The organism is Pseudomonas sp. (genome assembly GCF_040514055.1).
Taxonomy (GTDB): Bacteria; Pseudomonadota; Gammaproteobacteria; order Pseudomonadales; family Pseudomonadaceae; genus Aquipseudomonas.
The window spans coordinates 1-55216 of sequence record NZ_JBEVDL010000062.1 but is presented as its reverse complement, the minus strand read 5'-3'; the positions used below and the strand labels follow the sequence as shown (position 1 = coordinate 55216).

The window sequence follows — 55216 nt, the reverse complement described above, 5'->3', positions numbered from 1 at the left end:
TGGTGTTCGGGCTCGCGCAGCTGGTACAACTGTGGCTGCACGCGTTGACCGGCAACCGGCCACCGCCGACCCTGGTGTTCCTGTTGCCGGCCCTGGTCAGTGCCCTGCTGTGGCCCTGGGTCTGTGCCGGCCTGCGCACGCTGCACAAGCGGTTGAACGTCAATTAGGTCGTGGCAGGCCTTGCCTCGCCATGACCGGGAGAAAGGTCGCATGCCCCCCCTGTACCTGGCCTCCGGGTCGCCGCGTCGGCGTGAATTGCTGACCCAGATCGGCGTGGCGTTTGCCACCCTCGACGCCACCATCGATGAAACACCCTTGCCGAGCGAGCCGGCGCACGCCTATGTCGCGCGGTTGGCCCTGGCCAAGGCGCACGCCGGGTTGGCCGGAGTGGAGGCCAGCGCGGTGGTGCTGGGCGCCGACACGGCGGTGGTGCTGGAGGGGCGTATTCTCGGTAAGCCGGCTGATCGCGACGACGCCTTGGCCATGCTGGCGGCGCTGTCGGGGCGCGAGCATCAGGTACTGACGGCGGTGGCGCTGGCCACCCAGGGCCGCGCCGACGTCAGGGTGGTCAGCAGTGGCGTGACCTTCCGCCCTCTGTTGCCCGGCGAAGCCGACGCCTACTGGGCCAGTGGCGAACCCCGGGACAAGGCAGGAAGTTATGGCATTCAGGGCCTGGCTGCGGTATTCGTCAGTCACCTGCACGGCAGCTATTCGGCGGTGGTCGGCCTGCCGCTGTGCGAAACGGCAGAATTGCTGGCCAATTTTGGCATTCCTTGTTGGCAGCGCCCGAGCGAGATGGACCTATGAGCGAAGAGATCCTGATCAACATCACCCCGATGGAATCGCGGGTGGCGGTGGTGGAAAACGGCGTCCTGCAAGAGGTACATGTCGAGCGTACCCAACGCCGCGGCATCGTCGGCAATATCTACAAGGGCAAGGTGGTACGGGTGCTGCCGGGCATGCAGGCGGCCTTTGTCGATATCGGCCTGGATCGCGCGGCCTTTATCCATGCCTCGGAAATCTCCAGCCGCGAAGGCAGTGCGGTGGAAACCATCAGCGCCCTGGTTCACGAAGGCCAGAGCCTGGTGGTGCAAGTGACCAAGGATCCGATCGGCAGCAAGGGCGCGCGCCTGACCACCCAGCTGTCCATCCCTTCGCGTTACCTGGTGTATATGCCCCGTACCAGTCACGTCGGCATCTCGCTGAAGATCGAGGACGAAGGCGAGCGTGAGCGGCTCAAGCAGGTGGTGGCCGACTGCGTGGCCGCCGAGGGCATCGAGGAAGCGGGGGGCTTTATCCTGCGCACCGCCGCCGACGGCGCGCGGGCCGAAGAAATCCTGGCCGATATCCGCTACCTGCGGCGTCTGTGGGAGCAGATCGGCAGCCAGATGAAAGCCGCGCCAACACCCTCGGTGATCTATGAGGACCTGAGCCTGGCGCTGCGCACCCTGCGCGACCTGGTCAACCCGAAGATCGAGAAGATTCGCATCGACTCCCGGGAAACCTTTCAGAAAATCACGCAGTTCGTCGACGAACTGATGCCCGAGGTCGCCGACCGCCTGGAGCATTACCCAGGCGAGCGGCCGATCTTCGACCTCTATGGGGTCGAGGACGAAATCCAGAAGGCGCTGGAGCGCAAGGTGCCGCTCAAGTCGGGCGGTTATCTGATCATCGATCCGGCCGAGGCGATGAGCACCATTGATGTCAACACCGGTGCCTTCGTCGGCCACCGCACGCTGGAAGAAACCATCTTCAAGACCAACCTCGAGGCGGCGACCGCGATAGCCCGCCAGCTGCGGCTGCGCAACCTGGGCGGCATCATCATCATCGATTTCATCGACATGGAAGACGAGGAACATCAGCGCCAGGTGCTGCGCACCCTGGAAAAACAGCTGGAGCGTGACCACGCCAAGACCAATATCATCGGCATCACCGAGCTGGGCCTGGTGCAGATGACCCGCAAGCGCACCCGCGAGAGCCTTGAACAGGTGCTGTGCGAAACCTGTATCACCTGCCAGGGGCGCGGCAAACTGAAGACGGCGGAAACCATCTGCTACGAGATTTTCCGCGAGATCCTGCGCGAGGCGCGGGCCTACGAGGCCGAGGGGTATCGGGTGCTGGCCAACCAGAAGGTGGTCGACCGTCTGCTGGACGAGGAGTCGGGCAATGTCGCGGACCTGGAGAGTTTTATCGGTCGCACGATCAAATTTCAGGTCGAGACCATGTACTCCCAGGAGCAATACGATGTGGTCCTGCTGTGAGCAAACGGCCATGGCTGAGCTGAGGGAACGGCCATGGCCCTGTGGCTGAATCGTCTGTGGCGCTGGCCCCTGCGGCTCGGGATACTGGCGCTGGTCCTGACCGCGCTGTACGTCAGCCTGGGCCGCGAGCTGGTGCCCTGGGTGGCCGAATACCGCGCGGAGCTTGAGCAGCGCGCGGGCGCGGCGCTGGGCATGCCGCTGGGCATAGGGCGACTGGAGGGCCGGTGGCAGGGCCTGGCGCCGGAGATCCTGGCCCATGAGGTACAGCTTGGCGAGGGACCTGACGGGTTGCGCCTGGAGCAGGTCAGCCTGGTGCCGGACCTGCTGGGCAGCCTGCTGGCCTGGCAGCCGCGGATCGCTGTGCTGGAGGTGCGTGGGCTGCAGCTGAGCCTGGCAGAAGACAGCGGCGGTCACTGGGCCCTGCGCGGCCTGCCGCGTCGCGCCGCTGCCGCCCCGGTGGATCCCGCGCTGTGGCTGGCGCGTCTGCAGCAGGTCAAGCGACTGTCGCTGCTCGACAGTCAGTTGACATTGCAGGCCCAGGGGCAAGCGCCGCTTAGCCTGACCTACCTGGAACTGAACCTGAGCAATAGGCTGGGGCGCCACCGCCTGGACGCGCGCGTGCTGTTGCCCGATGGTCAACCCCTGGCGCTCAACCTGCAGGCGCGCCTGCAGCCGGAACGCTGGCGTGACGCGGTCGCCGAGCTGTACCTGAGCTTGCCCCAGAGCGATTGGGCGCGCTGGCTGCCTAACAGACTTGGCGGCGCCTGGCGCACCGAGCAACTGCAGGCGGGCGGGGAATTCTGGCTCAGCTGGGCCAAGGGTGCGGTGCAGCGCGGGGTGGCCCGTGTCCATGGGCCCCAGTTGCAGGCGGCCTACGCCGAACGTCCGGCCGTGGCGCTGCAGAACCTGGCGCTGAATGCCTATTTCCGGCGCCGGGCCCAGGGCTTTGACCTGCTGCTCGATGGCTTGGCCTTCAGCCGTGACGATCAGCGCTGGGGCGAGGTGCAAGTGGGGCTGGTGCGGCAGGACGAAACCGCCGATGTCCATGAGCAGTGGCAGGTGACCGCTGATCGCCTGGACCTGGCGCCCCTGTTACCCCTGATCGAAGCGTTGGCGCCTCTGCCTGCCGAGCTGGTAGCGGCCCTTGGCACGCTGCAACCCCATGGGGCGTTGCGTAACCTGAAACTGGATTACCGTCCGCGGTTGACGGGCGGTGATCGCCTGCGCTTCGCCGGTAATCTCGAACGGTTGGGGTTCAGTGCCTACCACGGCGCGCCAGGGGCGGAAAACGTCAGCGGCAGCCTCAGTGGCGACCTGGGCCAGGGCGAGCTGCGCCTGGACAGCGAGCAGTTTGTCCTGCACTTGGCACCGATCTTCGCCAAGCCCTGGCAGTACCGCCGGGCCAATGCGCGCCTGACCTGGCGGCTGGATGAGCAGGCGTTTACCCTGATCAGCCCCTACCTGCAAGTGGAGGGGGACGAGGGCAAGATCGCCGGGGATTTCCTGATCCGCCTGCTGCGCGATCCGGCTGCCGAGGACTATATGGACCTGCGGATCGGCCTGCGCGAGGGCGATGCCCGCTACACCGAAAAGTACCTGCCCGAGGTGCTCAGTCCGGCGCTGCGCGCATGGCTCAAGAGCGCCATCCGTGGTGGAGGGGTGGAGGCCGGTTATTTCCAGTACCAGGGTTCCCTGAACAAGGGCGCCGCGGATGCGGCCCGCAGCCTGAGCCTGTTCTTCCAGGTGGCGGATGCCGAGCTGGCCTACCAGCCCGGTTGGCCGGCCCTGCGCGCGGCCCGTGGCGAGGTGCTGATCGAGGACAGCGGCGTACGGGTGCGGGTGTCCGAGGGGCGTATCCTGGGCAGCCAGGTGCGGAATGCGCGGGCCGAGATCGCCCATGTCGCGGCGGGCCAGGTTCCACGCCTGGTGTTGCTGGCCGACCTGGACAGTTCGCTGCCCGACGCTCTGAAGCTTCTTCTGGAGGCGCCGCTGGGCACGGCGCAGCTGTTCGCCGGCTGGCAGGGCGAGGGCGCTCTACGCGGCGCGTTGCAACTGGACATTCCACTGGGCAAGGGGCCACCGCCAAAAATCCAGGTCGATTTCGCCAGTCGCAACGCCCGCTTGCAGTTGGCCGAACCGGCGCTGCAGTTGAGCGAGCTGAGCGGCGCCTTTCGTTTCGACAGCGTCCGCGGCCTTAGCGCGTCGGACATCCGCGCCAAGGTGTTCGGTCGGGAGGTGCGTGCCAGTGCCCTGGCCGAAGGACGCGTGGGGCATCCGCGTACCCGCATCCAGGCCAGTGGTACGGTGGCGGCCCGCGAGTTGGCCAACTGGCTGGGCATGACGGGCCCCATGCCGCTGTCCGGCGAGCTGCCGTATCGGCTGGGCCTGACGCTCGAGGGGCTCGACAGCCAGCTGCAGGTCGAGTCGGACCTACAGGGCCTGGCCATCGAGCTGCCGAGTCCCTTTGGCAAACCGGCCGGCCAGGCTCGGCCCACCCAGTGGCGCATGAGCTTGCAGGGGCCCGAGCGGCGCTACTGGCTGAGTTACGCCGAACTGGCCAACCTGGCCCTGGTTACCCCCGCCGGCCGCATCGCCGACCTGCGCGGCGAGCTGCTGCTTGGCCCGGGGCAGGCGCAACTGCCGGGCGCCAGCGGCTTGCACCTGCGCGGTCGCCTCAGCGAGCTGGACGTGGCTGCCTGGCAGGCCGTGCTGGCGCCCTACGCGCTGCCACAGACGGGTGACGCCAAGCGACTGTTCCGTGGCGCCGACCTGCGGGTGGGGCGCTTCAAGGGCTTCGGCCTGGCACTGGACAACCTCGACCTGCAGTTGGCGCGGGGCGATGGCGGCTGGGCGCTGGCCCTGGACAGCGCCGTGGCCAAGGGCCAAGTCAAGCTGCCGGACCGCGACCAGGCGCCTATCGATGTGCGGTTGCAGTACCTGCGCCTGCCGCCGGCCGAACCCAAGCCGCCGGCCGCGTTGGCGCAGGTCCAGGCGGAGGAAAAACCCGATCCGCTGGCGGCGCTGGACCCCCGGCAGATACCGGCACTGGACCTGCGTATCGAGCGGTTGCAGCAGGGTGACAAGCTGGTTGGCGCCTGGGCGCTCAAGGCTCGTCCGAGCGCCAGCGGGGTGCGCTTCACCGACCTTGACCTGCAACTCAAGGGCTTGCAGATCACCGGCAGCGCCGGCTGGGAGGGCGCGGTTGGCGCTACTCGTAGCTGGTTCCAGGGGCGCCTGGCAGGCGGCAACCTGGCGGACGTATTGCTGGCCTGGGATTTCGCCCCGACGGCCACCAGCGAACGCTTTCGCCTGGATGTCGCCGGGCAATGGCCCGGCTCGCCCGCCTGGGTCAGCCTGAAACGGCTTTCCGGTACCCTGGATGCGAGCCTGCGCAAAGGCCAGTTCGTCGAGGCTCAGGGCTCGGCCTCGGCGCTGCGGGTGTTTGGCCTGCTCAACTTCAACTCCATCGGCCGGCGTCTGCGGCTGGATTTCTCCGACCTGCTGGGCCGCGGAATCAGCTATGACCGGGTCAAGGGCCTGTTGGCCGGTGACAATGGTGTCTTCGTCACCCGTGAGCCGATCACCCTGACGGGCCCCTCGAGCAATATGGAGCTCAACGGGCGGTTGGACCTGGCCGGGGAAAGCATCGACGCCAAGCTGCTGGTGACCTTGCCGCTGAGCAACAACCTGCCGCTGGCGGCGCTGATCGTGGGTGCACCGGCCATCGGTGGCGCCCTGTTTGTGGTCGACAAGCTGTTGGGCGATCGGGTGGCCCGTTTTGCCAGCGTGCAATACAGCGTCAAGGGCCCGCTGCTGGAGCCTAAAATCAGTTTCGAAAAACCTTTTGAAAAACCTCGATAAGCTGGGCTGCGGCGGGATGCCGTAACATGGGGCCTAAATGGAGTGCGAAATGTCGTTAGCGGTGATTCAACTGGTCAGCCAGGAGGATGTGGCGGATAACCTGGCCCGCGCGCGCCGGCTGCTCGAGCAGGCGGCCGAGGGCGGCGCGCGGCTGGTGGTGTTGCCGGAGAATTTCGCCGCCATGGGGCGCCGCGACCTGGCCGATCTGGGGCGGGCCGAGGCGGCCGGCAGCGGTCCGCTGTTGCCCTGGTTGAAACGGGCCGCCCGCGACCTCAAGTTATGGATAGTGGCGGGGACCTTGCCGCTGCCGCCGGATGATCGCCCGAACGACAAGGCCCGCGCCTGCTCGCTGCTGATCGATGAACAGGGCGAGCGGGTCGCGCGGTATGACAAGCTGCACCTGTTCGACGTGGATGTCAGCGACCTGCGTGGGCGCTATCGCGAGTCGGACGATTATGCCCATGGTGGGCAGCTGGTATTGGCCGACACCCCGCTGGGCCGTCTGGGCATGACCGTGTGTTATGACCTGCGTTTTCCCGAGCTCTACGGCGCCTTGCGTGAAGCCGGCGCCGAGTTGATCAGCGTGCCGGCGGCCTTCACGGCGGTGACCGGCGCGGCCCATTGGCAGGTGCTGGTAAGGGCGCGGGCCATCGAGACCCAGTGTTACCTGCTGGCGGCCGGGCAGGGCGGTGTGCATCCGGGACCGCGGGAAACCTTCGGCCACTCGGCGCTCGTCGACCCCTGGGGGCGGGTGCTGGCCGAGCAAGCCCAGGGCGAAGGCGTGCTGCTGGCACTGCGGGATGCCAGCGAACAGGCGAGCATTCGCCAGCGTATGCCGGTTGACCGGCACCGACGATTTTCTGTGCCGGGCGCACTGCGCCCGGCCTCTACGGAGTGACTATGAACGAGCAGTTGGTATCCGTCAGCGAACACTTGCTGGGCCCGGGCGGCCTGGCGCTGGAGCACCTGCCGAGCATCCTGGGCGAGCTGGCCGGTCCGGGCATCGATGCCGCCGACCTGTATTTTCATGGCCAGGTTTCGGAAACCTGGGTACTGGAAGACGGTATCGTCAAGGAAGGCAGTTTCAACCTCGACCAGGGCGTCGGGGTGCGGGCCCAGTCCGGTGAGAAAACCGGTTTCGCCTACAGCAACGCGATCACCGCCGAGGCCCTGAGCCAGGCGGCGCGTGCCGCGCGCTCGATCGCCCGGGCTGGCCAGCATGGCCGGGTGCAGGCCTTCGCCAGCAGCCCGGTCACCCGCCTGTACGCGCCGGACAACCCGCTGGATGTGCTCAGTCGCGCGGAAAAAGTCGAGCTGCTCAAGCGTGTGGATGTGGCCACTCGGGCCCTGGATCCGCGTATCCAGCAGGTCACCGTAAGCCTGGCCGGCGTTTGGGAACGCATTCTGATCGCCGCCGCCGACGGCAGCCTGGGTGCCGACGTGCGGCCGCTGGTGCGGTTTAACGTCAGCGTCATCGTCGAGCAGAACGGTCGCCGCGAGCGCGGAGGGCATGGCGGCGGCGGTCGTTGCGACTACCGCTACTTTCTCGAACGAGGCGAGCTCAACGAAGAGCGCGCCCTGGGCTATGCCCGCGAGGCCTTGCGCCAGGCGCTGGTCAACCTGGAGGCGATCCCTGCGCCGGCCGGCACCTTTCCGGTGGTGATGGGCGCGGGGTGGTCCGGGGTGCTGCTGCATGAGGCGGTGGGCCATGGCCTGGAAGGCGATTTCAACCGCAAGGGCAGTTCGGCCTACAGCGGCCGGGTCGGTGAGCGGGTCGCATCCAGCCTGTGCACCATAGTCGACGATGGCACGCTGCCGGGTCGCCGTGGCTCGCTGAGCCTGGACGACGAGGGCACCCCGACCCAATGCACCACCCTGATCGAAAACGGCGTGCTCAAGGGCTACATGCAGGACAAGCTCAATGCCCGCCTGATGGGCGTGGCGCCGACCGGCAACGGTCGCCGCGAGTCTTACGCGCACCTGCCGATGCCGCGCATGACCAACACCTACATGCTGGCCGGCGAGAGCGATCCCGAGGAGATCATTCGTTCGGTGAAAAAAGGCATTTACTGCGCCAATCTGGGCGGCGGCCAGGTGGACATCACCAGCGGCAAGTTCGTGTTTTCCACCAGCGAGGCCTACCTGATCGAGGATGGCAAGATCACTGCGCCGGTCAAGGGCGCGACACTGATCGGCAACGGGCCGGAAGCCATGAGCCGGGTGTCCATGGTCGGTAACGACCTGGCCCTGGACAGCGGCGTCGGCACCTGCGGCAAGGACGGTCAGTCGGTGCCGGTGGGCGTCGGCCAGCCGACCCTGAAGATCGATGCGATCACCGTCGGTGGGACGGGAGCTTGAAATGATCGATGCGATCGGCGGCTTTTTCCTCAGTCTGCTGGCCGGACTGATGGAGTGATTGTTCGAGGAGCTGGCTTACCGGGTCGGGCGCTCTACCCTGGTGCTGTTGACCCTGGGGCGAGTACGGCCGCCAAGAACAAGGCAGAGCGAGCGCTGGCTGGGTGCCCTGGGCACTGTCGAGCTGATTACGCTGCTTCTGGGCGGGTTTGTTTATTACCTCTACCAGGTCTGAGGCTGCAGGGTTTGGCCGCGCGCTGGCCAAACCCTGCCAAGGACCGCTGGCTAGCGTAAACCGCGCTTGGTTTCATCCAGCTCGCGGATATATTTGAAGATTTTACGGGTGGTGGCCGGCGGTTTGTTATGGGCGTTTTCGTGCTGGGCCTGGCGGATCAGTTGCCGTAGGTGCTGGCGGTCCGCCTCGGGGTAATCGGCGACAAAGGCGTCGAGCACCTCGTCGCTGCCCAGGAGCAAACGGTCGCGCCAGTGCTCCAAGGCATGGAAACGCTCGTTGTACTGGCGGGTGGAGGCGTCCAGCTGGTCTATCAGGGCCAGGATTTCTTCGACATTCTGATCGCGCATCAGCTTGCCGATGAACTGGATATGCCGCTTGCGGGCGATATTGGCCGTGTGCTTCGGCGCATCGGCCAGGGCACTGCGCAAGGCGTCGGTCAGCGGCAGGCGGGCCAGCAGATCGGGCTTGAGGGTAGTCAGGCGTTCACCGAGGTCCACCAGCGCGTGCAGCTCGCGCTTGACCTGGGTTTTGCTCTTCTCTTCGGAGAAGTCGTCGAGGTATTCAGACATGGGGCTGATCCAATAGGAAACGCCACCATGATAACGAGTCGAGGGCCGCTTGTCCGGCCCGGCCAGGTGACTGGTCTTGAGAAAGTGGAGTGGTTATGAGTGCATCAGACGTGGTCGGTCCCCAGGCACTGCCGGACTTGCAGGCCCAGGTGGCGCGGATAATCGCCGAGGCGCGGCAACAGGGCGCCAGCGCCTGCGAGGTCGCGGTGTCGGTGGAGCAGGGGTTGTCGACGACGGTTCGCCAGGGCGAAGTCGAGACCGTCGAATTCAACCGCGACCAGGGATTTGGCATCACCCTCTACCTGGGCCAGCGCAAGGGTTCGGCCAGTACCTCGGCCAGTGGCGAGGCGGCGATCCGCGAAACGGTGGCGGCGGCCCTGGCGATTGCCAAGCATGCCTCCGAAGACGAATGCGCGGGATTGGCCGATGCCGAGCTGATGGCCCGCGACTTGCCGGACCTGGACCTCTACCACGCCTGGGACATCACCCCGGAGCAGGCCATCGAAACCGCCCTGCGTTGCGAGGCGGCCGCCTTCGCCACCGACCCGCGGATCAAGAATGCCGATGGCACCAGCCTCAACACCCACCAGGGCTGCCGCGTCTACGGCAACAGCCACGGTTTCGTCGGGGGTTATGCCAGCACCCGGCAGAGCCTGAGCTGCGTGATGATCGCCGAGAGCGAAGGGCTGATGCAGCGCGATTACTGGTACGACGTCAGCCGCCGCGGCGAGGACCTGGCCGATGCCGCGAGTATTGGCCGGCGTGCCGCCGAACGTGCGGTCAGCCGCCTGGGCGCGCGCCCGGTGCCGACCTGCGAAGTACCGGTGCTGTTCGCCGCGGAACTGGCTGGCGGCCTGTTCAACCACTTTCTCTCGGCGATTTCCGGCGGCAACCTGTACCGCAAATCGTCCTTTCTCGAGGGCGCCCTGGGCCAGCAGTTGTTCCCTTCCTGGTTGAGTCTCGATGAGCGTCCGCACCTGCGCGGTGCCCTGGGCAGTGCGACCTTCGACGGCGATGGCCTGGCGACCTACGCCAAGTCCTTTGTCGAGCGCGGCGAGTTGCTCAGTTACGTGCTGGGGACTTACTCGGGACGCAAGCTCGGCCTGCCGAGCACGGCCAACTCCGGCGGCGTGCACAACCTGTTCGTCAGTCATGGCGACGAAGACCAGGCGGCGCTGCTGCGGCGCATGGGCCGCGGACTGCTGGTCACCGAGCTGATGGGCCAGGGCCTGAACCTGGTCACTGGCGATTACTCGCGCGGCGCCAGCGGTTTCTGGGTGGAGAACGGCGAGATCCAGTTCCCGGTCCAGGAAGTCACCATCGCCGGCAACCTGCGGGACATGTTCAAGCAGATCGTCGCGGTCGGCAGCGACCTTGAGCTGCGCAGCAATGTGCGCACCGGCTCGGTGTTGATCGAGCGCATGACCGTCGCGGGCAGCTGAACCCAACGCAGGGTGGAGGCAATCGGGTAGGCGCGCGCCGCGAGTGGTGCACCGAGCCGTTGTCGGCGACGGCCCAGGCGTCGCGGCCAGGGACTCGGCGTCCCCGGACGCTCCCGCCGTCCCTGAGCGCGTCTGACGCCTCGATAGCAATCAAAGGATTTCCATGCTTGTTGCGATGCTGCGCTGGCTGTTAGCCGTGGTCCTGCTGCTGTTGGCCTGGTATGGCCGCGACCCGCACCTGCTGCCGGTACGCCCTGTGCTGTTGCTGCTGCTGGGCGTACCGGCGCTGCTGGCGCTCCATTGGCTCTGGCGGCGCCCCGCGGCGCGCACGCGGCAGGTCTGGGTGGCGGTACTGCTGCTGGCCTTCGGTCTGGGCTTGAGCGAGGACCTGCGTTTTCGCGGCCACCGCGCCGCCGTGCTGGCGGCAGGTCGGGTGGCGCCGCTCAGTGCCGGGCAACTGACCCCGGTGCAGCGGCTGGGCCAGCATTTTGTCCTGGGCTATCGCGATCCGGCCGAACTGGCACCGCTGGTGGCCCAGGGACTGATCGGCGGGGTTTTTATCACCCGACGCAATATCGAGGACCTGGACGCGGCGCAGATCCGCGAACAGATCGCCGGCTTGCAGCGCCTGCGCCTGACCGCCGGGCTGCCACCCCTGATCGTCAGCACCGATCAGGAGGGCGGGATCGTCTCGCGCCTGTCGCCCCCCTTGCCCCAACAGCCACCGCTGGCGAGCCTGGTCGCGGCCCAGGCGGACGGGCCGGCGCTGGAGTCTGCTGCCCGGGCTTATGGCCGTGAACAGGGGGCGGCGCTGGCGGCACTGGGGGTCGATCTCAATTTCAGCCCGGTGCTGGACCTGAAGCTGGCTCATCCGGACAATCCGCTCGACCTGCATAGCCTGATCGCCCGGCGCGCCCTGTCCGCCGACCCGGCCGTGGTGGGGCGAGTGGCCCAGGCCTATGCCGAAGGTCTGCAGCAGGAGGGCGTGCGTGCGACGCTCAAGCATTTCCCCGGATTGGGTCGCGTCAGCAGCGACACCCATCATTTCTCCGCGGCGCTGCAGGCACCGCTGGCCCAGCTGCGCGAGCAGGACTGGCGGCCGTTCCGCCAGCTGATGGCGCAGACCCCGGCCTGGGTGATGCTGGCCCATGTGACGCTGACGGAGCTGGATCGGGACTATCCGGTGTCCTTGTCGCGAACCGTGGTGCAACGGGTGTTGCGCCAGGAATTCGCCTTCGATGGGGTGCTGATCACCGACGACCTGACAATGGCGGCGGCCTACCGCTTCGGCGTCTGTCAGGCGGCGGTGCGTGCCCTGGATGCCGGGGTTGACCTGCTGCTGGTCGCCTATGACCCCGAGCAGTACTACGAGGCGTTGCACTGCGCCCTGCAGGCGCAGACAGAGGGTAGGCTGGATCCGGGGTTGCTGGAGCAGAGCGACAGGCGCCTGGCGCGCTCGCGTGGTGGACGAGGCTAGGGGGGTTACTCGCCTTCGTCGAAGCGGTTATTGATCAGCTCGATCAGCGCCGTCAGCGCCTCGTTTTCCTGCTCGCCTTCGGTGTGCAGGTGAATCGAGGTGCCTTTACCGGCGGCCAGCATCATCACCGCCATGATGCTCTTGCCGTCGACCACGCTTTGCGGCTCGCGGCCGACCCGGATCTGGCAGGGAAAACGTGCCGCCACACCGACGAATTTGGCCGCCGCGCGAGCATGCAGGCCAAGTTTGTTGATAATGGTGATTTCGTGGGCGGGCATCGCGATTCGGGTCCTATTCACTCAGGTCGCGGTGGCGGACCTGAACGTTCTTCAAAAGGGTTTTAAGGGCGAGCCCCAGGCGTTCGGACAGGTACACCGAGCGGTGATGGCCGCCGGTACAGCCGATGGCCACAGTGACGTAGGCCCGGTTGCTGGCGGCAAAGCGGGGCAGCCATTTGCTCAGGTAGCCGAGGATGTCCTGGTACATGTCCTGCACATCTTCCTGGGCGGCGAGGTAGTCCACCACCGGTTGGTCCAGGCCCGAGAAGTCGCGCAGGTCGGGTATCCAATACGGATTGGGCAGGCAGCGCACATCGAACACCAGGTCGGCATCCACTGGCATGCCACGCTTGAAGCCGAAGGACTCGACCAGAAAGGCGGTGCCCGGTTCGGGCTTGTTCAGCAGGCGCAGTTTCAGGCTATCGCGCAGTTGGTACAGGTTCAGATGCGTGGTGTCGATCTTCAGGTCGGCCAAGTCGATGATCGGGCCGAGCAGGGCGCTCTCGTCGCGTATGGCTTCGGCCAGCGAGCGTTTTTCGGTGGTCAGTGGGTGGCGCCGTCGGGTTTCGGAGAAGCGCTTGAGCAAGGTTTCGTCGTCGGCGTCCAGGTACAGCACGTCGCATTGCACGTGGCGTGCCCTGACCTCATCGAGCAGCTCGGGGAAACGTTTGAGCTGGCTGGGCAGGTTGCGCGCGTCGATGGACACCGCCACCAGCGACTGCAGGGATTCGGTGTGCAGAAAGCGTTCGGCCAGTTCCGGCAGCAAGCCGGCCGGCAAGTTGTCGATGCAGTAGAAGCCGTTGTCCTCGAGGACATCCAGGGCGGTACTTTTACCCGAGCCGGAGCGGCCGCTGACGATGATCAGGTGCATGGCTAGGGCGCGTTCTGCACGTCCACCACCACCTGGTACAGGCTCGCGCTGTCCGGTGCCTGACGCAGTCGTTCACGCACCTCCTGGCGATCGAGCATGCTGGCGATCTGGCGCAGCAGCTCCAGGTGAGCGTCGGTGGCGGCCTCGGGGACCAGCAGGACAAACAGCAGGTCTACCGGCATGCCGTCGATGGCATCGAAGTCGACCGCTGCGTCCAGGCGCAGCAAGGCACTGATCGGTGCCGGGCAGCCGGGCAGCCGGCAGTGGGGAATGGCGATGCCGTTACCGAACCCGGTGGAACCGAGTTTCTCGCGGGCAATCAGGCTCTCGAAGATGTCCTGCACCTCGAGGTCGGGCAGTTGCCGGGCGACCAGGTGGGCGATCTGTTCGAGAACGCGTTTTTTACTGCCACCTGGCACGTTCACCAGGGAACGGCCAGGGGTCAGGATATTTTCGAGTCGGATCATGGGGAGAGGGGGTTGTCAGCGAACGGCCGCGCCCTGTTGGCGGTGCAGTTGCTTTTCCTTGTGCTTGATGAGTTGACGATCGAGTTTGTCGGTGAGCAGGTCGATGGCCGCATACATGTCGTCATGTTCGGCGTTGGCGACCACTTCGCCGCCGGCGATGTGCAGGGTGGCTTCGATTTTCTGCTTGAGCTTCTCGACCTCCATGGTGACCTGCACATTGGTGATCTTGTCGAAGTGGCGCTCCAGTCGTCCGAGTTTGTCGACGATGTAGTCGCGTAGGGCGTCGGTCACATCCAGTTGATGTCCACTGATGTTGACTTGCATACCGCTTTCTCCTTATTGCCGTGTGTAAGAGACAGGCTAACGGGCCTGCCACCGGAACACTTTGGCTTGGATCAGTACTGCCACGCTACAGCAATCGCTTGCGTTCACTGGAAGGCGCTATCCCGAGGGATTCGCGGTATTTGGCGACTGTGCGACGGGCTACCTGAATGCCCTGTGCTTCCAGTAAACCAGCGATCTTGCTGTCACTCAACGGCTTTTTCGCATTTTCCGCGGCGACCAATTTTTTGATGATGGCGCGGATCGCCGTGGACGAGCATTCGCCTCCTTCGGAGGTGCTGACGTGGCTGGAGAAAAAATACTTCAGTTCGTAGATGCCGCGCGGGGTGTGCATGAACTTTTGCGTGGTGACCCGCGAAATGGTCGACTCGTGCATGCCCACCGCCTCGGCGATATCGTGCAGCACCAGGGGTTTCATCGCTTCGTCGCCGTATTCGAGAAAGCCGCGCTGGTGCTCGACGATCTGCGTGGCGACTTTCATCAGCGTCTCGTTGCGGCTCTGCAGGCTCTTGATAAACCAGCGCGCCTCCTGCAACTGGTTGCGCATGAAGGTGTTATCGGCGCTGGCGTCGGCACGGCGGACAAAACCGGCGTACTGGGCGTTGACCCGCAGTTTCGGCATGGCTTCCTGGTTCAGCTCCACCAACCAGCGTTCGTTGTGCTTGCGCACGATCACGTCGGGCACCACGTATTCGGGCTCGCTCGACTCGATCTGCGAGCCGGGCCGCGGATTCAGGCTCTGGATCAGTTCGATCACTTGGCGCAGTTCGTCTTCCTTGAGCTTCATGCGCCGTACCAACTGGGCGTAGTCGCGATTGCCGAGCAGCTCCAGGTACTCGCTGGTTAAACGTTGCGCCTCGCTCAGCCAGGGGGTCTTGGCGGGCAGTTGGCGCAATTGCAGGAGCAGGCACTCACGCAGGTCGCGGGCACCGATGCCGGCTGGCTCGAACTGCTGGATGCGATGCAGGACCGCTTGCACTTCGTCCAGCTCGATATCGAGTTCCGGATCGAAGGCATCCAGCACTTCTTCCAGCGTTTCGTCCAGGTAGCCCTGGTTGTTGATGCAGTCAATCAGGGTGACCGCGATCAGGCGATCCTTGTCCGACATCGGCGCGAGGTTCAGCTGCCAGAGCAGATGGCTCTGCAGGCTTTCGCCGGCCGAAGTGCGGGTGGTGAAATCCCACTCGTCGTCATCGTTGCTCGGCAAGCTGCTGGCGCTGGTCTGGTAGACGTCCTCCCAAGCGGTGTCGACCGGCAGCTCGTTGGGGATGGTGTCGTTCCATTCGCCTTCCTCCAGGTTGTCGACCGTCGGAGCGGACGCTTCCTGGTAATTGCTCTCCTGGAAGGTCTCTTCGGCATTCGGCGCAGGTGCAGGGTTTTCCGCGCCGTCGGCCAGGGGGTTGCTGGTGTCGAAGTCCTCGCCGTCCTCCTGGCGCTCGAGCATCGGATTGGATTCCAGGGCCTCCTGGATCTCCTGTTGCAGATCCAGGGTGGACAATTGGAGCAGGCGGATGGCCTGTTGCAGCTGAGGCGTCATCGTCAGCTGCTGGCCCATTTTCAGGACGAGCGATGGTTTCATGGCTGGGGCTAAGCACCTTAATTCGCCGACGCGTTGGCGTCATCCACTACCGGGCGCTTGAGCGCCCCCTGGAAGCAAGTTACATGCCTGACATTGCAGAGTTTGACGCGAAGTTGCAATGTTTCCCTGGGAAAAATTCAGCCTACAGGCGGAACTCGTGGCCCAGATAGACCTCTTTCACCAGCTGGTTGGCCAGAATGGTTTCGGCGTCTCCTTCGGCGATCAGCTGTCCATCATTGACGATATAGGCCGTTTCGCAGATATCCAGGGTTTCCCGGACATTGTGATCGGTGATCAGCACGCCAATGCCCTTGGCCTTGAGGTGGTGAATGATCTGTTTGATATCGCCGACCGAAATCGGATCGACCCCGGCAAAGGGTTCGTCGAGCAGGATGAATTTCGGCGCGGTGGCCAGGGCGCGGGCAATTTCCACGCGGCGTCGCTCGCCGCCGGACAGGCTCATGCCGAGGTTGTCGCGGATATGGCTGATATGGAACTCCTGCAGCAGGGCTTCCAGCGCCTGGCGGCGCCCGGCGCGGTCGAGATCCTTGCGTGTTTCCAGAATCGCCATGATGTTGTCGGCGACGCTGAGCTTGCGGAAGATCGAGGCTTCCTGCGGCAGGTAGCCAATCCCGGCGCGGGCGCGGCCGTGCATGGGCTGGTGGCTGATGTCCAGGTCGTCGATCAGCACACGGCCCTGATCGGCACCCACCAGGCCGACGATCATGTAGAAGCAGGTGGTTTTACCGGCGCCGTTGGGCCCGAGCAAACCGACGATCTGTCCACTTTCGATCGACAGGCTGACGTCGCGGACAACCTGGCGGCCCTTGTAGCTCTTGGCCAGGTGCTGGGCTTTCAAAATGGCCATTACTGCTGCTCGGCTGGTTTGTTCTTGGGCTGGATGACCATGTCGATACGCGGGCGCGGGCTGGTCACCGAGGTGCCATTGGCACGGCCGGCGTTGACGATCTGGCGCTGAGTGTCGTAGACGATCTTTTCGCCTTCGAAAGTGTTGCCTTCCTGTACGACTTTGGCCTGGTCGATCAGCACGATGCGCTCGTTGGCGGCAAAATACTGGATGGTCAGGCCATAGGCCTTGACGATCTCCTTGTCCGTCGACGGCTTTTGCTCGTAGTAGGCGGGCTTGCCGACCGCCGTGAAGACCTCGATATCACCGCTCTTGTTCTGGGTGATGGTCACGGTGTCGCCGGTGATCTTCAGTGTGCCCTGGGTGATGACCACGCCGCCGCGGTACACCGCGACGCCCTGCTTGTCGTCCAGCTCGGCGCTGTCGGCCTGCACGCGAATCGGTTGCTCGCGGTCGGTGGGCAGCGCCCAGGCGTTGGCGCCGAGCAGCGCTGCGCTCAGACTGAGCAGAAGGGGAAGGGTCCGGATCGACAAAGGGTTAACGAACCTCATGCTGGCCTCTTACGTTGGACAGCAGGAGCATCCTGCCGTCATTCAAGTACGCTTTCATTCCCTGGGCGGTGGTCACGCCATTGGCCGCCTCGATTCTAACGGCTTGCTCGGTCTGCGCATATTCCTTATCGGGAATCACGGTCAGGCGAGTGGTCGTCAAAATGGTGGGGCGGCCCTTGGCGTCGGTGCGTTCGACCCGTACATCGTCGATCAATTCCACCTGCTTACCTTGCGGTCCGGCTTCGCCATGGGCGCTGCTGACGTGCCAGGGCAGCGCCGTGCCGCGATACAGTAACAAGTCCGGGCGGGTCATCAGGGTGACGTCACTGGCCTTGATATGCTCGAGGCGTTCAGCGGTCATTTCGTAGTGCAGGCTGCCGTTGGCTTGGTACTGTACGGTATTGGCCCCCACCACATAGAAGTCGATGGCGTTTTCGCTGCCACCGGCCACGGGCTTGTCGAGAAAGCTTTCGGGGCGGATGTTCCAGTAGCCCGCGGCCGCCAGCAGAGCGGCACACAGCGAAAATATGATACCCAAGCGAAGTTTGCGCAGCATGGTCGACCTATAGGTAGGCGGCATGGGCAGCCTCGAGGCTGCCTTGTGCACGCATGATCAGTTCGCAGAATTCCCGCGCGGCACCTTCGCCGCCGCGGGCCTGGGTCACGCCGTGGGCGTGCTGACGGACGAAGCCATCGGCATTGGCCACCGCCATGCCCAGGCCGACCCGGCGTATCACCGGCAGGTCGGGCAAATCGTCGCCGAGGTAGGCGACCTGGTTGTAGTCCAGGCCCAATTGGCCAAGCAGCTCGTCCAGGACGTCCAACTTGTCCTCGCGTCCCTGGTACAGGTGCTGGATGCCGAGGTTCTGGGCGCGGCGCTCGACCGCGGGCGCGCTGCGGCCACTGATGATGGCGGTGCGCACGCCGGAAGCGATCAGCATCTTGATGCCTTGGCCGTCCAGGGTACTGAACGCCTTGAATTCGCTGCCGTCGGCGAGAAAATACAGGCGGCCGTCGGTCAGCACGCCGTCGACGTCGAAGATCGCCAGTTTAACCGGCTGGGCCCGTTGCAACAGCTCGCTACTCATTACATCACTCCGGCGCGCAGCAGGTCATGCATATTCAGGGCGCCCACCGGGCGGTCCTCGGCATCCACCACCACCAGCGCGCTGATTTTATGATCTTCCATGATTTTCAGGGCTTCAGCCGCCAGCATCTCGGGGCGCGCGGTCTTGCCGTGGGCGGTCATGACCGTATCGATGCCGGCATCGCGCACGTCGATACCGCGGTCCAGGGCGCGGCGCAGGTCGCCGTCGGTGAAGACCCCGGCCAACTGGCCATCGCGCTCCAGCACCAGGGTCATGCCCAAGCCTTTCTGGGTCATTTCCAGCAGGGCATCGCGCAGCGAGGTGCCGCGCTGAACGTGGGGCAATTGCGCCCCGACGTGCATCACGTCTTCGACCTTGAGCAGCAGACGTCGGCCCAGCGCACCGCCGGGGTGGGAAAAGGCGAAGTCCTCGGCGGTGAAGCCGCGGGCCTCCAGCAAGGCGATCGCCAGGGCGTCTCCCAGCACCAGCGTCGCCGTGGTGGAGGAAGTTGGTGCCAGGTTCAGCGGACAGGCTTCCTGGGCCACGCGGGCGTCGAGGTTGACCTCGGCGGCCTTGGCCAGCGGCGACTCGGGGTTGCCGGTCATGCTGATCAGGGTAATGCCCTGGCGTTTGATCAGGGGCAGCAGGGTGAGAATCTCCGCCGTCGACCCGGAGTTGGACAGCGCCAACACCACGTCGTCGCGGGTGATCATGCCCATGTCGCCATGGCTGGCTTCCGCGGGGTGGACAAAAAAGGCCGTGGTGCCGGTGCTGGCCAGGGTGGCGGCGATCTTGTTGGCAATATGCCCTGACTTGCCCATGCCCAGCACCACCACTCGCCCCTTGCTCGCCAGGATCAGCTCACAGGCGCGCACGAAAGCCGCGTCGATGCGTGGCAGCAGCCCCTCGATCGCTTCGAGCTCGAGGCGCACGGTGCGTTGCGCGGACTGGATCAGGTCACAGGGTGGGCTCATGTCGGATCTGCGGTTGCCAGACGAAAAGGCGGCGATTATAGCGTTAAAGGCGATTTCACTCACTCTTCATTGCGCGACACGATGCCAAAGCGTTCGCAATGCTGACGCCTGCAGGTTTCTGCCTTGGGGGCGGGCGACGGGCGATGCTATAGTGCCGGGCCCGTTTGGCCGGTCCCGCCTATCGGCGTGATCCCGATCGGGGTGACTGCGTCTGTAAAGGGAGGCTGAATCGCCAGGAGTCCAGAGATGAGTGCCGAAAACGCCTATGCCGTCGAGTTGAAGGGGCTGTCCTTCAACCGCGGCGCACGCAAGATCTTCGACAAGGTCGATATCCGTATCCCGCGTGGCAAGGTGACGGGCATCATGGGGCCGTCAGGCTGTGGCAAGACCACCCTGTTACGCCTGATCGGCGCGCAGTTGCGGCCCACCCAGGGTGAAATCTGGGTCAATGGGCAGAACCTGCCCGACCTGTCGCGCAGCGACCTGTTCGACATGCGCAAGCAGATGGGCGTGTTGTTTCAGAGCGGTGCCTTGTTCACCGACCTGGATGTGTTCGAGAACGTGGCCTTTCCGCTGCGCGTGCACACCGAACTGCCGGAAGAAATGATCCGCGATATCGTCCTGATGAAGCTGCAGGCCGTGGGCCTGCGTGGCGCCGTCGAGCTGATGCCGGATGAGCTCTCCGGCGGTATGAAGCGCCGTGTGGCGCTGGCTCGGGCAATCGCCCTGGACCCGCAGATACTGATGTACGACGAACCTTTCGTGGGTCAGGACCCGATCGCCATGGGCGTTTTGGTGCGCTTGATCCGCCTGCTCAACGACGCCCTGGGCATCACCAGCATCGTGGTGTCCCACGACCTGGTGGAGACCGCCAGCATTGCCGACTACCTCTATGTGGTGGGTGACACCCAGGTGCTCGGCCAGGGCACACCGGACGAATTGATGAACTCCGACAACCCGCGCATCCGCCAGTTTATGACGGGCAACCCGGATGGCCCTGTGCCGTTCCACTACCCCGCCGCGGACTACCGCGCCGACCTGTTGGGGGGGCGTTGATGCGCAAGCGTTCAGTGCTCGAGCGGATTCGCTTGCTGGGGCAGACCGGCATCGATGTGGTGGCCGCGCTGGGCGCCGCCGGCATCTTCCTGGTGCGTGCCCTGTTTGGCCGCGGCAGTCGTGGCAACGGCTTCCAGTTGCTGGTCAAGCAGCTGTACTCGGTCGGCGTGATGTCGCTGCCGATCATCCTGGTGTCCGGCCTGTTTATCGGCATGGTGCTGTCCCTGCAGGGGGTGAGCATCCTGGCGACCTACGGCTCGGAGCAGGCGGTCGGGCAGATGGTCGCCCTGACCTTGCTGCGCGAGCTGGGGCCGGTGGTCACCGCCTTGTTGTTCGCCGGACGGGCCGGCTCGGCGCTGACCGCGGAAATTGGCAACATGAAGTCCACCGAGCAGCTGTCCAGCCTGGAAATGATCGGCGTCGATCCGCTCAAGTACATCATCGCGCCACGCTTGTGGGCGGGCTTCATTTCCATGCCGCTGCTGGCGATGATTTTCAGCGTGGTGGGGATCTGGGGTGGCGCCATGGTGGCGATCGACTGGCTGGGTGTGTACGAAGGCTCGTTCTGGTCGACCATGCAGAACAGCGTGTCCCTGGTCGATGACGTGCTCAATGGCGTGATCAAGAGCCTGGCCTTTGCCTTTGTCGTGACCTGGATCGCGGTCTACCAGGGGCATGACTGCGAGCCGACCTCGGAAGGGATCAGCCGCGCCACCACCAAAACCGTGGTCTATGCCTCCTTGGCCGTGCTTGGGCTGGACTTTATTCTGACCGCCTTGATGTTTGGAGATTTCTGATGCAAAACCGCACCCTCGAGATTGGTGTCGGCCTGTTCCTGTTGGCGGGTTTGTTGGCGTTTCTGTTGCTGGCCCTGCGGGTGAGCGGACTGTCGGTTGGCGGCGGTCAAGAGACCTACCGGCTCTACGCGAATTTCGACAATATCGCCGGTCTGACCGTGCGCGCCAAAGTCACCATGGCCGGCGTGACCATCGGCAAGGTGACCGCCATCGACCTGGATCGCGACAGTTTCACCGGTCGTGTCACCATGGAGGTGGAAAAGCGTGTCGACAACCTGCCGCTGGATTCGACCGCGTCGATTCTGACCGCCGGTTTGTTGGGCGAAAAATACATCGGCCTGAGTGTGGGCGGTGAAGAGGAGTTGCTCAAGGATGGCAGCACCATCCATGACACCCAGTCGTCCCTGGTGCTGGAAGACCTGATCGGCAAATTCCTGCTCAATACCGTGAACAAAGACCCCGCCAAATAAGGAGATTTCCCCATGATTACTGCCTTGCGTCGCGGCCTGCTGGTATTGCTCGCCGTGTTCCCCCTGCTGGCCAACGCCGCGCCCACCGCCCATCAGGTGGTGCAGGACACCACGGCCCGCCTGCTGGCTGACCTCAAGGTCAACAAGGAGCGTTATCGCTCCGATCCGGCCGCCTTCTACGATGCCCTCAACAGCATCCTCGGCCCGGTGGTCGATGCCGACGGGATTTCCCGCAGCATCATGACGGTCAAATACTCGGGCAGCGCGTCGCCGGCGCAGATCAGCCGCTTCCAGGAAAACTTCAAGCGCAGCCTGATGCAGTTCTATGGCAATGCCTTGCTGGAGTACAACAACCAGGACATCCGCGTGTTGCCCAGCAACCAGCAGGATCCGGAGCGCGCCACGGTCAATATGGAGATCAAGGATGGCAAGGGCACGCTCTACCCGCTGTCCTACACCATGGTCAACAAGAACGGCACCTGGATGATGCGTAACGTGGTCATCAACGGCATCAATGTGGGCAAGCTGTTCCGTGATCAGTTCGCCCAGTCCATGCAGGACAATGGCAACGACCTGGACCGGGTGATCGATACCTGGGCCGACACCGTGGCCCGCGCCAAGCAACAGACCAAGGTCACGCCGTGAACCACGCGGCGATTCGCGAAGCGGCGCCGGGCCTGTTGCAACTGGGCGGGGTGCTCGATTACCGCAGCGGTCCCACATTGCGTACGCTGGGCGCCTACCTGATCAAGGCCAGCAGCGCGCAGGCACTGGTGCTCGATTGCGCGGCGGTAAAGAAGTCCAGCAGCGTCGGCCTGTCGCTGCTGCTGGCCTTTATGCGCGATGCCCAGGTGCAGGGTAAAACCCTGACCCTGCGGGCGCTGCCGACGGACATGCAGCAGATCGCCGAGGTCTGCGGCCTGACCGAGCTGCTGCCGCTGCAGGGCTGAGGCGCCCCCGTGGCATGCGCTTGTCCGGCGACCCTCGGTCAGGGTTGCGCGATGCGGGGTTCGCAGGCGCGGGGCTTTTTTGTATGATGGCCGACCCGCGCGCCGAGCCCAGATTTTGCTGGGCATCCATTCATGCGCCGAACGAGGTTGAGCATGCAGGCTGAAGACGTCAAGACCCTCCTGGTGGCCCAGTTGGCTGGTAGCCAGGTCGAAGTGGAAGGTGAAGGCTGTAATTTCCAACTCAATATCATCAGCGACGAATTGGCGGCCCTGAGCCCGGTCAAGCGTCAGCAGTTGGTCTACGCCCACCTGAACGCCTGGATCGCCGATGGCAGCATTCACGCGGTCACCATGAAGTTTTTCAGCCGTGCCGCCTGGGCCGAGCGCGCCTGAACGCGGACACCTGTGACGGTGCGTCAGCCATAGGGCCCGCCACCGAACACGACAGTCAGCGCGCCACGCACTCCATGCGTCGCGCGGTCATTTTTCAAGGCGGCTTGTGCTTAGCCTGCGGGGCGACGAGATACTAATGGATAAATTGATTATTACCGGCGGCGTTCGCCTCAATGGCGAGATCCGCATTTCCGGGGCGAAGAACTCCGCGCTGCCGATCCTGGCCGCTACCCTGTTGGCTGATGCGCCGGTGACCGTGTGCAACCTGCCGCACCTGCATGACATCACCACCATGATCGAGCTGTTCGGGCGCATGGGCATCGAGCCGGTGATCGACGAAAAACTCAGTGTCGAAGTGGATGCCCGGGCGATCAAGACCCTGGTGGCGCCCTACGAGCTGGTGAAAACCATGCGCGCCTCGATCCTGGTGCTGGGGCCCATGGTCGCCCGTTTCGGCGAGGCTGAAGTGGCCTTGCCCGGCGGCTGCGCCATTGGCTCGCGTCCGGTCGACCTGCACATTCGCGGGCTCGAGGCGATGGGCGCGAAAATCGACGTCGAGGGCGGCTACATCAAGGCCAAGGCCCCCGAGGGCGGCTTGCGCGGCGCGAACTTCTTCTTCGATACGGTCAGCGTGACCGGGACCGAGAACATCATGATGGCCGCGACCCTGGCCAACGGTCGCAGCGTGCTGCAGAACGCCGCCCGTGAGCCGGAAGTGGTCGACCTGGCCAACTGCCTGATCGCCATGGGCGCGCAGATCCAGGGTGCCGGCACCGATACCATCACCATCGACGGGGTCAAGCGCCTGGGTGGTGCCCGTTACAACGTGATGCCCGACCGGATCGAAACCGGCACTTACCTGGTGGCCGCCGCCGCCACCGGTGGCCGGGTCAAGCTCAAGGACACCGACCCGAGCATCCTCGAGGCCGTGCTGTTGAAACTGCAGGAAGCGGGGGCCGAGATCACCACCGGGCCCGACTGGATCGAGCTGGACATGCACGGCAAGCGACCCAAGGCGGTCAACTTGCGCACCGCGCCCTATCCGGCCTTTCCCACCGACATGCAGGCGCAGTTTATCGCGCTCAACGCCATCGCCGAGGGGACCGGCACCGTCATCGAGACCGTGTTCGAGAACCGTTTCATGCATGTCTATGAAATGACCCGCATGGGCGCCTTGATCCAGGTCGAGGGCAACACCGCGATCGTCAGCGGCACTCCTCGCCTCAAAGGCGCCCCGGTGATGGCGACTGACTTGCGCGCCTCGGCCAGCCTGGTGATCTCCGCCCTGGTCGCCGACGGCGATACGCTGATCGACCGCATCTACCATATCGACCGCGGTTACGAGTGCATCGAGGAAAAACTGCAGCTGCTCGGTGCCAAGATCCGTCGCGTACCGGGTTAGTTTCCGGTCGTAGAACGGCAGCGCCTGCGTCAGGGCGACCTGCTCCGATCTGCCGGCGCCGTGCTTGCGGGTCGGCGCCCGGCGGGTCTCCCTGGGGCGCTGTGTTTATCTCGGTTGAAACCGCTACCAAGGATCTCCCATGCTCACCATCGCGTTGTCCAAAGGTCGGATTCTCGACGATACCCTGCCGTTGCTGGCCGAGGCCGGTATCGTGCCGACCGAGAATCCGGACAAGAGTCGCAAGCTGATCATCCCGACCACCCAGGCCGATGTGCGCCTGCTGATCGTGCGCGCCACCGACGTGCCGACCTATGTCGAGCATGGCGCCGCCGATCTCGGCGTGGCCGGCAAGGACGTGCTGATGGAGTATGGCGGCCAGGGCCTGTACGAGCCGCTGGACCTGCGCATCGCCCTGTGCAAGTTGATGACCGCCGGTGCGGTCGGTGCGGTCGAGCCCAAGGGCCGGCTGCGGGTGGCGACCAAGTTCGTCAATGTCGCCAAACGCTACTACGCCGAGCAGGGCCGCCAGGTCGAGGTGATCAAGCTCTACGGCTCCATGGAGCTGGCACCGCTGATCGGCTTGGCCGACAAGATCATCGACGTGGTCGACACTGGCAACACCCTGCGCGCCAACGGCCTGGAAGCCCAGGAACTGATCGCCCATGTCAGCTCGCGGTTGATCGTCAACAAGGCGTCCATGAAAATGCAGCATGGGCGTATCCAGGCGCTGATCGACAGCCTGCGCCAGGCCGTCGAATCCCGACACCCGGCGTAATGCCCGTGCGGCGCCACGCCGCACCCGTCTCTATCCCCGCCATAGCCATTATTCACGGGTGTCGTATGGCGGGGCTTTGTTAGCCTGACGCCCCGCGCATCCGCCATTCAATGAGGCCCGTCATGACTGCTGCCACCGTTCTTCGCCGACTCGACGCCACCGCCGCGGATTTCGACCACCAGCTGGCGCAGCTGCTGAGCTGGGAAAGCGTGTCCGATCAGACCGTCAATCAGCGCGTGCTGGAGATCATCGCCGATGTTCGTGTCCGCGGTGATGCGGCGCTTGTGGATTACACCGAGCGCTTCGACGGCCTCAAGGTCGCCTCCATGGCCGAGCTGATCCTGCCCCGCGCGCGCCTCGAATTGGCCCTGAGCCGGATCACCCCCGAGCAGCGCCAGGCGCTGGAGACCGCCGCCGAGCGCGTACGGCGCTACCACGAGAAACAGCAGCAGCCCTCCTGGCGTTACACCGAGGCCGACGGTACGGTGCTGGGCCAGCAGGTCACCGCGCTGGACCGTGCCGGCCTTTATGTCCCGGGCGGCAAGGCGTCCTACCCGTCCTCGGTGCTGATGAACGCCATTCCGGCCAAGGTCGCCGGTGTGGCAGAAGTGGTGATGGTGGTGCCCACCCCGCGCGGCGAACTCAACGAACTGGTGCTGGCGGCCGCTTGCCTGGCGGGCGTCGACCGGGTCTTCACCATCGGTGGGGCCCAGGCGGTCGCCGCCCTTGCCTACGGCACCGAGAGCGTGCCGGCGGTGGACAAGATTGTCGGCCCGGGCAATATCTACGTGGCCACGGCCAAGCGCCACGTGTTCGGCAAGGTCGGCATCGACATGATCGCCGGCCCCTCGGAAATCCTGGTCGTGTGCGACGGCCAGACCGATCCGGATTGGATTGCCATGGACCTGTTTTCCCAGGCCGAGCACGACGAGGACGCTCAGTCCATTCTGCTCAGCCCGGACGCTGCTTTCCTCGACCAGGTCGCTGCCAGTATCGACCGGCTGCTGCCCGGCATGGAGCGTTCGGCGATCATCCGCGCCTCGCTGCAGGCGCGCGGTGCGCTGATCCAGGTGCGCGACATGCAGCAGGCCATCGAGGTGGCCAATCGCATCGCGCCGGAACACCTGGAACTGTCGGTGGCCGACCCCGAGGCCTGGTTGCCGCAGATACGCCATGCCGGCGCGATTTTCATGGGGCGCTACACCGCCGAGGCGTTGGGCGACTACTGCGCCGGGCCCAACCATGTGCTGCCGACCTCGGGTACCGCGCGCTTCTCCTCGCCGCTGGGTGTCTACGATTTCCAGAAGCGTTCCTCGATCATCCATTGCTCGGCCGACGGCGCCTCGGAATTGGGCAAGACCGCCTCGGTGCTGGCCCGGGGCGAATCGCTGACGGCCCACGCGCGCAGCGCCGAGTACCGCATCAAGGATTAATGGTTAGCCGCAGCCGTGCATATGGGGCCGCGTAGGATGGGTTGAGCGCAGCGATACCCATCGATGCCCCGGGGCAATCTCAACGCATTCGAGGAGAGCAGGGTAGATGAGCAAGTTTTGGAGCCCCTTCGTCAAGGACCTGGTGCCTTACGTGCCGGGCGAGCAGCCGAAGCTGGCCAACCTGGTCAAGCTGAACACCAACGAAAATCCCTACGGGCCGTCGCCCAAGGCCCTGGCGGCCATGCGCGAGGTGCTCGACGACGGCCTGCGCCTGTACCCGGACCCCAACGGTGACCGGCTGAAGGTGGCCGTGGCCGAGTTCTACGGCATCACCAGCCAGCAGGTGTTCGTCGGCAATGGCTCCGACGAGGTGTTGGCGCATGCCTTCCACGGCCTGTTCCAGCACGGCAAGCCGTTGCTGTTTCCGGACGTGACCTACAGCTTCTACCCGGTGTATTGCGGCCTGTACGGCATCGCCTTCGAAGCCCTGGCGCTGGACGGACAGTTCCAGATCCGGGTCGAGGATTACGCGCGGCCCAATGGCGGGATCATTTTCCCCAATCCGAATGCGCCGACCGGCTGCCTGCTGGCCCTGGAGGCGATCGAGCGCCTGCTGCAGGCGAACCCCGATTCGGTGGTGCTGGTGGACGAAGCCTATATCGATTTCGGCGGCGAATCGGCGGTCGGCCTGGTCGGGCGCTACCCGAACCTGCTGGTCACCCAGACCCTGTCCAAGTCGCGCTCACTGGCCGGTTTGCGGGTGGGTGTGGCGATCGGCCATCCCGACCTGATCGAGGCGCTGGAGCGGATCAAGAACAGCTTCAACTCTTACCCGCTGGACCGTCTGGCCATCGTCGGCGCCGCGGTGGCGTTCGAGGATCGGGCCTATTTCGAACAGACCTGCCAGGCGGTGGTGAGTAGTCGCGAACAGGTGGTCGCCGGGTTGCAGGGGCTGGGGTTCGAGGTGCTGCCGTCGGCGGCCAATTTCGTCTTCGCCCGTCATCCGCAACGGGATGCGTTGCAGATCGCCGCGGCGCTGCGTGAACGTGGCGTGCTGGTACGGCATTTCAAGCAGGCGCGTATCGCCCAGTTCCTGCGGATCAGCATCGGCAGCCCGGCGCAGAACCAGGCACTACTGGACGCCCTCGGCGCGCTCTAAATGCACGCGGCACGCCCAGGCCGGGGCACCCCAGGGGTGCTCCGGCCTTTTTTGTGTCCGTAGCCTGCACTATTCGTGATGGGCCTGGCCAAGGAAAGTCAGCGAAGCGAACAGCCCGCGTTCGCTGATATTCGCGTCATTGGCCACCGGTACATAGAGTTCGGCGCCGATGATATTCAGCCCCTCGTTGCGTACCAGCACCTGGGCGCGGCCCTGGGCATCGGTCTCGGCGCTGATGACGTGGGGCGCACCACGGAAGTCCCCGATCAGTTTGACCCCGGCGGCGGGCTTGCCATCGACCAGTACCCGCACCGGCAGCGGCTTGCCCACCCCGACCAGCAGCGGGTCGACTTCCGGCAGTATCACCAGCTTCAGCGCCTCCAGGGGTGGCAGCTTGGCGCCTTCCTCGTACACTGCCAGGCTGTATTTGTAGGTGTGCAGCGAATGCACCGAGTCGGGGACCTGAAGGCGACCCTGGTTGACCCATTTTTTGTCCGGGGTCTGCGACCAGGCCCCGTTGTCCAGGGCTACCGCCAGCACGGCCGGCGGTTTGAGGGGCTGCAAACGGGCCTGGTCGGCCAGGCGCTGGACCGTGATCGGAATCATGCGTCCCGCACGGTCGAAGGCCCAGCTGCCGCTGACTTTTTCGCCCTTGAAGGCATCGTCCGCGGCGCCATGGCCATAGATCACCTCGACACTGCCGCGGCGTTGTTCGGTCCACAGGCCATGGGCCTGGAGGCCGGGGCTGAGCAGGGCGGCGCCCAGGGCGCAGAGGGGTAGTAGGTGAAAACGAGACATGCTGGATCACTCCGTGAGTCAGAGGTTAAGGGTCAGGTTGAGGCTGAAATTGCGCGGTTCGCCCGGCAGCACCCAGGTGCTGTTGTAGGAGCGTTCCTGGTAGTGACGGTCGAACAGGTTGTTGAGGTTGGCCCCGAGGCTCAGTTGCTCGCTGATGCGGTACTGGGCCAGCAGGTCGACCGTGCTGTAGGCGGCCAGCTGGAAGTCGCTGCCGGCCTGGCCGGAGCGGTCGCCCACGTACTGGGCCGCGGCGCCCAGGCCGAGGCCCTGCCAGGGACCGGAATGGAACTGGTACAGGCCCATCAGGCTGGCGTTGTGGCGGGCCACGCCGAGCAGGCGGGTTCCCGCTGGCAGCAGATTGTCGCGGGTCACTTCGGCGTCGATATAGGCGTAGGCGCCGATGACTTGCAGGGCGTCGCTGAGCTGGCCACTGAACTGAAGGTCCAGGCCGCGGCTGCGCGCCTCCCCCGCAGCGAGGGAGTCGCCGGGGCTGCGCGGGTCGGCGGTCAGCACGTTCTGTTTGTCGATCTGGAACAGCGCCAGGGTGGCGCCCAGCTGGCTGTCGAACAGGTCGAGTTTCAGTCCAGTCTCGTACCCCAGCCCCTGCTCCGTGTCGAACGCCTGGCCCTGGCTACCAAAGCCGTTGGGCTTGGCCGAGGTCGAGCCGTTGGCGAACAGTCCGACTTCGGGCGTCAGCTGGTACAGCAGGCCCAGGCGCGCGGTGGTGCTGGTCTGCGACTGGCTGTTGAGGGCCTTGCGGCTGCGATTGAGCGAGTCCTGCTCGACGCGCTCCAGGCGCATCCCGGCCAGGCCACGCCATCGCTCGCTGAAGAGGATCTGGTCCTGCAGGCCCAACGCCTGGCTCTCGGTGTGCTCGGCAAAGTCATTGGCGAAGGCGAGGGCCGGCTTGGCCTGGCCATGCAGCGGCTGGTGCACGTTCAGGCCGTAGCCCAGGGAGGTCAGGCTCTGGGGGTATTTCTGGCTGTTGCGGTAATTCTCGTACTCCAGGCCGGCCAGGGTCTGGTGCTCCCAGCCGCCCAGGGCGAAGCGGCCCTGGACCTCGGCGCGGGTGATGCTGTCATTCCATTCGAAGTCGCGCTGGCGGTAGAAGCGGCTGACCTGGTCGCCGACCAGGCGCACGGTTTCCGAGCTGTCGCCGCGCAGGCTGCCTTGGCTGTAATGGCTGGCCAGGCGCAGGGTCCAGTCCGGGTTCAGCGCATGTTCCATTACTGCCTGCAGCAGCTGGCTGCGGTTGTCGATGCGGCCGTCGTTGGGCTCGCCGAGGTAGGTGTCGCGCGGTAGCGCGCCGGCGCGTTCATCGATCGCAGGAATGCCGCGGTCGAACACCGATTCGGCGCTGGAAAACTCCGTGTCCAGCGCCAGGCGGGTGCTGTCGTCCAGTTGCCAGCTGAAGGCCGGGCTGACGATTTTGCGGCGGTTGCCGACCTGGTCGCGAAAACTCTGGTTATCCTCGATTGCCAGGTTGACGCGCGACAGCAGGCGGCCGTCGTCGCTGAGGGGGGCGTTGACGTCCAGGCTGCTGCGGTGACGATCCCAACTGCCGGTGCTGGCCTTGAGCTGGATGAACGCCTCGGGCTGCGGTTTTTTGCTGACGATATTGACCATGCCGCCGGGGTCGCCACGGCCATACAGGCTGGCGGCCGGGCCCTTGAGCACTTCGATGCGTTCCAGGGATGCGGTATCGGGGGCGCTGGCGCTGCCGCGGTTAATGGCAAAGCCGTTGCGGTACAGCTCGCCGGTGGTGAAACCGCGCACGCTGTAGCTGAGAAAGGTCAGGCCACCGAAGTTGTTCTGTCGGCTGACACCGCCGGCAAAATCCAGGGCCCGGTCGATTCGGCTCAGGTTCAGGTCGTCCAGCACCTGGCGCGGCACCACGGCAATGCTTTGCGGGGTGTCACGCAGGTCCGTATCGGTGCGGGTGGCGGTCGAGGAGCGATGGGCCCGGTAACCGTAGACCCGGTCGTCGGTGGGTTCGCGTTGGGCGCTGACGCTGCTTTGGCTCAGCTCCAGGGGGGCGGCGACGACGGCGCTGCTGCCCAGCAGGGCCAGGGCAGCGAGCAGGGGGTGGTGCGTAGGCACGGCTCGTCCTTGTTGTTGATATGTAATAACATAACAATTTATAGGATCGAATCAGGCCCGGGTAGCGTTTTCGGTTTTTTATTCGCTCTGGGTGCCGTTACTGGGCGCGGCCGGGTTGGGCGGCGGCGGGCGCAGGCCGATTTCCGCCGTCAGTGACAGGGTTTTGCCGTCGCGCAGGATCTCGATGGCGATTTTCTGCCCGGGTTTTTCCCGGGCGACCTGGTTCATCGAGCGCCGTCCATCGTCGGCGGGTTCACCGGCGATGCTGAGGATCAGGTCGCCGGGCTGCAGGCCGGCTTTCTGCGCCGGGCCGTCACGGTAGATGCCGGCGACAATGATGCCCGGACGGCCGTCCAGGCCGAAGGATTCGGTGAGCTCCGGGGTCAGCGACTGCACTTCGATGCCCAGCCAGCCGCGGATGACCTGGCCATGTTCGATGATGGACTTCATCACCTCCAGCGCCAGCTTGGTCGGGATGGCGAAACCTATGCCCTGGGAACCGCCGGACTTGGAAAAAATCGCGGTGTTGATACCGGTCAAGTTGCCATGGGCGTCCACCAGCGCGCCGCCGGAGTTGCCCGGGTTGATGGCGGCGTCGGTCTGGATGAAATCTTCGTAGGTGTTGAGGCCCAGCTGGTTGCGCCCAGTCGCGCTGATGATGCCCATGGTCACGGTCTGGCCGACGCCAAAGGGGTTGCCGATGGCCAGGGCGACATCGCCGATATTGATCTTGTCCGAACTGGCCAAGGTAATGGCGGGCAGGTTGTCGAGGTCGATCTTGAGCACCGCGAGGTCGGTTTCCGGGTCGCTGCCGATGATCCGCGCCACGGTTTCGCGGCCGTCCTTGAGCGCTACCACCACCTGGTCTGCACCGGTGGTCACATGGTTGTTGGTCAGCAGGTAGCCCTCCGAGCTCATGATCACCGCCGAACCCAGGCTGGATTCCATGCGCCGCTGCTTGGGCAGGTTGTCGCCGAAGAAACGCCTGAACATCGGGTCTTCGAACAGCGGGTGAGCCGGTTTGTTGACGAATTTGGTGGTATAGAGGTTGGCAACAGCCGGCGCCGCGCTGCTGACAGCGTCGGCGTAGGACACCGGCCCCTGTTGCACGCCGAGGGCGCGCGGGGCTTGTTGCACGTGCACGTCCTGCAGCGGCAGGCCGACCCACTGCGGGTAATACTGAATAATCAGCAGGGCCAGCAGCACGCCCACCATTAGGGGCCAGCCGAAATAACGCAAGGCCTGGAGCATCGGGTCGATCCTGAGGGTTGCAGGGGCCTGGAACGGCCCTTAAGGTGCGCCATTATACGAGGGCGCCGGCAATAAAGGAGCCGTCTGCAACAGCTTGATAAGGAGTCTTTTTATGGCCATTGCCCTGACCACCCTGGTGGCGGAAGCCGACCGCCTGCTGAACACGGCGCGGATCAGCGATTATTGCCCCAATGGCCTGCAGGTCGAGGGGCGACCCCAGGTGCGCCGCATCGTCAGCGGGGTCACCGCCAGCCAGGCCCTGGTGGACGCCGCGGTCGAAGCCGAGGCGGACGCGCTGCTGGTGCACCACGGCTATTTCTGGAAGGGCGAGAGCCCTTGCATCACCGGGATGAAGCAACGGCGGCTGAAAACCCTGCTGGGCCACGATATCAGCCTGTTGGCCTACCACCTGCCGCTGGACGTGCACGCCGAGCTGGGCAACAACGTGCAGCTGGCGCGGCAGCTGGAGATCCTCGTCGAGGGTCCGCTGGAAGCTGACAACCCGCGCACCGTGGGACTGGTCGGCTCGCTGGCGGAGGCCATGAGTCCGCGGGATTTCGCCCGCCGGGTCGGCGAGGTGCTGGGCCGCGAACCGCTGCTGATCGAGGGGCCGCAGATGATTCGGCGCGTGGGCTGGTGCACCGGCGGCGGTCAGGGCTATATCGACCAGGCGATTGCCGCGGGGGTCGACCTGTACCTGACCGGCGAGGCTTCGGAACAGACCTTCCACAGTGCCCGGGAAAACGGCATCAGTTTTATTGCCGCCGGCCATCACGCGACCGAGCGTTACGGGGTCCAGGCGCTGGGCGATTACCTGGCCCGGCGCTTTGCCCTGGAGCATCTGTTTATCGACTGCCCCAATCCGATCTAGCGGCCAGGTGGGCCGGGGTTCGTGATTAGCATCGATGGGTATTGCTGCGCTCAACGCCATCCTACGGGGCGGTGGACTGGTCACAACGCCGCGTCTCGGAGGTCGGAGGGGTGGGGCCGCCCAGGTGGGGCCGCCTAGGTGGCGCGAAGCGATACTCATTGCTGCATCCACCTCACCCCGCGCAGCCTTCGGGCGCTTGACCAACGATGGGTATCGCTGCGCTCAACGCCATCCTACGGGGTTCAACTGGTCGGTATAAAGCTAGATTTTTTCGATCTAAGTGGCGGCCTGAATAGAAGGATGTGCTGTGCTAAAGTGCGGCCCTCGTCCACGGCCCGCTGGCCGTCCACCCCAGTCCTTCCGTGAGTAGCCATGCTCGACAAACTGACGCACCTGAAACAGCTGGAGGCGGAAAGCATCCATATCATCCGCGAGGTCGCCGCCGAGTTCGACAACCCGGTGATGCTCTACTCGATCGGCAAGGACTCCGCGGTGATGCTGCACCTGGCCCGCAAGGCGTTCTTCCCCGGCAAGCTGCCGTTTCCGGTGATGCATGTGGACACCCGCTGGAAGTTTCAGGAGATGTACAGCTTCCGCGACAAGATGGTCGAGGAGCTGGGCCTGGACCTGCTGGTGCACATCAACCCGGACGGCGTGGCGCAGGACATCAACCCCTTTACCCATGGCAGTGCCAAGCACACCGACATCATGAAGACCGAGGGCTTGAAACAGGCCCTGGACAAGTACGGTTTCGATGCGGCGTTCGGCGGCGCCCGGCGCGACGAAGAGAAGTCCCGGGCCAAGGAACGGGTCTATTCGTTCCGCGACAGCAAGCACCGCTGGGACCCGAAAAACCAGCGGCCGGAGCTGTGGAACGTCTACAACGGCCGGGTCAACAAGGGCGAGTCGATTCGCGTGTTCCCGCTGTCGAACTGGACCGAGCTGGACATCTGGCAGTACATCTACCTCGAAGGCATTCCCATCGTGCCGTTGTACTTCGCCGCCGAGCGTGAAGTGATCGAGAAGAACGGCACACTGATCATGATCGACGATGCGCGCATCCTCGAGCACCTGTCGGACGAGGAAAAAGCCAGCATCCAGAAGAAGATGGTGCGTTTCCGCACCCTGGGTTGCTACCCCCTGACCGGTGCCGTGGAGTCCACCGCCACCAGCCTGACCGACATCATCCAGGAAATGCTGCTGACCCGGACCTCCGAGCGCCAGGGGCGGGTGATCGACCACGATCAGGCCGGCTCGATGGAAGACAAGAAACGCCAGGGGTATTTTTAAGATGTCGCACCAATCCGATCTGATCAGCGAAGATATCCAGGCCTACCTGGCGCAGCACGAGCGCAAGGAACTGTTGCGTTTCCTGACCTGCGGCAACGTTGACGACGGCAAGAGCACCCTGATCGGGCGCCTGCTGCACGATTCCAAGATGATCTACGAGGATCATCTGGAAGCCATCACCCGCGACTCGAAGAAGGTCGGCACCACCGGTGACGACATCGACCTGGCGCTGCTGGTCGATGGCCTGCAGGCCGAGCGCGAGCAGGGCATCACCATCGACGTGGCCTACCGCTATTTCTCCACCGCCAAGCGCAAGTTCATCATCGCCGACACCCCGGGGCACGAGCAGTACACGCGCAACATGGCCACCGGGGCCTCGACCTGCGACCTGGCGATCATCCTGATCGACGCCCGTTATGGCGTGCAGACCCAGACCAAGCGGCACAGCTTTATCGCCTCGTTGCTGGGCATCAAGCATATAGTCGTGGCCATCAACAAGATGGACCTCAAGGGCTTCGATCAGGGCGTGTTCGAGCAGATCAAGGCCGATTACCTGGCGTTCGCCGAAGGCATCCAGCTCAAGCCCAGCTCCCTGCATTTTGTCCCGATGTCGGCCCTCAAGGGCGACAACGTGGTCAACCGCAGCGAGCGTGCGCCCTGGTATGACGGCCAGTCGCTGATGGAGATCCTCGAGACCGTGGAAGTCGCCGGCGATCGCAACTTCACCGACCTGCGGTTCCCGGTGCAGTACGTCAACCGTCCTAACCTGAATTTCCGCGGCTTCGCCGGCACCCTGGCCAGCGGCATCGTGCACAAGGGCGACGAGGTCATAGTGCTGCCGTCCGGCAAGGGCAGCCGGGTCAAGTCCATCGTCACCTTCGAGGGCGAGCTGGAGCAGGCCGGTCCCGGCCAAGCCGTGACCCTGACCCTGGAAGACGAAATCGATATCTCCCGCGGCGACCTGCTGGTGCATGCCGACAACCCACCCCAGGTCAGCGAACAGTTCGAGGCCATGCTGGTGTGGATGGCCGAGGAACCCCTGCTGCCGGGCAAAAAGTACGATATCAAGCGCGCCACCAGCTACGTACCGGGGTCGATCGCCAGCATCGTGTTCAAGGTCGACGTCAATACCCTGGAAGAAGGGCCGGGTAGCAGCCTGCAGCTGAACGAGATCGGCAAGGTCAAGGTCGCCCTGGATGCGCCCATCGCCCTGGACGGTTACGACCATAACCGCACCACCGGCTCCTTTATCATCATTGATCGCCTGACCAACGGCACGGTCGGCGCGGGCATGATCATCGCCAAAGCGGTCAACGCCTCGGGCGAAGGTCCGCACGGCAAGCTGGCCCATGTCGCCGTCGAGGAGCGCGCCGCGCGCTTCGGCCAGCAGCCCGCCACGGTGCTGTTCAGCGGCTTGTCCGGCGCCGGCAAGAGCACACTGGCCTATGCCGTGGAGCGCAAGCTGTTCGACATGGGCCGTGCGGTTTACGTGCTGGACGGCCAGAACCTGCGCCACGACCTGAACAAGGGGCTGGCCCAGGACCGTGCCGGGCGCACCGAAAACTGGCGGCGCGCGGCCCACGTCGCGCGTCAGTTCAACGAAGCGGGATTGCTGACCCTGGCCGCGTTCGTCGCCCCGGACGCCCTGGGTCGCGAGCAGGCCCGCGCGTTGATCGGCAACGAACGCTTGCTGACCGTCTATGTCCAGGCCTCGCCGCAGGTCTGCGCCGAGCGCGATCCGCAAGGCCTGTACGCCGCCGGTGGCGACAATATTCCGGGCGAGTCCTTCCCCTACGACGTGCCCCTGGATGCCGATCTGGTGATCGACACCCAGTCGCTGTCGCTGGAAGACGGGGTCAAGCATGTGCTGGAGCTGCTGCGCAGTCGCGGCGCGATCTGAGTCGCCTCGCTGAAACTAAAAAGCCCCGCCGATCAGGCGGGGCTTTTTTATTTGAGCCGTGACGATGTGATGATCGTTTCCACGCTCCGCGTGGAAATGCAGTCCTGGAGGCTCCGGCGTCCCCCCCCGGTGGCCAATCACAGAGCCGATGTCACTGCTGCGGCGCTGAGCGTCACGGGGCAGGCTCCCACGCGGGAGCGTGGGAGCCATCCGTGTAGCGCGGTCATGGACCGCGCCTACGGGACGCGCTGTTACTTCTTCAGGCCAAAAGCCGCATCCAGGGTGCCGGGCACGTCGGCCACCTTGGGCGCGTAGTCCTTGGGGGCCTCGTTGCTTTTCGGCGGCGTCAGGCGTTCGCGGGGGGCGGTGAGCTCCTCGCTGTGCAGGGTGGCCAGCAGGCGCTGGCGGGTCAGTTCGTCCAGGGCCAGGCGGCTGGCACCTTCGGACAGGTGCTCCTGCACTTCCTGGTAACTCTGGGTGAGTTTTCTCACCAGGTTGGCGGTGGTGTTGAAATGGGTGACCACTTCGCTTTGATAACTGTCAAAACGTTCCTGCATATCGTCCAGCTGGCGCTGGGTACGATTGGGCGCGGCGCTGGGCGCCAGGCGGGCCACCAGAAAACCGATGGCGATGCCTGCTACCAGGGCCAGCGTCGGGAATAACCAGGCGGTGAGCGTCTGTTCCACGAATCCTTCCTCTCTAAACGGCTTTGCTTTACGTTAACGGCTCTAACCTGCGCTGTATAGCGCGCTGCAAAGCCGGGATGGACGATGCGCAGGCAGGATTGAAAGCGGCGGTGCGCCCATTCGGATCGAATCGGTGCAACGCCTAACTAGACGAGTAGACCCCGACCGGGGTCACGGAGTTTCCTCTTGTTGACCCGCGAAGCCCCTCTGCAGCTCGACGGCCCCTGCGGTGCCCTCGAAGCCCTCTATCAGGACCTGCCCGAACCCCGTGGCCTGGTGCTGCTGTGCCATCCCAATCCGGTGCAAGGCGGCACCATGCTGAACAAGGTGATCTCCACCTTGCAGCGCTGCGCCCGCGACAGCGGCCTGGTGACCCTGCGCTTCAACTACCGCGGCACCGGTGCCAGTGCCGGTGAACATGACATGCAGCGCGGCGAGATCGAGGATGCCGAGGCCGCCGCCACCTGGCTGCGCGCGCAGTACCCGGCGCTGCCGCTGACGCTGATCGGGTTTTCCTTTGGCGGTTTCGTGGCGGCGGCGTTGGCCGGTCGCCTGGAGGCCCGGGCGGTGGCCCTGGACCGCCTGCTGATGGTGGCGCCGGCGGTGGGGCGCCTCGAGCCCGGCGATCTGCCGCAGCACTGCCCGTTGGTGGTGATCCAGCCCGAGGCGGACGAGGTGATCGATCCGGCAACGGTATTTGCCTGGTCGCAAGGCCTGGGGCGTGCCCATGAGCTGTTGAAAGTGGCAGAATGCGGCCACTTCTTTCACGGCAAGCTGGGCGACCTGAAAGCGCTGGTCGAACCCCGCCTGTGAACCCCGGATCTCCGATTGCAGCCCGATAAGCGACCGCCCATGACCACTCGTATTCTCACTGGCATCACCACCTCCGGCACCCCGCACCTGGGCAACTACGCCGGCGCGATCCGCCCGGCAATCGTCGCCAGTCGCCAGGAGGGGGCCGACTCCTTCTATTTCCTTGCCGATTACCATGCGCTGATCAAGTGTGACGATCCGTTGCGCATTCAACGCTCGCGCCTGGAAATCGCCGCCACCTGGCTGGCCTGCGGGTTGGACAGCGACCGGGTGACTTTCTACCGGCAGTCGGACATCCCCGAGATCCCCGAGCTGACCTGGTTGCTCACCTGTGTGGCCGGCAAGGGCCTGCTCAATCGCGCCCATGCCTACAAGGCGTCGGTGGACCGCAACCTGGAGCTCGGCGAGGACCCGGACGCGGGCGTGACCATGGGCCTGTACAGCTACCCGGTGCTGATGGCGGCGGACATCCTGATGTTCAATGCGCAGCAGGTGCCGGTTGGGCGCGATCAGATCCAGCACGTGGAGATGGCCCGCGACATCGGTCAGCGCTTCAACCACCTGTTCGGCCGCGGTCGCGAGTTTTTCGTCCAGCCCCAGGCGCTGATCGAGGAGGGCGTGGCCACCTTGCCGGGGCTCGACGGGCGCAAGATGTCCAAAAGCTACGACAACACCATTCCGCTGTTCGGCAGCGCCAAGCAGCTCAAGGCCGCGATCGCCCAGATCGTCACCGACTCCAGGGCGCCGGGCGAAGCCAAGGACCCGGATGGCGCGCACCTGTTCACCCTTTATCAGGCCTTTGCCACCCCGGAGCAGGTCGCGGGTTTCCGTGCCGAGCTGTTGCAGGGCTTGGCGTGGGGCGAAGCCAAGCAACGGTTGTTCGAGCTGCTGGACAACGAACTGGGCGAGGCGCGCGAACGCTACCACGAGCTGATCTCCCGGCCGGACGACCTGGAGGACATCCTGCTGGCCGGGGCGCTCAAGGCCCGCAAGATCGCCACGCCCTTTCTCGGCGAGCTGCGCGAAGCGGTGGGGCTGCGTTCGTTCCGCGCCGATCTGCAGGCCGGTACCCAGGCCAAGAAGAAGACCGGTAAGGCCGCGCGGTTCGTCAGCTTTCGCGACGACGACGGGCGTTTCCGCTTCCGTCTGCTGGACGCCGCCGGCGAGCAATTGCTGTTGTCGGTGGCCTTCGCCGACGGCAAGGCCGCCGGCCAGGCGAGCAAGCGCCTGCAGGCGGGCGAGCCGCTCGATCTGCGCCCGATAGAGGGCGGGTTCAGTGTTTGGCTGGACGATCAACCGGTCGCCGACAGTCCGACCTTTGCCGACGTGGCGCTGCGCGATGGCGCGATGCAGGGCTTGCGCGAGGCGCTGGGTCCGCAACCGGACTGACCGGCTGCTCGCTTGGGTGCGGCTGGCGATTGCCAAGCTGCGGGGTCGCCGCTACAGTGACGACCCCGTTTTTTTGGCCCAGCTAGCGATCTATGACCCCTCTCGAGCGATACCAGGCTGATCTGAAGCGTCCCGACTTCTTCCCCGATGCGGCGCAGGAAACGGCCGTGCGCCACCTGCAGCGGCTCTACGATGAGCTGGTGGCGGCGCACAAGCACAAGCCCGGGTTGTTCGGCGCCCTGTTCGGCAAGAAGACCCTGGAACCGGTCAAGGGCCTGTATTTCTGGGGCGGGGTGGGGCGCGGCAAGACCTACCTGGTCGACACCTTCTTCGATGCGCTGCCGTTCCAGGAAAAGATGCGCACGCACTTTCACCGTTTTATGAAGCGTGTGCACGAGGAGCTGAAAACCCTCAGCGGCGAGAAGAACCCCTTGCCGCTGATTGCCAAGCGCTTTGCCGCCGAGGCGCGGGTGATCTGCTTCGACGAGTTCTTCGTGTCCGATATCACCGATGCGATGATCCTCGCGACCCTGCTCGAGGAGCTGTTCAAGAACGGCGTGAGCCTGGTGGCGACCTCCAATATCGTACCGGACGGCCTCTACAAGGACGGCCTGCAGCGTGCGCGCTTCCTGCCCGCCATCGCCCTGCTCAAGCAGCACACCTGCATCGTCAATGTCGACAGCGGGGTGGATTACCGCCTGCGCGCCCTGGAGCAGGCCGAGTTGTTCCATTGGCCACTGGGCGCCGAGGCCCAAGCCAGTCTGGCGCGCAGTTTCCAAAGCCTGTTGCCGGAACATTGCCAGGTGCAGGACAACGAAGACCTGATGATCGAGAACCGCGCCATCCGCGCGCTCAAGGTTGGCGACGACGTGGCCTGGTTCGAATTCCGCGAGCTGTGCGACGGCCCACGCAGCCAGAACGACTATATCGAGCTGGCGAAGATCTTCCACGCCGTGGTGATCTCCAATATCGAACAGATGGGCGTGCAGGAGGACGACCTGGCGCGGCGCTTTATCAACCTGGTCGACGAGTTCTACGACCGTAACGTCAAGCTGATCCTGTCCGCCGAGGTGGAGCTGAAAGACCTCTACACCGGCGGTCGCCTGACCTTCGAGTTCCAGCGCACCCTGAGTCGCCTGTTGGAAATGCAGTCCCATGAGTTCCTTTCGCGGGCGCACAAGCCGTAAAAAAGCAGCGGCAAGCGGCAAGCGGCAAGCGGCAAGCTTCAAGAAAAAAACAGCTCTAAGCAGCAAGCTTTAAGCCTAAAGCTTGTGGCTTGTGGCTTGTGGCTTGTGGCTTGTGGCTTGTGGCTTGTGGCTTGTGGCTTGTGGCTTGTGGCTTGTGGCTTGTGGCTGTTTATTCAATTGCTCGCCAGCGCCTGCTGGAATTGCTGGAGCAGTTGCCGGGCGTGTTCCACTTCCAGCGCTTCCATGGCGCTGATCGGGCGGATGGCCACGGCCCGGCGCAGGTGCTCCAGGGCCTTGGCCTGCTCGTCGTCGCCGTACACATAGCTTAGGGCGTTTGCGTACTCGTAATGGCCGATGGGTAGCTCGGCGGCGTCGAACGCCTGGGCGAAGTACCCTTCCATGCGCTCGGCACTGACCCCATAGGTCATGCCGCCGACCAGGCTGCCTACCTTGCGGATGACCCCGGCCTGATAACCGCCATACAGGGCCAGGGCATAGGGTTGCCGGGGCTGGCGGGCCAGCAGGGCATCGAGTTCCTGGGGGATCTCGCGGGTGTAGCCGCGCTTGAGCACCAGCGCGATCGGCAGCTCCTCGCCCAGACGCGCCTTGGCGTAGACCCGGCCGAACAGCGCGGCGTTGTCCGCCTCGATCAGGGCGCCAGCGCGGTCGGTATAGGCGATCACTTCTTCCAGCAGCCGGTGTTTTTCCTCCGCATCCTCCACCAGGAACAGCGCCTGGGTGACCTGGGCGAACAGCGCCGGCACCTGTCCGCCGAAGCCCAGCGCCAGGCCTTGGCTTCGCGCCTTGGCGAAGTCGCCGCGAAACACCAGGCGCCAGACCTCCTGCACCTGGGCGGCGTAACGTGCGGCCTCCTCGGGCGTGCCCTTGAAGCCGGCCTCGGCGGCCGAGGCCAGGGCGTCGGGGTGGCGGCGGGCCATGGCCATGGCCCAGTCGGCGTCCGGGAAGGGGTAATCGGCGCCGAAGCCGCGGGTCAGCTGTGGCCAGGCCTGGCGCAGGGCGTCGCCGGGGTAGTCGAATGCCGCCTGGTCGAGAGGGAAGGGCGTCCAGGGTTGCTCGGCCGCGGCCGAAAGACTGAACAGCGTCAGCAAGGCAAGCAGATAACGGCGCATGGCGGTGACCTTTTTCTTGTTGTAGTGCGCCGATCATAGGCTGCAGCTACTCCCGGCCAACCCATCCAAGGGTGTGCGGCGCTGCCCGGGTGTTACCTCGGGGCATGGGCGATCAGGCGAGGCTGTCCTTGTGCTGGTACTGGCGGCGGTACTGGTTGGGCGACAGCTCGGTGTGTTGGCGAAACAGCCGGGCAAAAAAACTGGCGTCGTCGTAGCCGACTTCGTAGCTGATGGTCTTGATGCTCTTGCGCGTGGCGCTGAGCAGGCCCTTGGCCGTGTCGACCCGCAGGCGTTGCAGGTAGTGCAGGGGCTTGTCGCCGGTGGCGGCGAGAAAGCGTCGCATAAAGTTGCGGATGCTCATGCCGTGGGCGCGGGCGACGTCTTCGAAGCGGAATTTCTCGGCGAAGTGCTCCTCGAGCCAGTGCTGGATCTGCAGGATCGTCAGGTCCTGGTGCAGTTTCTGCCCGCCAAAGCCGATGCGTCCCGGCGTATAACTGCGCTGCACCTCGTACAGGATATCGCGGGCCACGGCCTGGGCCACGTTGGCGCCGCAGAAGCGTTCGATCAGGTAGAGGTACAGGTCGCAGGCCGAGGTCACGCCGCCGGCGCAATACAGGTTGTCGGCGTCCGACAGGTGTTTGTCCGGGTTGAGCAGGACCTTGGGGAAGCGTTCGGCGAACTCGCGGAAAAAGCGCCAGTAGGTGGTCGCTTCCTTGCCGTCGAGCAGGCCGGCCTGGGCCATCCAGAACACCCCGGTGGCTTCGCCGCAGACCACGCTGCCATTGGCGTGGCAGTCGCGTAGCCAGGGCAGGACCTGGGGGTGATGGGCGCACAGGGCGTCGAAGTCGTCCCAGAAGGCGGGCAGGATGATCACATCGGCCGCGCTCAGGCCGCCGTCCACTGGGATGGTGACGTCACTGAAGCTGCGCACCGAGTGGCCATCGGGACTGACCAGGAGGATCTCCAGGGCCGGTGTCAGCCCCAATCCCAGCTGTTTGCCGTAGCGCAGGCTGGCCATATGGAAAAAATCCTTGGCCTGCATCAAGGTGGAGGCGAAGACGCCCTCGGTGGCCAGGATGCAGATGCGTTTTAGCGGGATGACGGGTGCAGGGGGCATATATTGTTGTTCTTATAGGGGGAAGCGGCCAATAGGTGGCTGGATCGTCTTATTTTTTGGCGCATGTGTCCAGTGCATCCGCGCCCGCGACTGACTACAGTCGAGCCCACGCTTCCCCCTGCCTCCTCTTGTCCGCCAGGTGCACCCATGATTCCCAGAACGATTTTCAGCTCCGAACACGAGCTTTTTCGCGACAGCGTACGTAAATTCCTCGAGCGTGAGGCCGTGCCTTTCCATGCGCAGTGGGAAAAGGACGGCCATATTGATCGCCGCTTGTGGAACAAGGCGGGCGAGGCCGGCCTGCTTTGCTCGCATATTCCCGAAGCCTACGGTGGCATGGGCGCCGATTTCCTCTTCAGCACCGTGGTGATCGAAGAGATCGGCCGCCTGGGGCTGACCGGCATCGGTTTTTCCCTGCACTCGGACATAGTGGCGCCCTACCTGCTGCATTACGGCAGCGAGGCCCTGAAGCTCAAGTACTTGCCGCGCATGGTATCCGGCGAAATGGTCACGGCCATCGCCATGACCGAGCCGGGTGCTGGTTCGGACTTGCAGGGGGTCAAGACCACGGCCGTGCTGGACGGCGATCACTATCTGATCAACGGCTCCAAGACCTTTATCACCAACGGCTTTCTCGCCGATCTGGTGGTGGTCGTGGCCAAGACCGATCCCCAGGCCGGCGCCAAGGGCACCAGCCTGTTTCTGGTCGAGGCCGGCACCCCGGGCTTCGCCAAGGGCAAGCGCCTGGAGAAGGTCGGCATGAAGGCGCAGGACACCTCCGAGCTGTTTTTCCAGGACGTGCGCGTGCCCAAGGAAAACCTGCTGGGCCAAGCCGGTATGGGCTTCGCCTACCTGATGCAGGAGCTGCCCCAGGAGCGGCTGACCGTGGGTATTGGCGCCCTGGCCTCGGCCGAGGCGGCGCTGCGCTGGACCCTGGACTATACCCGTGAGCGCAAGGCCTTCGGCAAGGCCGTCGGCGACTTTCAGAACACCCGTTTCAAGCTGGCGGAAATCGCCACCGAGGTGCAGATCGGTCGGGTTTTTGTCGACCGCTGCCTGGAGCTGCACCTGCAGGGCAAGCTGGACGTGCCCACCGCGGCGATGCTCAAGTACTGGGGCACCGACCTGCAGTGCAAGGTGCTCGACGAATGCGTGCAGCTGCACGGCGGCTACGGCTATATGTGGGAATACCCGGTGGCGCGTGCCTGGGCCGATGCGCGGGTGCAGCGCATCTACGCCGGCACCAACGAGATCATGAAGGAAATCATTGCCCGTTCGCTCTGACGTCGGGTGGCCTCGCCACGTTTTTCAGCCTCCACGGCGTACTGCCTGCGGCGAGTACGCCCTACGGGTTAGAAGCGGGTACCGAGAACCGTAGGGCGGCCTCGTCGCGCTTCATCGGTCATGCCTCGCCGCTCTCCTCAACCGAACCCCAAGAACGGACCAGGGTCCTATCGGGCATCAGGGCTTGGGAGTGAGCATGGAGACTTACCAGGGGTGGAGCGGCGACGCGCGCCAGGCGCGCGAGTTGCAGCGCCAATTGGCGCAGCGGGTTCGCCTGCAGGACGATTTCGCGGTGGTGCGAACCATTGCCGGCCTGGACGTCGGGTTCGAGCAGGGTGGCGCGGTGACCCTGGCCGCGGCCGTGTTGTTGCGCGCCGATACCCTGCAAGTGCTAGGTCAGAGCCTGGCCCGGGTGCCGACCTGCATGTCCTATGTGCCGGGCCTGCTGTCCTTTCGCGAGTTGCCGGCGTTGCTGGAGGCCCTGAAGGGATTGCCCCAAGTGCCGGACCTGATTCTCTGTGACGGCCAGGGCATCGCCCATCCGCGGCGACTGGGCATTGCGGCGCACCTGGGGGTAGTCACCAACCTGCCGAGCATTGGCGTCGCCAAAAGTATCCTGTTGGGCGAGCACGCCGAGCTCGCCCCGCAGCGGGGGGCTCACGTGCCGTTGCTGCACGGGGCCGAGCAGATTGGCTGGGTGCTGCGCAGCAAGGACCGGGTGCGACCCTTGATCGTCTCGCCGGGGCATCGAGTCAGCATGGCCAGCGCAATGGCGTGGGTGTTGGCCTGTGGCCGGGGTTATCGCTTGCCCGAACCGACTCGCCTGGCGGATCGGCTCGCCTCCCGCCGCGGCGCCTTGCCCGCAGCGTCCGCGAGCGCCGTTGGCGGCGCGGATCTTTTTTCCTGATACGGCTGGCTCGCACCCCGTTGCCCGACGGCAGCGTGGCGCGGACTGGTGCCGCCCTAGGGCGCTGGATTCGGCTGCGCCTGATGGATCGCCTCGATGCCTGCCAGTACCTCGTCGCTCAGCTGCAGGCTGGCGCTGCCCAGGTTGCTGTCGAGCTGCTCCAGGGTGGTGGCGCCGATGATATTGCTGGTGACGAAGGGGCGGCTGGTGACAAAGGCCAGCGCCATCTGCGCCGGGTCCAGGCCGTGTTCACGGGCCAGGGCGACATAGGCCGCGCAGGCGCGCTCCGATTGCGGATTGGTGTAGCGGGTGAAGCGGCTGTACAGGCTGATTCGTCCACCAGCCGGACGCGCGCCATTTTCGTATTTGCCCGACAGCATGCCGAAGGCCAGGGGTGAATAGGCCAGCAGGCCGCAATCCTCGCGGTGGGCGATTTCGGCCAGGCCTACTTCAAAGGTGCGGTTGAGCAGGTTATAGGGGTTCTGGATCGAGACCATGCGCGGCAAGCCCAGGCGCTCGGCCAGCTGCAGGTAACTCATCAGGCCCCAGGGGGTCTCGTTGGACAGGCCAACCTGGCGGATCTTGCCGGCCTTGACCTGCTCGCCCAGCACGTCCAGGGTTTCCTGCAAGGCGGTAAACCCCTGCTCCTGGTGCTGATAGCCCAATTTGCCGAAGAAATTGGTGCTGCGTTCCGGCCAGTGCAGCTGGTAAAGGTCGATCCAGTCGGTCTGCAGGCGCTGCAGGCTGGCGTCCAGCGCGGCGGCTATATGGGCGCGGTCGTGCTTGAGCTGGCCGTCGCGGATGTAGCCGATACCGTTGCCGGGCCCGGCGATCTTGCTGGCCAGAACCCAGTCCTGGCGGTTGCCGCGGGCCTTGAAGTAATTTCCGAGGATCTGTTCGGTGCGGCTGTAGGTCTCCGGCCGTGGCGGGACCGGGTACATCTCCGCGGTGTCGACGAAGTTGATCCCCGCGCCACGGGCGCGGTCGAGCTGGGCGAAGGCCTGGGCCTCGTCGTTTTGTTCACCCCAGGTCATGCTGCCCAGGCACAGGCTGCTGACGTGTAGACCGCTTCGACCAAGCTGGCGCAGTTCCATTATTCTCTCCATTTGAAAAAGGACATCAAAGCAGGTTGAAATTTTTCGCGCAATCGGCATAATTCCGCAGCTGTTTTCGGTGGGGGATGCCTAGCCCACCGTACTGGCCGAACGGACGTGATGACCCGAGCCCCCGATAGCGTCCGTCTGCGGCTGTCTTTGACTTGTCAAAGCGCGCACCATTCAGTAAGATCCGCCGTCTCATTTCAGGGCGGCCCCTGAGGCTATTTAAAGAATGAAAACTTTTACTGCTAAACCGGAAACTGTTAAGCGCGACTGGTTCGTCGTCGACGCTGCAGGTCAGACTCTGGGTCGTCTGGCCACAGAAATCGCTACTCGTCTGCGTGGCAAGCACAAGCCCGAGTACACCCCGCACGTGGATACCGGCGATTACATCGTCGTGATCAATGCCGAGCTGGTGCGTGTAACCGGTGCCAAGACCACCGACAAAATGTACTACTCTCACTCCGGTTTCCCGGGTGGCATCAAGTCGATCAACTTCGAAAAGTTGATCGCCAAGGCGCCAGAGCGTGTGCTCGAGACCGCGGTCAAAGGCATGCTGCCGAAGAATCCGCTGGGTCGCGACATGTACCGTAAGCTGAAAGTGTATGCGGGCGCTGCTCACCCCCATGCTGCTCAGCAGCCCCAAGAACTGAAGTTTTAACGGAATAGTTCATTATGTCGGCGACTCAAAATTACGGCACTGGCCGTCGCAAGACTGCAACCGCGCGCGTTTTCCTGCGTGCCGGTACTGGCAAGATTTCCATCAACAACCGCACGCTGGACACCTTCTTCGGTCGTGAAACCGCCCGTATGGTGGTTCGCCAGCCGCTGGAACTGACCCAGCTGGGCGAGAAGTTCGACATCTACGTCACCGTGATCGGTGGTGGTGTCAGCGGTCAAGCCGGTGCGATCCGCCACGGTATCACCCGTGCGCTGATGGACTACGACGAATCGCTGCGCCCTGCACTGCGCAAGGCTGGCTTCGTAACCCGTGACGCACGTGAAGTTGAACGTAAGAAAGTGGGTCTGCGTAAAGCGCGTAAGCGTCCTCAGTACTCCAAGCGTTAATTCGCTGCTGCGTTCAAAGACGCCCAGTTCCATTCGGAGCTGGGCGTTTTTTTTGCCTGTGTCACAGACCTTGCGACAACTTGCCGCACCCGCGGGTGGCCCGTGCGCCAAGGCTTTCAGCCGTGCGATGGCCGGTAATTACCTTGTCAGTAAAGGGGCTTTTCTTTAACATTCGGCAAACTTTTTGAACGGCCCGATTTTTACTTAGTAGAGGCCTGAACAAACAGGCCACAAAGCTGATGGGAGACGACTGAATGAGCAATGACGGCGTGAATGCAGGCCGGCGTCGCTTCCTGGTAGCCGCCACCTCCGTGGTGGGTGCTGCAGGAGCGGTGGGTGCTGCGGTCCCGTTCGTGGGGTCATGGTTCCCAAGCGCCAAGGCCAAGGCCGCAGGTGCACCGGTGAAGGTGAGTGTCGGCAAGATCGAGCCGGGTCAGCAGATGGTCGCTGAGTGGCGCGGACAGCCGGTATTTATCCTGCGCCGTACCGATGAAATTCTCGGTAACCTGGGCAAGATCGAGGCCGAGATGGCCGATCCGGAATCCAAGGCCTCCACGCAGCCCGCCTATGTGGACCCCAAGACGCGTTCGATCCGGCCGGACCTGCTGGTGCTGGTCGGCTTGTGCACGCACCTGGGGTGTTCGCCGTCCTTCCGTCCGGAAGTGGCGCCTGCGGACCTGGGCGACAAATGGGTAGGGGGCTATTTCTGCCCCTGTCATGGCTCGCGTTACGATCTGGCCGGCCGCGTCTACAAGTCGCAGCCCGCGCCCATGAACCTGCCGGTGCCGCCTTACTCGTACGAGTCGGATGATGTCATCGTCGTCGGCGTGGACCAGGAGAAAGCCTGATGAGCAAATTCATGGAATGGGTCGATGCGCGTTTTCCCGCGACCAAGATGTGGGAAGACCATCTCTCCAAGTACTACGCCCCGAAGAACTTCAACTTCTTCTATTTCTTCGGTTCGCTGGCCCTGTTGGTGCTGGTCAACCAGATCGTCACCGGTGTCTGGCTGACCATGAGCTACACGCCGTCGGCGGAAGAGGCCTTCGCCTCCGTCGAATACATCATGCGCGACGTCGAATACGGCTGGATCCTGCGCTACCTGCACTCCACCGGTGCCTCGGCGTTTTTCGTGGTGGTCTACCTGCACATGTTCCGCGGGCTGCTCTACGGCTCGTACCAGAAGCCGCGTGAGCTGGTCTGGTTGTTTGGCATGCTGATCTACCTGGCGCTGATGGCCGAAGCCTTTATGGGCTACCTGCTGCCCTGGGGCCAGATGTCCTACTGGGGGGCCCAGGTGATCATCTCGCTGTTCGGCGCCATCCCGGTGATCGGCGGCGACCTGACCCAGTGGATCCGCGGTGACTACCTGATTTCCGGGATCACCCTGAACCGCTTTTTCGCCTTGCATGTGGTGGCCTTGCCCATCGTGATTCTCGGGCTGGTGGTGCTGCATATCCTGGCGCTGCACGAAGTGGGGTCGAACAACCCCGATGGCGTCGACATCAAGAAATTCAAGGACGAGAACGGCAAGCCGTTGGACGGCATCGCCTTCCATCCCTACTACACGGTGAAAGACATTGCCGGGGTAGTGGTGTTCCTGTTCATCTTCTGTGCGGTGGTGTTCTTCTTCCCGGAAATGGGCGGTTATTTCCTCGAGAAGCCCAACTTCGAAGTGGCGAACTCGTTCAAGACCCCTGAGCACATCGCCCCGGTCTGGTACTTCACCCCCTTCTACGCCATCCTGCGTGCGGTGCCGGACAAGCTGTTGGGCGTGATCGCCATGGGCGCGGCCATCGCGGTGCTGTTCGTGCTGCCCTGGCTGGACCGCAGTCCGGTCAAGTCGATGCGCTACAAGGGCTGGTTGAGCAAGATCTGGTTGCTGGTGTTCTGCGTGTCCTTTGTGATCCTCGGTGTGTTGGGTGTGCTCTCACCAACCCCTGAGCGAACGCTGTTGTCGCAGATCTGCACCTTCCTGTATTTCGCCTACTTCATTTTGATGCCGTTCTACACCCGGCTCGAAAAGACCAAACCGGTTCCGGAAAGGGTGACTGGCTGATGAAAAAGCAATTAGCTGCATTGATTCTCGCGGTGCTACCGGTGTTTGCCTTCGCCAACGCCGGCGGTTACCACCCGGAATCGGTCGAAATCGACCTGACTGATAAAGCGGCCCTGCAGGATGGCGCGCGGACCTTCGCCAACTACTGCATGGGTTGCCACAGCGCCAAGTTCCAGCGCTATGAGCGCGTCGCCACCGACCTGGATATCCCGGTCGAGCTGATGATGGACAACCTGGTCTTCACCGGCGCCAAGATCGGCGAGCATATGAAGATCGGCATGCGCCCTCAGGACGCCAAGACCTGGTTCGGCGCCGCGCCGCCGGACCTGACCCTGGTGGCCCGGGTGCGTGGCAACGATTGGCTCTACACCTACCTGCGGACCTTTTACGCCGACCCGGCACGGCCGTGGGGGGTGAACAACAAGATGTTCCCCAACGTCGGCATGCCCAACGTGCTGGAGTCCCTGCAGGGGCGCCAGGTGATTGGTTGCAAGCAGGTGCAGGTGGTCGAGGAGGGCAAGAAGCAATTCGACCCCCTGACCGGTACGCCGATCACCCACGAGGCCTGTGATCAGCTGACCATAGTGCCCAAGACCGGCAAGTTGAACGAAGCCGAATTCGATAAGAAGATCCAGAACCTGGTGACTTTCCTGGCATACTCGGCGAACCCGGTGCAGCTGGAAAGTCGTCGGATTGGCACCTATGTGCTGTTGTACCTGGCGTTCTTCTTCGTGTTTGCCTACCTGCTCAAGCGCGAGTACTGGAAGGACGTGCATTAAACCGTTCCAGTCCCGTTGTCGACGCGCGCGCCCCTTTGGGCGCGCGCGTTTTTCTGCTTCCAATAACTTTAACAAGCGAGGAGGACCGCCATGGGCGTGACCAACCGGTTGGCCTGTTACTCCGACCCCGCCGACCACTATTCCCACCGCGTGCGTATCGTGCTCGCCGAGAAAGGTGTCAGCGCCGAGATCATCAACGTCGAGCCGGGTCGCGTGCCGCCCAAGCTGACCGAGCTGAACCCCTATGGCAGCGTGCCGACCCTGGTCGACCGCGACCTGGCGTTGTACGAATCCACGGTGGTCATGGAGTACCTGGACGAGCGTTATCCGCACCCGCCGTTATTACCGGTTTACCCGGTGGCGCGTGCCAACAGCCGTCTGCTGATCCACCGTATCCAGCGCGACTGGTGTCGTCATGTGGACCTGATCCTGGATCCGCGCAGCAAGGAGCCGGCGCGTGTACAGGCGCGCAAGGAGCTGCGTGAGAGCCTGACCGGCGTCTCGCCGCTGTTCGTCGACAAGGCCTATTTCCTCAGTGACGAATTGAGTCTGGTGGACTGTTGCCTGTTGCCGATTCTCTGGCGTTTGCCATTATTGGGTATCGAATTGCCGAAGCCGGCCAAGCCGTTGCTCGATTACATGGAGCGTCAATTCGCCCGCGAAGCCTTTCAGCTCAGTCTGTCGGGCGCCGAACGCGACATGCGTTGAACACCCACCATTAAGGAGTTTTCGATGAAATCCAGTCGTCCTTATCTGGTTCGTGCCCTCTACGAATGGATTGTGGATAACGAGTGTACGCCGCACCTGCTGGTCAATGCCGAATACCCCCGCGTGCAAGTGCCTCAGGGCTTCGCCAGCGATGGCCAGATCGTCCTGAACGTGTCGCCCAGTGCGGTGCGCCACCTGCACATGGACAATGACGCGGTGAGCTTCGAGGGGCGTTTCGGTGGCGTGGCGCATTCCCTGTATGTGCCCGCCGCTGCGGTGCTGGCCATCTATGCCCGGGAGAACGGCCAGGGCATGGTCTTCGACCTGGAGGCGCCCGGCGCTGAAACGGACGGGACGACGCCGGACGATGATCCGTCCGGGAGCGAGCCGCCTCGTCCCAGCGGGCGTCCGAGCCTGAAGGTGGTCAAGTAGTCGCGGTTACCCGCATGAAAAAGGCGACCCTGGGGTCGCCTTTTTCATGGATGTGCCCTCAGTCGGTGTACTGGAACAGCTTGACGATCTTCTGTACGCCGGACACGCCCTGCACCAGATTCGCAGCGCGCAATCCTTCCTGGCGCGTCACCAGGCCCAGCAGATAGATCACGCCGTTCTCGGTCACCACCTTGACCTGCGAGCCGGGCACGCTGTTGTCGGCCAGCATCTGGGTCTTGATCTTGGTGGTGAGCAGGGCGTCGTTGCTGCGGGCCAGGGTGGAAGAAGGTTGGGTCACCTGCAGTTCGTTGTGCACCTTCTTCACGCCGGCCACCGTGCGCGCGGCCTTTTCCGCCAGTTCCTTGAGTTCGGCTCTGGGGGTCTGTCCGGCCAACAAGACCACGCCGTTGTAGCTGGTGACCACCACGTGGGAGGTGGTACTGCTGAGGTCGGCGTGGGCCTTGGTGATCTGTTCCTGGACCTTGGGTGCGGTGAACTGGTCGTCGATCTTGTTGCCGACGCTGCGGTTGCCGCAGCCGCTCAGCAGCAGGCTCAAGGCCAGGGCGGCGAGGATTAGCGGGGAACGGGTCATTCTTCACTCCCAAACAATTGGCTGTCGATCAGGTCGCACAGGCAGTGGATCACCAGCAGGTGAACCTCTTGAATGCGCGCGGTGGTTTTCGAGGGCACACGAATCTCCACGTCTTCGGGCAACAGCAGCGAGGCCATGCCGCCGCCGTCGCGCCCGGTGAGGGCGATCACGGTCATTTCGCGATCATGGGCCGCCTGGATGGCCTGGATCACGTTGGCCGAATTGCCGCTGGTGGAGATCGCCAGCAGCACGTCACCCGGTTGCCCCAGGGCGCGAATCTGCTTGGAGAACACTTCGTTGTAGCTGTAGTCATTGGCGATCGAGGTCAGGGTCGACGTGTCGGTGGTCAGCGCGATGGCGGGCAGGCTGGGCCGCTCGCGCTCGAAGCGGTTGAGCATTTCCGAGGAAAAATGCTGGGCATCGCCGGCCGAGCCGCCGTTGCCGCAGGCGAGGATCTTGCCCTCGCTGAGCAGGGCATGGACCATCGCCTGGCTGGCTTGCTCGATATAGGCGGGCAGCACCTCCTGGGCCTGCTGCTTGGTCTCGATGCTGGCCTGGAAGAGCTGTCGGATACGGGATTGCATGTCCATCGGGGTATAGGCCTTCAGTGTGGCGCTCAGGTGTCGAACGCGTTCTGGATCCAGTTCAGTTGGGGTCCGTGATGAGGGTCGGGGCTGACGGCGATCACGTCGAAACGGCAGGGGTGGGCCGACCAGCGGGTCTGTCGCAGCAAGAACTGTTGAGCGGCAGCGGTCAGTTTCGTCCGCTTGCGCGCGTCGACGCTTTCCAGTGCGCCGCCCCAGGCGGCGTGTTGTCGGTAACGGACCTCGACGAATACTACTGTATCGCCGTCCAGCATGACCAGATCGAGCTCGCCCTGGCGACAGTGCCAGTTCTGCGCCAGCAAGCGCAGACCCTGCCGCTCGAGGTGCGCGCGGGCCAGGTCTTCGGCCTCGCGGCCGCTGTCCTGGGCGCGGGTCATGGAATCGTGCTCAGTTCGGGCTGTCGGGAAGGCGCAGGACCTGGCCGTCGCGAAATTCGGCCCAGGGCAGCTGGCGTTCGATGCGCTGGGTTGGATTCAGGCTGAGCGAGCCGGAGTGCCCTTCGATACGGCTTTCGGGCAGCGCCTTGAGTTGGGTCAGACGCGGAGCCAACTGGTAGGCATCCACCCCCATGGCGTAGAGCCGGCCCAGGCTGCCGCCGGCTTGCGGCCATTGGCTGACCACCTGCTGACGCAGGGCGTCGTTGCCGTCGAGCAGCCAGGGTGTTTCGCAAAAACGGATGCCGTTGAGGTCCAGGTACTGGGTCGGGTTACCGGCGGCGGTGAACAGGTGCGACGTGGCGTACACCGGGACGTCGCCGGCGTACTGGAAGGCCAGGGTCGGCTTGATCTGCTGGGCCTGCTGTGGCGTGGCCGCGAGGAAGATGAAGTCGATGTCCTGGCGGCGTGACGGCTGCGCGGCGACTGCGGTGCCGAGGGTGCTTTGCAGGCGCTGGCCGCGGGATTCGCTCTCGCGCAGCTGGAACAGGTCGGCGATCTGCTGGGCCAGTTGCACGGGCTGGTCGATGTGTTCGGCGGCGATAAAGGTACCGCCCGCCGCCTGCCAGCTTTGCCGGAAGGCGTCCAGGACACGGTCACCCCATTCGCCCTGCGGAACCAGGGCGACGGCTCGGCGCATGCCATCGGCCCAGGCGCGGCGTGCCACTTCGCGCGCCTCGTCCTCGGCGGCCAGGCCGAATTGGAACAGCTGCGCCGGGCCTTCCTGGCCGGCTTCGCTGTAATTCAGGGCAAGGGTGGTAATAGGCAACTGCTCACGATCGCTAAGCTGCTTGACCAGCGGCTTTTCCAGCGGGCCGACCACCAGTTGGATGCCGTCGGCCTGGGCCTGGCGGTAGAAGTCATCCAGTGATCCAATACGGGCACTGTCGTAGAAAGTGATGGCGGGTGGGTTTTGGCCCGCCTGCTGGGCCTGGAAGTGGGCGGCCATAAAGCCGTCGCGCAACGCGCGGGCCACCGAGGTCAGCGGGCCGTCCTGTGGCAGCAACAGGGCGATCTTGCTCAGCGGCTGGCTGGCCAGGGCCTTGAGCTTGCTCAGGGCGTCGGGCAGCTGCAGGGCTGCCGGGTGCTGTGGGTGTTGCTGGACCCAGCTGTCGATGGCTGCTTGCTGCTGTTCCAGGGTGCCGGCCGTTTTGGTCGCCCGCGCCAATTCAAGCCAACCCGCCAGGTCAGCGTCGCCACTGGCTTGCAACTGCTCCAAGGGCAGGTTGGCAATCAGTGCCCAGATGCCTTCATGGTTGCTGCGCTCGGCCTCGCCGTCCAGCAAGGGGGCGATAAAGACCCGCTCGCGGGCGGCTGCCAGTGCCTGGCCGTCTGCCTGCAGGGCCTGGGCGCGCACCAATTGAGTACGGATCTGCTGCTCCACCGGCAGCTCCGCCAGACGCTCCAGGCTCGGCAGGCTGAGGGCCTTGAGCGCCGCCTTGGGGTTGTTGCGGGTCATGGCCAGCTCCGCCGCCAAGGTGCTGCCGAAGATTTGCTGGGCGGGTGCAAGGCCGCCCAGGGAGACTTGTTCGAGGATGCGTGTGGCTTGTCCCAGGTCTTTGCGCTGGTAGGCCAGGTCGGCGGCTGCCAGGCGTAGCGAAGCGGCTTCTTGCGGGTCGCTGGTCTCAGCTTGCTGTAACAGCTGCTCCAAGCTGGCTTGTGGGGTGCGTGGCAGTTCACCCAGGGTGGATGATGGCGAACTGGCGCAGGCCGCCAGGAGACCGGCGAGACAGAGGGCGGAGAGCGGGCGCAGGCAGGCGATCATGTAAGCGTTCCCTGTGACTGGAGCAAATGAGGGCGGATTGTACCCAAGCCCCGTCGGGGGTGCGATGTCGGTGGCGAGAAACGGGCTACAATGCGCGCTTTGAGCGCTAGCGAGGGTGTTGCAGTGACAGTTCCAGGGGTTCCGAGTGCCGTTGCCGGCACGCTTTTTGTGGTGGCTACGCCGATCGGCAACCTGGACGACATCAGCGCGCGGGCCTTGTCGGTGCTGCGTGAGGTGGCCCTGATCGCCGCGGAAGACACCCGTCACTCGGCGCGTCTGATGCAGCATTTCGGCATTGGCACGCCGCTCGTCGCTTGCCATGAGCACAACGAGCGCGACCAGGGCAGTCGGTTTCTGGCGCGCCTGCTGGCGGGCGATGACGTGGCACTGATTTCCGATGCGGGAACCCCACTGATTTCTGACCCGGGATACCATCTGGTGCGCCAGGCGCGGGCCGCTGGCATTGCAGTGGTGCCAGTGCCCGGCGCCTGCGCGCTGATCGCCGCCTTGTCGGCTGCCGGCCTGCCCTCCGATCGTTTTGTCTTCGAAGGCTTTCTGCCGGCCAAGGCGGCGGGGCGCCGTGCTCGTCTCGAGCTGGTCAAGGAAGAGCCGCGGACCCTGATTTTCTACGAGGCCCCGCACCGAATCCTCGAATGCCTGCAGGACCTGGAGTTGGTGTTCGGCGGCGAGCGGCCGGCCTTGCTGGCACGGGAGCTGACCAAGACCTTCGAGACCCTCAAGGGGCTGCCGCTGGCCGAGCTGCGTGCGTTCGTCGAGGGTGACAGCAACCAGCAGCGAGGCGAGTGCGTGGTGCTGGTCAGCGGTTGGCAGGCACCCGAGGGCGAGGACGCGGTCAGCGCAGAGGCGCTACGGGTGCTGGATTTACTGCTGCAGGAAATGCCCCTCAAGCGCGCGGCGGCCTTGGCGGCGGAGATCACCGGGGTGCGCAAGAACCTGTTGTACCAGGCCGCGCTGGCACGGCAGCAATGAGTCAGCGGTAAGCGACAAGCTATAAGCTGCAAGTGAGAAGAGGGCATGACCGGTTTGGTCGCCTGTCGCAGCTCCTATTAAAGCTTGCGGGTACTGGCTTGGGTCGTTAATCTTGGTGGTGGAGAGTCGATTGGACAGTCGCTGTTTCATTTCGTTCGCGAAATGGAAGGGAGGAAAGTCCGGGCTCCATAGGGCGGAGTGCCAGGTAACGCCTGGGAGGCGTGAGCCTACGGAAAGTGCCACAGAAAATAACCGCCTAAGCGCTTCGGCGCCGGTAAGGGTGAAAAGGTGCGGTAAGAGCGCACCGCACG

General features: G+C 64.4%; 57 protein-coding genes and 1 other RNA gene (1 of these 58 cut by a window edge). 36 read left to right on the top strand and 22 right to left on the bottom strand.

All coding sequences use genetic code 11. From position 1 onward, the window contains the following. The 7 genes in view from mreD to ABWY06_RS14465 are tightly spaced (at most 58 nt apart) and all read left to right on the top strand, a layout consistent with a single transcriptional unit that may run on beyond the window. Positions 1-167, top strand: the 3' portion of a protein-coding gene (mreD, locus tag ABWY06_RS14495) for a rod shape-determining protein MreD (RefSeq protein ID WP_353926264.1). The gene continues 325 nt to the left of window position 1, outside the view; only the last 167 of its 492 coding nucleotides appear in the window; the start codon falls outside the window, past its left edge; it ends in the stop codon at positions 165-167. A 43-nt stretch (positions 168-210) separates the two neighbouring features. Further along, positions 211-807: a Maf family protein gene (locus ABWY06_RS14490; RefSeq protein WP_353926263.1), complete on the top strand. Its 597-nt coding sequence runs from the start codon at positions 211-213 to the stop codon at positions 805-807. After that, a complete protein-coding gene (rng, locus tag ABWY06_RS14485; RefSeq protein ID WP_353926262.1) occupies positions 804-2261 on the top strand; it encodes a ribonuclease G in 1458 nt (485 codons plus the stop codon). The genes ABWY06_RS14490 and rng overlap by 4 nt, the downstream gene beginning before the upstream one ends. Positions 2262-2294: 33 nt before the next feature. Beyond that, complete coding sequence (locus ABWY06_RS14480; RefSeq protein ID WP_353926261.1) at positions 2295-6122, top strand: YhdP family protein; 3828 nt, start codon at positions 2295-2297, stop codon at positions 6120-6122. A 49-nt stretch (positions 6123-6171) separates the two neighbouring features. After that, a complete protein-coding gene (locus ABWY06_RS14475; RefSeq protein ID WP_353926260.1) occupies positions 6172-7020 on the top strand; it encodes a carbon-nitrogen hydrolase family protein in 849 nt (282 codons plus the stop codon). A 2-nt stretch (positions 7021-7022) separates the two neighbouring features. Then, on the top strand, positions 7023-8480 hold the full coding sequence (tldD, locus tag ABWY06_RS14470; protein ID WP_353926259.1) for a metalloprotease TldD: 1458 nt from the start codon (positions 7023-7025) through the stop codon (positions 8478-8480). A gap of 58 nt (positions 8481-8538) precedes the next feature. Beyond that, positions 8539-8712 carry a hypothetical protein gene (locus ABWY06_RS14465; RefSeq protein ID WP_353926258.1) on the top strand — a complete coding sequence of 58 codons (174 nt, stop codon included), beginning with the start codon at positions 8539-8541 and terminating at the stop codon, positions 8710-8712. A gap of 50 nt (positions 8713-8762) precedes the next feature. Here ABWY06_RS14465 and yjgA read toward each other — a convergent pair whose 3' ends face one another. Further along, entirely contained in the window at positions 8763-9281 is a 519-nt protein-coding gene (gene yjgA / locus ABWY06_RS14460) for a ribosome biogenesis factor YjgA (RefSeq protein ID WP_353926257.1), read from the bottom strand. Positions 9282-9376: 95 nt separating this feature from the next. Between yjgA and pmbA the strand changes: the two genes are divergently transcribed. Next, a complete protein-coding gene (pmbA, locus tag ABWY06_RS14455) occupies positions 9377-10723 on the top strand; it encodes a metalloprotease PmbA (protein WP_353926256.1) in 1347 nt (448 codons plus the stop codon). Positions 10724-10886: 163 nt separating this feature from the next. Further along, positions 10887-12200, top strand: coding sequence for a glycoside hydrolase family 3 N-terminal domain-containing protein (locus ABWY06_RS14450; RefSeq protein ID WP_353926255.1), 1314 nt, complete (start codon positions 10887-10889; stop codon positions 12198-12200). A gap of 5 nt (positions 12201-12205) precedes the next feature. Here the strand turns inward: ABWY06_RS14450 and ABWY06_RS14445 are convergent, their stop codons facing one another. The 10 genes from ABWY06_RS14445 to ABWY06_RS14400 form a co-directional block, all read right to left on the bottom strand. Beyond that, the gene (locus ABWY06_RS14445; RefSeq protein ID WP_353926254.1) at positions 12206-12478 is read right to left on the bottom strand and encodes an HPr family phosphocarrier protein; all 273 of its coding nucleotides are present in this window, start codon (positions 12476-12478) and stop codon (positions 12206-12208) included. Between the two features lie 13 nt (positions 12479-12491). Continuing rightward, positions 12492-13349: an RNase adapter RapZ gene (gene rapZ / locus ABWY06_RS14440; protein WP_353926253.1), complete on the bottom strand. Its 858-nt coding sequence runs from the start codon at positions 13347-13349 to the stop codon at positions 12492-12494. A 2-nt stretch (positions 13350-13351) separates the two neighbouring features. Next, a complete protein-coding gene (ptsN, locus tag ABWY06_RS14435; protein ID WP_353926252.1) occupies positions 13352-13816 on the bottom strand; it encodes a PTS IIA-like nitrogen regulatory protein PtsN in 465 nt (154 codons plus the stop codon). Between the two features lie 15 nt (positions 13817-13831). After that, positions 13832-14140 carry a ribosome hibernation-promoting factor, HPF/YfiA family gene (gene hpf / locus ABWY06_RS14430; protein ID WP_353926251.1) on the bottom strand — a complete coding sequence of 103 codons (309 nt, stop codon included), beginning with the start codon at positions 14138-14140 and terminating at the stop codon, positions 13832-13834. Between the two features lie 85 nt (positions 14141-14225). After that, positions 14226-15737 (bottom strand): RNA polymerase factor sigma-54, encoded by a 1512-nt coding sequence (locus tag ABWY06_RS14425; RefSeq protein ID WP_353926250.1) that lies wholly within the window; start codon positions 15735-15737, stop codon positions 14226-14228. 142 nt (positions 15738-15879) lie between these two features. After that, on the bottom strand, positions 15880-16605 hold the full coding sequence (gene lptB, locus ABWY06_RS14420; RefSeq protein WP_353926249.1) for an LPS export ABC transporter ATP-binding protein: 726 nt from the start codon (positions 16603-16605) through the stop codon (positions 15880-15882). Then, a complete protein-coding gene (gene lptA / locus ABWY06_RS14415; protein ID WP_353926248.1) occupies positions 16605-17156 on the bottom strand; it encodes a lipopolysaccharide transport periplasmic protein LptA in 552 nt (183 codons plus the stop codon). Before lptA ends, lptB begins: the two co-directional genes overlap by 1 nt. Next, positions 17143-17712, bottom strand: coding sequence for an LPS export ABC transporter periplasmic protein LptC (lptC, locus tag ABWY06_RS14410; RefSeq protein WP_353926247.1), 570 nt, complete (start codon positions 17710-17712; stop codon positions 17143-17145). The genes lptA and lptC overlap by 14 nt, the downstream gene beginning before the upstream one ends. Before the next feature lie 7 nt (positions 17713-17719). Next, the gene (locus ABWY06_RS14405) at positions 17720-18244 is read right to left on the bottom strand and encodes a KdsC family phosphatase (protein ID WP_353926246.1); all 525 of its coding nucleotides are present in this window, start codon (positions 18242-18244) and stop codon (positions 17720-17722) included. Beyond that, on the bottom strand, positions 18244-19218 hold the full coding sequence (locus ABWY06_RS14400; RefSeq protein ID WP_353926245.1) for a KpsF/GutQ family sugar-phosphate isomerase: 975 nt from the start codon (positions 19216-19218) through the stop codon (positions 18244-18246). The genes ABWY06_RS14405 and ABWY06_RS14400 overlap by 1 nt, the downstream gene beginning before the upstream one ends. Before the next feature lie 246 nt (positions 19219-19464). Here ABWY06_RS14400 and ABWY06_RS14395 point away from each other — a divergent pair, with 246 nt between their 5' ends. The 10 genes from ABWY06_RS14395 (at position 19465) to hisC (ending at position 27653) form a co-directional block, all read left to right on the top strand. Next, positions 19465-20274: an ATP-binding cassette domain-containing protein gene (locus ABWY06_RS14395; RefSeq protein ID WP_353926244.1), complete on the top strand. Its 810-nt coding sequence runs from the start codon at positions 19465-19467 to the stop codon at positions 20272-20274. Then, positions 20274-21071, top strand: coding sequence for a lipid asymmetry maintenance ABC transporter permease subunit MlaE (gene mlaE, locus ABWY06_RS14390; RefSeq protein ID WP_353926243.1), 798 nt, complete (start codon positions 20274-20276; stop codon positions 21069-21071). The genes ABWY06_RS14395 and mlaE overlap by 1 nt, the downstream gene beginning before the upstream one ends. After that, complete coding sequence (mlaD, locus tag ABWY06_RS14385; protein ID WP_353926242.1) at positions 21071-21541, top strand: outer membrane lipid asymmetry maintenance protein MlaD; 471 nt, start codon at positions 21071-21073, stop codon at positions 21539-21541. The genes mlaE and mlaD overlap by 1 nt, the downstream gene beginning before the upstream one ends. 12 nt (positions 21542-21553) lie before the next feature. Then, positions 21554-22186 (top strand): MlaC/ttg2D family ABC transporter substrate-binding protein, encoded by a 633-nt coding sequence (locus ABWY06_RS14380; RefSeq protein WP_353926241.1) that lies wholly within the window; start codon positions 21554-21556, stop codon positions 22184-22186. Beyond that, the gene (locus ABWY06_RS14375; RefSeq protein WP_353926240.1) at positions 22183-22491 is read left to right on the top strand and encodes an STAS domain-containing protein; all 309 of its coding nucleotides are present in this window, start codon (positions 22183-22185) and stop codon (positions 22489-22491) included. The genes ABWY06_RS14380 and ABWY06_RS14375 overlap by 4 nt, the downstream gene beginning before the upstream one ends. 153 nt (positions 22492-22644) lie before the next feature. After that, positions 22645-22884, top strand: a complete 240-nt coding sequence (locus ABWY06_RS14370) for a BolA family protein (RefSeq protein WP_353926239.1) — start codon at positions 22645-22647, stop codon at positions 22882-22884. A gap of 136 nt (positions 22885-23020) precedes the next feature. Continuing rightward, positions 23021-24286, top strand: a complete 1266-nt coding sequence (gene murA, locus ABWY06_RS14365; protein ID WP_353926238.1) for a UDP-N-acetylglucosamine 1-carboxyvinyltransferase — start codon at positions 23021-23023, stop codon at positions 24284-24286. Between the two features lie 139 nt (positions 24287-24425). Continuing rightward, positions 24426-25061, top strand: a complete 636-nt coding sequence (gene hisG / locus ABWY06_RS14360) for an ATP phosphoribosyltransferase (protein WP_353926237.1) — start codon at positions 24426-24428, stop codon at positions 25059-25061. A gap of 122 nt (positions 25062-25183) precedes the next feature. Then, a complete protein-coding gene (hisD, locus tag ABWY06_RS14355) occupies positions 25184-26494 on the top strand; it encodes a histidinol dehydrogenase (RefSeq protein WP_353926236.1) in 1311 nt (436 codons plus the stop codon). A 106-nt stretch (positions 26495-26600) separates the two neighbouring features. Then, entirely contained in the window at positions 26601-27653 is a 1053-nt protein-coding gene (hisC, locus tag ABWY06_RS14350; RefSeq protein ID WP_353926235.1) for a histidinol-phosphate transaminase, read from the top strand. A 69-nt stretch (positions 27654-27722) separates the two neighbouring features. Here the strand turns inward: hisC and ABWY06_RS14345 are convergent, their stop codons facing one another. The 3 genes from ABWY06_RS14345 to algW all read right to left on the bottom strand — a co-directional run bounded on the left by ABWY06_RS14345 (position 27723) and on the right by algW (position 31802). Further along, positions 27723-28451, bottom strand: coding sequence for a DUF4198 domain-containing protein (locus ABWY06_RS14345; protein ID WP_353926234.1), 729 nt, complete (start codon positions 28449-28451; stop codon positions 27723-27725). A gap of 18 nt (positions 28452-28469) precedes the next feature. Then, positions 28470-30551: a TonB-dependent siderophore receptor gene (locus tag ABWY06_RS14340; RefSeq protein ID WP_353926233.1), complete on the bottom strand. Its 2082-nt coding sequence runs from the start codon at positions 30549-30551 to the stop codon at positions 28470-28472. A gap of 78 nt (positions 30552-30629) precedes the next feature. Further along, positions 30630-31802, bottom strand: a complete 1173-nt coding sequence (gene algW / locus ABWY06_RS14335) for a Do family serine endopeptidase AlgW (RefSeq protein ID WP_353926232.1) — start codon at positions 31800-31802, stop codon at positions 30630-30632. Positions 31803-31914: 112 nt separating this feature from the next. Here algW and ABWY06_RS14330 point away from each other — a divergent pair, with 112 nt between their 5' ends. The 3 genes from ABWY06_RS14330 to cysN all read left to right on the top strand — a co-directional run bounded on the left by ABWY06_RS14330 (position 31915) and on the right by cysN (position 35863). Then, the gene (locus ABWY06_RS14330; RefSeq protein ID WP_353926231.1) at positions 31915-32673 is read left to right on the top strand and encodes a Nif3-like dinuclear metal center hexameric protein; all 759 of its coding nucleotides are present in this window, start codon (positions 31915-31917) and stop codon (positions 32671-32673) included. A 372-nt stretch (positions 32674-33045) separates the two neighbouring features. Continuing rightward, positions 33046-33963 (top strand): sulfate adenylyltransferase subunit CysD, encoded by a 918-nt coding sequence (cysD, locus tag ABWY06_RS14325; protein WP_353926230.1) that lies wholly within the window; start codon positions 33046-33048, stop codon positions 33961-33963. Position 33964: 1 nt separating this feature from the next. Continuing rightward, positions 33965-35863 (top strand): sulfate adenylyltransferase subunit CysN, encoded by a 1899-nt coding sequence (cysN, locus tag ABWY06_RS14320; RefSeq protein WP_353926229.1) that lies wholly within the window; start codon positions 33965-33967, stop codon positions 35861-35863. Positions 35864-36114: 251 nt separating this feature from the next. Here cysN and ABWY06_RS14315 read toward each other — a convergent pair whose 3' ends face one another. Beyond that, positions 36115-36549, bottom strand: coding sequence for a Z-ring associated ZapG family protein (locus ABWY06_RS14315; protein WP_353926228.1), 435 nt, complete (start codon positions 36547-36549; stop codon positions 36115-36117). A gap of 186 nt (positions 36550-36735) precedes the next feature. Between ABWY06_RS14315 and ABWY06_RS14310 the strand changes: the two genes are divergently transcribed. The 3 genes from ABWY06_RS14310 (at position 36736) to zapE (ending at position 39938) form a co-directional block, all read left to right on the top strand. Further along, complete coding sequence (locus tag ABWY06_RS14310) at positions 36736-37362, top strand: alpha/beta hydrolase (protein WP_353926227.1); 627 nt, start codon at positions 36736-36738, stop codon at positions 37360-37362. A gap of 39 nt (positions 37363-37401) precedes the next feature. Next, positions 37402-38751 (top strand): tryptophan--tRNA ligase, encoded by a 1350-nt coding sequence (locus tag ABWY06_RS14305; protein WP_353926226.1) that lies wholly within the window; start codon positions 37402-37404, stop codon positions 38749-38751. A gap of 92 nt (positions 38752-38843) precedes the next feature. Next, positions 38844-39938: a cell division protein ZapE gene (zapE, locus tag ABWY06_RS14300; protein ID WP_353926225.1), complete on the top strand. Its 1095-nt coding sequence runs from the start codon at positions 38844-38846 to the stop codon at positions 39936-39938. Positions 39939-40111: 173 nt separating this feature from the next. Here zapE and ABWY06_RS14295 read toward each other — a convergent pair whose 3' ends face one another. After that, positions 40112-41068 (bottom strand): hypothetical protein, encoded by a 957-nt coding sequence (locus ABWY06_RS14295; protein ID WP_353926224.1) that lies wholly within the window; start codon positions 41066-41068, stop codon positions 40112-40114. Between the two features lie 112 nt (positions 41069-41180). After that, positions 41181-42086 (bottom strand): GlxA family transcriptional regulator, encoded by a 906-nt coding sequence (locus ABWY06_RS14290; RefSeq protein WP_353926299.1) that lies wholly within the window; start codon positions 42084-42086, stop codon positions 41181-41183. Positions 42087-42332: 246 nt separating this feature from the next. Between ABWY06_RS14290 and ABWY06_RS14285 the strand changes: the two genes are divergently transcribed. Both ABWY06_RS14285 and nfi read left to right on the top strand, forming a co-directional pair. Then, the gene (locus ABWY06_RS14285; protein ID WP_353926223.1) at positions 42333-43469 is read left to right on the top strand and encodes an acyl-CoA dehydrogenase family protein; all 1137 of its coding nucleotides are present in this window, start codon (positions 42333-42335) and stop codon (positions 43467-43469) included. A gap of 196 nt (positions 43470-43665) precedes the next feature. Further along, positions 43666-44376, top strand: coding sequence for a deoxyribonuclease V (gene nfi, locus ABWY06_RS14280; protein ID WP_353926222.1), 711 nt, complete (start codon positions 43666-43668; stop codon positions 44374-44376). Between the two features lie 56 nt (positions 44377-44432). Here the strand turns inward: nfi and ABWY06_RS14275 are convergent, their stop codons facing one another. Then, positions 44433-45470 carry an NADP(H)-dependent aldo-keto reductase gene (locus ABWY06_RS14275; protein WP_353926221.1) on the bottom strand — a complete coding sequence of 346 codons (1038 nt, stop codon included), beginning with the start codon at positions 45468-45470 and terminating at the stop codon, positions 44433-44435. 235 nt (positions 45471-45705) lie between these two features. Between ABWY06_RS14275 and rplM the strand changes: the two genes are divergently transcribed. From rplM to ABWY06_RS14240, 7 genes are all read left to right on the top strand, one after another. After that, positions 45706-46134, top strand: a complete 429-nt coding sequence (rplM, locus tag ABWY06_RS14270) for a 50S ribosomal protein L13 (protein WP_353926220.1) — start codon at positions 45706-45708, stop codon at positions 46132-46134. Between the two features lie 14 nt (positions 46135-46148). Next, on the top strand, positions 46149-46541 hold the full coding sequence (gene rpsI, locus ABWY06_RS14265; protein WP_296222531.1) for a 30S ribosomal protein S9: 393 nt from the start codon (positions 46149-46151) through the stop codon (positions 46539-46541). A gap of 254 nt (positions 46542-46795) precedes the next feature. Then, positions 46796-47389 (top strand): ubiquinol-cytochrome c reductase iron-sulfur subunit, encoded by a 594-nt coding sequence (gene petA, locus ABWY06_RS14260; RefSeq protein WP_353926219.1) that lies wholly within the window; start codon positions 46796-46798, stop codon positions 47387-47389. After that, on the top strand, positions 47389-48600 hold the full coding sequence (locus ABWY06_RS14255; protein WP_353926218.1) for a cytochrome b: 1212 nt from the start codon (positions 47389-47391) through the stop codon (positions 48598-48600). The genes petA and ABWY06_RS14255 overlap by 1 nt, the downstream gene beginning before the upstream one ends. Continuing rightward, a complete protein-coding gene (locus ABWY06_RS14250; protein ID WP_353926217.1) occupies positions 48600-49379 on the top strand; it encodes a cytochrome c1 in 780 nt (259 codons plus the stop codon). The genes ABWY06_RS14255 and ABWY06_RS14250 overlap by 1 nt, the downstream gene beginning before the upstream one ends. A 90-nt stretch (positions 49380-49469) precedes the next feature. After that, positions 49470-50087, top strand: coding sequence for a glutathione S-transferase N-terminal domain-containing protein (locus ABWY06_RS14245; protein ID WP_353926216.1), 618 nt, complete (start codon positions 49470-49472; stop codon positions 50085-50087). A gap of 24 nt (positions 50088-50111) precedes the next feature. Then, a complete protein-coding gene (locus ABWY06_RS14240; RefSeq protein WP_353926215.1) occupies positions 50112-50519 on the top strand; it encodes a ClpXP protease specificity-enhancing factor in 408 nt (135 codons plus the stop codon). 58 nt (positions 50520-50577) lie between these two features. Here the strand turns inward: ABWY06_RS14240 and ABWY06_RS14235 are convergent, their stop codons facing one another. From ABWY06_RS14235 to ABWY06_RS14220, 4 genes are read right to left on the bottom strand one after another with little or no spacing between them, the layout of a single operon-like run. Then, positions 50578-51111 carry a BON domain-containing protein gene (locus ABWY06_RS14235; protein WP_353926214.1) on the bottom strand — a complete coding sequence of 178 codons (534 nt, stop codon included), beginning with the start codon at positions 51109-51111 and terminating at the stop codon, positions 50578-50580. Then, complete coding sequence (locus ABWY06_RS14230; RefSeq protein ID WP_353926213.1) at positions 51108-51701, bottom strand: phosphoheptose isomerase; 594 nt, start codon at positions 51699-51701, stop codon at positions 51108-51110. The genes ABWY06_RS14235 and ABWY06_RS14230 overlap by 4 nt, the downstream gene beginning before the upstream one ends. Positions 51702-51727: 26 nt before the next feature. Further along, on the bottom strand, positions 51728-52093 hold the full coding sequence (locus ABWY06_RS14225; RefSeq protein WP_353926212.1) for a YraN family protein: 366 nt from the start codon (positions 52091-52093) through the stop codon (positions 51728-51730). Between the two features lie 10 nt (positions 52094-52103). Beyond that, the gene (locus tag ABWY06_RS14220) at positions 52104-53915 is read right to left on the bottom strand and encodes a penicillin-binding protein activator (protein WP_353926211.1); all 1812 of its coding nucleotides are present in this window, start codon (positions 53913-53915) and stop codon (positions 52104-52106) included. A 90-nt stretch (positions 53916-54005) separates the two neighbouring features. Between ABWY06_RS14220 and rsmI the strand changes: the two genes are divergently transcribed. Both rsmI and rnpB read left to right on the top strand, forming a co-directional pair. After that, complete coding sequence (rsmI, locus tag ABWY06_RS14215) at positions 54006-54905, top strand: 16S rRNA (cytidine(1402)-2'-O)-methyltransferase (RefSeq protein WP_353926210.1); 900 nt, start codon at positions 54006-54008, stop codon at positions 54903-54905. Positions 54906-55027: 122 nt separating this feature from the next. After that, positions 55028-55216, top strand: an RNA gene (rnpB, locus tag ABWY06_RS14210) — RNase P RNA component class A; the annotation flags it as partial.

Bases quoted from the DNA above. Each gene is read 5' to 3' on its own strand.
- ABWY06_RS14490 (WP_353926263.1), top strand. From the start codon at position 211: ATGCCCCCCCTGTACCTGGCCTCCGGGTCGCCGCGTCGGCGTGAATTG.
- rng (WP_353926262.1), top strand. From the start codon at position 804: ATGAGCGAAGAGATCCTGATCAACATCACCCCGATGGAATCGCGGGTG.
- ABWY06_RS14480 (WP_353926261.1), top strand. From the start codon at position 2,295: ATGGCCCTGTGGCTGAATCGTCTGTGGCGCTGGCCCCTGCGGCTCGGG.
- ABWY06_RS14475 (WP_353926260.1), top strand. From the start codon at position 6,172: ATGTCGTTAGCGGTGATTCAACTGGTCAGCCAGGAGGATGTGGCGGAT.
- tldD (WP_353926259.1), top strand. From the start codon at position 7,023: ATGAACGAGCAGTTGGTATCCGTCAGCGAACACTTGCTGGGCCCGGGC.
- yjgA (WP_353926257.1), bottom strand. From the start codon at position 9,281: ATGTCTGAATACCTCGACGACTTCTCCGAAGAGAAGAGCAAAACCCAG.
- pmbA (WP_353926256.1), top strand. From the start codon at position 9,377: ATGAGTGCATCAGACGTGGTCGGTCCCCAGGCACTGCCGGACTTGCAG.
- ABWY06_RS14450 (WP_353926255.1), top strand. From the start codon at position 10,887: ATGCTTGTTGCGATGCTGCGCTGGCTGTTAGCCGTGGTCCTGCTGCTG.
- ABWY06_RS14445 (WP_353926254.1), bottom strand. From the start codon at position 12,478: ATGCCCGCCCACGAAATCACCATTATCAACAAACTTGGCCTGCATGCT.
- rapZ (WP_353926253.1), bottom strand. From the start codon at position 13,349: ATGCACCTGATCATCGTCAGCGGCCGCTCCGGCTCGGGTAAAAGTACC.
- ptsN (WP_353926252.1), bottom strand. From the start codon at position 13,816: ATGATCCGACTCGAAAATATCCTGACCCCTGGCCGTTCCCTGGTGAAC.
- hpf (WP_353926251.1), bottom strand. From the start codon at position 14,140: ATGCAAGTCAACATCAGTGGACATCAACTGGATGTGACCGACGCCCTA.
- ABWY06_RS14425 (WP_353926250.1), bottom strand. From the start codon at position 15,737: ATGAAACCATCGCTCGTCCTGAAAATGGGCCAGCAGCTGACGATGACG.
- lptB (WP_353926249.1), bottom strand. From the start codon at position 16,605: ATGGCCATTTTGAAAGCCCAGCACCTGGCCAAGAGCTACAAGGGCCGC.
- lptA (WP_353926248.1), bottom strand. From the start codon at position 17,156: ATGAGGTTCGTTAACCCTTTGTCGATCCGGACCCTTCCCCTTCTGCTC.
- lptC (WP_353926247.1), bottom strand. From the start codon at position 17,712: ATGCTGCGCAAACTTCGCTTGGGTATCATATTTTCGCTGTGTGCCGCT.
- ABWY06_RS14405 (WP_353926246.1), bottom strand. From the start codon at position 18,244: ATGAGTAGCGAGCTGTTGCAACGGGCCCAGCCGGTTAAACTGGCGATC.
- ABWY06_RS14400 (WP_353926245.1), bottom strand. From the start codon at position 19,218: ATGAGCCCACCCTGTGACCTGATCCAGTCCGCGCAACGCACCGTGCGC.
- ABWY06_RS14395 (WP_353926244.1), top strand. From the start codon at position 19,465: ATGAGTGCCGAAAACGCCTATGCCGTCGAGTTGAAGGGGCTGTCCTTC.
- mlaE (WP_353926243.1), top strand. From the start codon at position 20,274: ATGCGCAAGCGTTCAGTGCTCGAGCGGATTCGCTTGCTGGGGCAGACC.
- mlaD (WP_353926242.1), top strand. From the start codon at position 21,071: ATGCAAAACCGCACCCTCGAGATTGGTGTCGGCCTGTTCCTGTTGGCG.
- ABWY06_RS14380 (WP_353926241.1), top strand. From the start codon at position 21,554: ATGATTACTGCCTTGCGTCGCGGCCTGCTGGTATTGCTCGCCGTGTTC.
- ABWY06_RS14370 (WP_353926239.1), top strand. From the start codon at position 22,645: ATGCAGGCTGAAGACGTCAAGACCCTCCTGGTGGCCCAGTTGGCTGGT.
- murA (WP_353926238.1), top strand. From the start codon at position 23,021: ATGGATAAATTGATTATTACCGGCGGCGTTCGCCTCAATGGCGAGATC.
- hisG (WP_353926237.1), top strand. From the start codon at position 24,426: ATGCTCACCATCGCGTTGTCCAAAGGTCGGATTCTCGACGATACCCTG.
- hisD (WP_353926236.1), top strand. From the start codon at position 25,184: ATGACTGCTGCCACCGTTCTTCGCCGACTCGACGCCACCGCCGCGGAT.
- hisC (WP_353926235.1), top strand. From the start codon at position 26,601: ATGAGCAAGTTTTGGAGCCCCTTCGTCAAGGACCTGGTGCCTTACGTG.
- ABWY06_RS14345 (WP_353926234.1), bottom strand. From the start codon at position 28,451: ATGTCTCGTTTTCACCTACTACCCCTCTGCGCCCTGGGCGCCGCCCTG.
- algW (WP_353926232.1), bottom strand. From the start codon at position 31,802: ATGCTCCAGGCCTTGCGTTATTTCGGCTGGCCCCTAATGGTGGGCGTG.
- ABWY06_RS14330 (WP_353926231.1), top strand. From the start codon at position 31,915: ATGGCCATTGCCCTGACCACCCTGGTGGCGGAAGCCGACCGCCTGCTG.
- cysD (WP_353926230.1), top strand. From the start codon at position 33,046: ATGCTCGACAAACTGACGCACCTGAAACAGCTGGAGGCGGAAAGCATC.
- cysN (WP_353926229.1), top strand. From the start codon at position 33,965: ATGTCGCACCAATCCGATCTGATCAGCGAAGATATCCAGGCCTACCTG.
- ABWY06_RS14305 (WP_353926226.1), top strand. From the start codon at position 37,402: ATGACCACTCGTATTCTCACTGGCATCACCACCTCCGGCACCCCGCAC.
- zapE (WP_353926225.1), top strand. From the start codon at position 38,844: ATGACCCCTCTCGAGCGATACCAGGCTGATCTGAAGCGTCCCGACTTC.
- ABWY06_RS14295 (WP_353926224.1), bottom strand. From the start codon at position 41,068: ATGCGCCGTTATCTGCTTGCCTTGCTGACGCTGTTCAGTCTTTCGGCC.
- ABWY06_RS14290 (WP_353926299.1), bottom strand. From the start codon at position 42,086: ATGGCCAGCCTGCGCTACGGCAAACAGCTGGGATTGGGGCTGACACCG.
- ABWY06_RS14285 (WP_353926223.1), top strand. From the start codon at position 42,333: ATGATTCCCAGAACGATTTTCAGCTCCGAACACGAGCTTTTTCGCGAC.
- nfi (WP_353926222.1), top strand. From the start codon at position 43,666: ATGGAGACTTACCAGGGGTGGAGCGGCGACGCGCGCCAGGCGCGCGAG.
- ABWY06_RS14275 (WP_353926221.1), bottom strand. From the start codon at position 45,470: ATGGAACTGCGCCAGCTTGGTCGAAGCGGTCTACACGTCAGCAGCCTG.
- rplM (WP_353926220.1), top strand. From the start codon at position 45,706: ATGAAAACTTTTACTGCTAAACCGGAAACTGTTAAGCGCGACTGGTTC.
- rpsI (WP_296222531.1), top strand. From the start codon at position 46,149: ATGTCGGCGACTCAAAATTACGGCACTGGCCGTCGCAAGACTGCAACC.
- petA (WP_353926219.1), top strand. From the start codon at position 46,796: ATGAGCAATGACGGCGTGAATGCAGGCCGGCGTCGCTTCCTGGTAGCC.
- ABWY06_RS14255 (WP_353926218.1), top strand. From the start codon at position 47,389: ATGAGCAAATTCATGGAATGGGTCGATGCGCGTTTTCCCGCGACCAAG.
- ABWY06_RS14250 (WP_353926217.1), top strand. From the start codon at position 48,600: ATGAAAAAGCAATTAGCTGCATTGATTCTCGCGGTGCTACCGGTGTTT.
- ABWY06_RS14245 (WP_353926216.1), top strand. From the start codon at position 49,470: ATGGGCGTGACCAACCGGTTGGCCTGTTACTCCGACCCCGCCGACCAC.
- ABWY06_RS14240 (WP_353926215.1), top strand. From the start codon at position 50,112: ATGAAATCCAGTCGTCCTTATCTGGTTCGTGCCCTCTACGAATGGATT.
- ABWY06_RS14235 (WP_353926214.1), bottom strand. From the start codon at position 51,111: ATGACCCGTTCCCCGCTAATCCTCGCCGCCCTGGCCTTGAGCCTGCTG.
- ABWY06_RS14230 (WP_353926213.1), bottom strand. From the start codon at position 51,701: ATGGACATGCAATCCCGTATCCGACAGCTCTTCCAGGCCAGCATCGAG.
- ABWY06_RS14225 (WP_353926212.1), bottom strand. From the start codon at position 52,093: ATGACCCGCGCCCAGGACAGCGGCCGCGAGGCCGAAGACCTGGCCCGC.
- ABWY06_RS14220 (WP_353926211.1), bottom strand. From the start codon at position 53,915: ATGATCGCCTGCCTGCGCCCGCTCTCCGCCCTCTGTCTCGCCGGTCTC.
- rsmI (WP_353926210.1), top strand. From the start codon at position 54,006: ATGCGCGCTTTGAGCGCTAGCGAGGGTGTTGCAGTGACAGTTCCAGGG.